Below are 55,595 nucleotides of genomic sequence, written 5' to 3' on the forward strand. Positions count from 1 at the left end.
GAAGTGCACACGCAGGCGGGAGCGTCGTGAGCCGCGAACCGCTCTCGGGCGGTACGTACAACACGGTCACCCGGGTCACCCTGCGGGACGGCAGCGCATGGGTGGTGAAGGTGCCGCCGCCCGCCGGTACACCCCAAATGCGCTACGAACAGGGCCTGTTGCGCGGCGAGGCGGTCTATTTCACCGCGGCCGCCGAGGTGAAGGTGCCGGTCCCCGAGGTGGTCCAGGCGGAGTTCGCCGGCGCCGAGCCCTTCCTGGCGATGAGCGCCCTGCCCGGTGTCCCGTGGCACCAGGCAGGGCCCATCCTGGACGGCGAACGTGCGCCACTGCGAAGGGAGTTGGGCCGCATGGTGGGCCGGGCGCACACGGTCACCGGGCCCGCCTTCGGATATCCGGGCGAGCCCTGGGGTCCGCCGGCGCCCACCTGGCGGCAGGCCTTCACCGCGATGACGGACGCCGTGCTCGAAGACGCCGCGGACTACGGCTCCTGGCTCCCGCACCCCGCGGACCACATCAGGCAAACGCTCGCCGCGTCCGCGGACACGCTCGACGAGGTCGACCGCCCCGTCCTGGTGCACTTCGATCTCTGGGACGGAAACCTCCTGGTCGACGGCGCCCCGGGGGCGCGCAGGATCGGCGGCATCATCGACGGCGAGCGGATGTTCTGGGGGGACGCGGTCGCCGACTTCGTCTCGCTCGCCCTCCTCGGGGACATCGAGGACGACAAGGATTTCCTGGCGGGGTACGCGGAAACGGGCGGGCCCGTGGTGTTCGACGCCTCCGTGCGCCGCAGACTGGCGCTCTACCGCAGCTACCTCTACCTGATCATGCTGGTGGAGGTCGTCCCGCGCGGATATCCGGCCACCCATGTGGAGTGGGTGAAGCGCGAGGTCGCCCCGCGCCTCACCGAGGCCCTCGCCGCGCTCAGCGGCTGAGTCCCAGGAGCCGTTCCGCCTCGGCGGCCATCACGGGCAGTGCTCTCGCGGGGTCCTCGGATCTCGCGAGCAGCATGCCCGCCTCGCAGAGCGCCCCGAAGATCAGCTGACATCGGGCGGCCACGTCGCCCTCGCCCCCCGCCTGGTGAAGAACCGCCATCCCGGCCTGCAGCACACGCAGCGTATGCGCGTACTCGATCTCGCGGACGGTCTCCCAGCCCAGCACGGAAGGCCCGTCGAGCAGCACGATCCGCCGGAAGTCGGGGTCCAGGCAGCGTTCCAGGAAGGTCAGGCAGCCGGCCCGCAGCGCCGCCCCGGGGTCCGGTGCCTGCGCGGCGGCCTCTTCGAGAGCCGCGGCCATCCGCTCCTGCTGAAGGACGAAGACGGCGCGGAAGAGTCCTGCCTTCCCGGGGAAGTGGTGATAGGCCGCCCCTTTGGTCATGCCCGCCGCCGCGGCGACGGCATCGATGGACGTGGCGGCGTATCCGTCCCGGCCGAACAACTCCCGTGCCGCATCGAGCAGTTGGGCGGTGGTGGCGCCCGAGCGCTCCGCCTGGGTCCTGCGCATCACGCCACCGCACCTTCCCTTGACACTCATACCGGGGGTACGTAACTTACCCATCCAGGTTACATACCTTCGGTATGGAAGTGAGCGGACATGAGCAGCACCGCACCTCTCTTCGCCGTCTACGGAGCCACCGGGCACACCGGACGCCTGGTCGCCGCCGAACTCCTCTCCCGGGGCCAGGCCGTCCTCCTGGCCGGGCGCAACGCCGACGCCCTGCGCGCACTCGCCGCGGAACTCGGCTCGCCCGATCTCGTACGCACACAGACCGCACCCCTCGACGACCCGGCGGCTCTGCGCCGCCTCGCCGAGGCCGCCGACGTCGTGATCCACTGCGCCGGACCCTTCACCACCACCGGCGAGCCGGTCGCCACCGCGGCGGCCGAGGCCGGCACGCACTACATCGACCACGCGATCGAGCCGCACCCCGTCAAGAACCTCTTCGACACCCTCCAGGCGACGGCCGGGCGCACCGGCGCCGTGATGATCCCGCAGATGAGCTTCTACGGCGGGCTCGGCGATCTGCTCGCCGCCGCGGTCGCCGAGGGGATGCCCGACGCCGACCGGGTGACCGTCGGCTATTCGGTGACCGGCTGGCGCATGACCAAGGGGGCACGCAATACCGCCGAGCTCCTGATCGGCGAGATCGACCGGCTCACCTTCACGGAGGGCGCCCACCACGTGGGCCCGGTGGAGATCCGCAACGCGGTGTTCCCCTTCCCGCCGCCGGTAGGACCACGGAGCGTCATCGCCCCCTTCCCCTCCGGTGAGATCGTGACGATCCCCCGCCACATCCCGGCCCGCACGGTTGAGGCGCAACTCACATCGAGCACTTTCGAGGAGGAGCAGATCTTCAGCAGCGAGGACGCCACCCCCGAGGAGCGGGCCAGGACCGACTTCATGGTGGCCGTACAGGTCGTCGGCGCCTCCGGCGGCGGCCGCAACGGCCACCTGCGCGGACATGACATCTGGTCGGTCGGCGCCCTGGCCTCCGTGGTCGCAGCGACCCTGCTGACCAGTGGAAACGGACCGTCGAAGACCGGCGTGATGAGCGCCGCGGAGGCGTTCCCCGCAGCGGACTTCCTGCGCCGACTGGAGTCGCTGGGCGCCTTCACCCTGCATCTGCCCGGCTGAGCGTCCCGGGCGGCGTCCGCGCCGCCCGGTCGCAGGAAATGCCTCGATCCGGGAAAGTTTGGATAACGCAGGCAACCCCAATCGCCTCACAACCATTCTTCATGTATGCGAGTCACACGTTTGTCATCGCTACTCGCATACAGACACGGAGTGAGAAGAGACATGGTCTACCTATCGGTCGTCGTACCGTGCTTCAACGAGGGGGAGGTCATAGACGCGTTCCATGCGGCCCTGATCTCGGCACTGGAACCGACCAGGGAGACCTTCGAGATCTGCTACGTCGACGACGGCAGCAGCGACAACACCCTCGATCTGCTGCGGGCACTCGCCGAGACGGACCCGCGGGTGCGTTACACCTCCTTCAGCCGCAATTTCGGCAAGGAGCCCGGCATGCTCGCGGGGCTGCGGATGTCCAAGGGCGATTCCGTAGTGATCATGGACGCCGACCTCCAGCACCCGCCGGAGCTCATCCCCCGCATGCTCGAACTGCACGGGCACGGGTACGACCAGGTCATCGCCCAGCGCGACCGGGCCGGCGAGGGCGCCGTGCGCTCCGCGTTCAGCAAGACGTACTACCGCCTGGTCCGCCGCGCCATGGAGGTCGAAGTCATCGACGGCGCGGGCGATTTCCGGCTGCTGTCGCGCCGCGCGGTGGACTCCGTCCTCTCGCTCCCGGAGTCCAACCGCTTCTCCAAGGGACTCTTCTCCTGGATCGGCTTCGACACCGTCAGCTTCACGTACCAGAACGTCGAGCGGGCCGCGGGCGAGTCGAAGTGGGGCGGCAAGCGCCTGCTGAATTACGGCATCGACGGGCTGATCTCCTTCAACAGCCGCCCGCTGCGCCTGGCGATCCACACGGGACTCTGGCTCTTCGTCTCCGCCCTGGTCTACGCCCTGTGGATCGTCGTCAGCAGTGTGATGGACGGCGTCGACACCCCGGGTTACGCGACCCTGCTGTGCGCCATCGTGGCCCTCGCAGGTGTCCAGCTCGCGACGCTCGGCGTCGTCGGCGAGTACGTCGGCCGGATCTACCACGAGGCGAAGCGCCGCCCGCACTACGTGGTCCGCGAGACGGACGAGACCGCCGAAAGCTTCACATCGGCCCCCCGGCTCGCCTCCGCCGCAGTCCAGGGACGGCCGCAGTCTTGACGGCACGCACCCGCACGCTCGGCCAGTTCGTCACCTTCGCCGCGATCGGACTGGCCAACACCGCTGTCTACTACGCGGTCTACGCCCCGCTGAACCGCTGGATCCCGTATCTCGCCGCCCATGTGATCGGCTGGATCGTCAGCATCATCGGCTCGTTCCTGCTCAACTCGTACATCACCATCCGCACCAGGCCGACGTGGCGGGGCTTTCTCCGCTATCCCCTCTCGGGGATCGTCAATGTCGTCGGCAGTGGCATCCTGCTCTATCTCGCTGTGAGTCAGCTGGGTATGAACAAGGACATCGCCGCGCTCCTCGCCGGTGTTCTCATCACGCCCGCCTCGTTCCTGTTGGCCCGCTGGGCCATCACCTCAGGGGTGACGGCCCAGCCGCAGACTGCGAGCGAGGGTCTCGAAGACCCCGAGGTCAGGGAATCCGCTTCCCGTGTGTGAGCGTGTCCAGGTGGTACCACTGGGCGGCGCACTGCGCCGGCCAGCCGCTCTTCATCCCGAACGGCTCCAGCATGTGGGCGATGTGGGTCGGGGTGTATGAGGCGGTCTTCTTGCCCTCGGCCGCCTGCTCCTTGAGATACGCGTCCTGGCGGTCGTAGTTCTTCGCCCGTACGTGCATCTGGTGGCCGAGGTCGGTCATCGGCGCCACCAGCGAGAGACAGACCCCCGCGTACACCGCCGCGGCGGCCAGCATGGCCACCCGGGTCGCGCCCTTGCCCTGCGTACGCAGCCGCAGCGCGCGGCCCAGCATGACGCCGACGCCGGTGAACAGCAGGATGTAGAGCAGCAGCCAGTCGTTCCAGCTGCGGTCGGTGACGGTGACGCGTGTCCCGAACACGGGAAGCGTGATCACCGTGCAGAGGTAGCCCGAGACCACGCAGACCAGCGCGCCGAGACCGGCGACGACAACGGGCCGCACCGGCTTGAGGGCGTCGCTCCTGGTGCCCGTGGCGCGTACCAGCAGCCCCAGCAGCACGCCCACCGCGACCGCTCCCAGGTACTGCCAGGTGGGCAGCGTCTTCTCCAGGATGTGGACGTAGCTCTTGAGCGCGGTCACGAGGTTGTGCGGGGAGAGCATCTCGGTGGTGGACTGGGCGCCGTAGCGCTCACGGCGGTTCACCGAGCCCGGCGAGGTCATCAGGATGACCATGCCGATGGCGATGCCGACCATGTAGCAGCCGGCCCAGGTGCGGATGTAGCCCCGGACCCGTGCCGAGAAGAACAGGTGGGCGAAGAGGAGGATCGTCCCGCCGATCACCAGGACGATCATCGAGGTCTCCTCGGAGAGCGTCCCGATGAACACCCCGCCGACCACCGTGAGCACCAGGGCCGCGATCCGGCCGGCCCGGCCGTGGGCCACCAGGAGCGGGATCGCCACCGCGGCGGCCAGGATCGGCGCCATCGTGTGCGAGACCGAGGACGCGGGCCAGTAGAAGGTCTTGTAGACGTTCACCCCGGCGAAGAAGAAGACGGTCGTGACCATCAGGGCCGTCAGCAGCGGGATGCCGAGCGGCACCCGCTGCCCGAGCCTGCGCAGCAGGAGCACCGTCAGGATCCATACGGCGGCGAGCATGATCACGGCGCTGACCGGGCCGAACCACTGGTGGCCCGCGACACCGAACTTCGCGTACGCCCCGACCATCAGGGCGTTCGCGAGCCGGCCGTTGTCGACGTTGTAGAAGCGGTCGACGAGCCCGGACACACCGTGGTCGCGCACGCGCGGCACGAAGCACCACTCGTCGGCGCCGATGCGGACGTACTGGCCGTACCAGAAGGCGACAGCGAGGAGCCCGAGGGGCAGCAGGGACAGCAGGGCCGTCCAGGACGTCGTACGACGCCGGAGGTCGCCTCCGCGGTCACGCCACCCACGCTTTCCGGGCTCCTCGCCCGGATCTCGCGGGGTGGTGACGCTTGATGCGTCGACGGCCATTTTCACCACTGCCTCTCGGGATTAACCTCTGGTCCACCGGGGTAGACGCTAATCTCCTCAAGGTCGTTCCACGTGCCGTTAGGGGAGAACGGGCGGGTTGGCCTCCCGTATCAACTCCAGCGCCTGTGCCGGGAACCAGTCCCCCGCCGCCGGATCGACCGTTCCGCGCTCCGGATCCTCGGGCCCCTGCGTGCCGCGCAGGCACAGTCCGTCCGATTCACCGGGGGTCTTGATCCACAGCTTGGCGTCCTGGAGCGGGTCGCCGGTCTTCAGCGTGGGCCGTGCGCCGAGGCCGCGGCCGGGCGGGTTGCACCAGTCCTGGGCGTCCGTGTACTTGCCGGGCGGCGGTGTCCACGGGCCCTGGCCGTTGCGGCTGGTGTCGGTGACGAAGTGCTTCATCCGGGCCGGATCGGCGTGCACGTGGGCATCCAGCCAGGTCTGGGCGTCGGCGCGCGGCCAGTACTGGTTGGGGCAGTCGGCGCTGCTGCCGCCGGTGTCGACGTAGGCGAGGCAGGAGGAGATCAGCTTGCCGTACCAGGCGTTGGCGTCGTCGGTGTTGTAGTTGGAGGCGTTGGTGTAGAAGCCGGCGGCGCGGGCGGCGCCTCCTGTGACGAGGCGCGGGACGATCTCGTTGACCGAGTGCCAGCCCGGGTGGCCGGTGTCGAGATAGACCTTGGTGGCGGCCGAAGCGCCGAGCCGGTCGACGGCGTAGTTCACCTCGGTGTAGCGGGCCGCGGTCTTCGTGCCCTGGGCGTCGTCCTGGCCGCAGTCGGCGGGCAGCAGGGCGAGCGCGTCGGGTTCGAGGACGACCATCGCGTCGTGGCGGCCGATGCCGCGGGCGACCGCGTCGATCCAGGCCTTGTACGCGGGGGTGTCCGCGGCGCCGCCCGCCGAGTAGTTGGAGCAGTCGCGGCCGGGGATGTTGTAGAGGGCGAAGACGGGGACCTCGCGGCCCGCGTCCCGTACGACGGCGCGGGCCTGCCGCTCGACCTCGGCCGGGGTCTGGTCGCCGTACCAGACGGCCTGCGGGGTGCTGACCATGGCGACGAGCCCGGCGGCGTCCCGGTACTGACCGGCACGGAGCAGGCCGATGGCCTGGCGGTACGCGGCCGGATTGGCTTCCGGGGTGTAGAGGCGGGGGCCGGGGGTTCCGGTGGCTGCCGCGGGGTGCGCGGGCACCAGCACGGCGGCCAGTGCGGCGCAGGCGAGCAGGGCAGGTCTCAGGCGCGTCATGGGTTCACTCCAGGGGTCACAGGGATGTGCGGGAGCGCTCCCACAGAGACTCGATCAGCGCCATGCGCGCGTCAAGAGTCCGGACCCCGCGGAGTGTCAGGCAACGGAACCTATCCGGCCGGCCACCGTGCCCGAGCCGTCGTGGTGGATGGGGGTGTGGGCCCCGGTCAGGGAGATCCCGGTGCCGCCCCGACGGTTGGCGACGATCTCGGCGCCGATGGACAGGGCGGTCTCCTCGGGCGTACGCGCTCCGAGGTCGAGGCCGATCGGGGAGCGCAGCCGCGCCAGTTCCATCTCGGTGACGCCGACCTCGCGCAGCCGCGCGTTGCGGTCGAGGTGGGTGCGGCGCGAGCCCATCGCGCCGACGTAGGCGACGGGAAGTTTCAGGGCGAGTTCGAGGAGCGGCACGTCGAACTTCGCGTCGTGGGTGAGGACGGCGAGGACGGTGCGGCTGTCGACCTCGGTGGATGCCAGGTAGCGGTGCGGCCAGTCGACGACGATCTCGTCGGCATCCGGGAAGCGTGCGGCGGTGGCGAAGACCGGGCGGGCGTCGCAGACCGTGACGCGGTAGCCGAGGAACTTTCCTACGCGGACCAGGGCCGAGGCGAAGTCGATGGCGCCGAAGACGATCATGCGGGGCGGCGGCACGCTCGACTCGACGAGGAGCGTGAGCGGCTGTCCGCAGCGCGAGCCGCTCCGCTGCGCTCCGCCTTCGCTGCCATTTTCGTCCTCCGAGGCGAAGCCCTCGCCGATGGTGACGGTGCCGGTGCGTCCGGCGTCCAGCAGGGCGCGGGCCTCGGCCGCCGCCGTGCGGTCGAGTTCGGGGTGGCCGCCGAGGGTGCCGGTGGGGGGCCCGTCGTCGTCCCGTACGAGAAGAGCGCGGCCCATGAGCTCGGCAGGACCGTCCGTGACGCGGGCGACGGCCGCCGCCGACCCCCGTGCGGCGGCGGCCAGCGCGCTCACGTACACCGGACGCGCGGGAGAGTCCGCGCGGACCGGCGTGACCAGGATGTCGATGATCCCCCCGCAGGTCAGGCCCACGGCGAAGGCGTCGTCGTCGGAGTAGCCGAAGCGCTCCGTCACGGTTTCGCCGTCTTCGAGGGCCTGCTTGCAGAGTTCGTACACCGCCCCCTCCACGCATCCTCCGGAGACCGAGCCGATCGCCGTGCCGTCGGAGTCGACGGCGAGCGCGGCACCGGGCTGGCGGGGCGCGCTGCCGCCGACGGCCACCACGGTGGCCACGGCGAAGGTGCGTCCCTGCTCGACCCACCGGTTGAGCTCTTCGGCGATGTCCAGCATGCGAGTCTCCTTCAGGGATACGGGGAGGGGGGCGGGCCTGCTAGACGCCCAGCCAGCTCTCGATGGGGTGGAGGCAGAAGTAGGCCAGGAACACTGCGGCGAGCACCCACATCAGCCAGCCGATCTCACGGACCTTGCCCTGAGCGGCCTTGATGAGGACGTGGGAGATGACGCCGGCCGCGATGCCCACGGTGATGGAGTAGGCGAACGGCATCAGAACGGTGGTCAGGAACACCGGGATGGAGGTGGCCTGGTCGTTCCAGTCGATGTGCTTGGCGTTCGTCAGCATCATCGAGCCGATGACGACGAGCGCGGCAGCGGCGACCTGGGTCGGGATGAGCTGGGCGAGCGGGGTGAAGACCAGGCAGAGGGCGAAGCCGAGGCCGGTGACGACACTGGCGAGGCCGGTACGGGCACCGTCGCCGACACCCGCGGTGGACTCGACGAAGACCGTCTGGCCCGAGGCGCCCGCGAGGCCGCCCATGATGCCGCCGGCACCGTCGATGGTCAGGGCCTTGTTGAGGCCCGGCATCTTGCCGTCCTGGTCGACGAGGTTGGCCTGCTGGCCGACGCCGATGATCGTGCCGATCGCGTCGAAGAAGCCGGCGAGGACCAGGGTGAAGACGATCACTCCGACGGTCAGACCGCCGACGTCGCCGATGCCGCTGAAGGAGACCTTGCCGAAGAGACCGAAGTCCGGGGCGCTGACGATGGAGCCCTTGAGCGCCGGGGCGTTGAGACCCCAGTCCTTCTGGGAGAGACCGGCCGCCTGGTGGACGATGGCCGCGACGATCGTGCCGCCGACGATGCCGATGAGGATCGCGCCGGGGACCTTGCGGACCTGGAGCACGAAGATCAGCAGCACGGTGACGCCGAAGCAGAGCACCGGCCAGCCGGTGAGCATGTCGCTCGTGCCGAGCTGGAGCGGCTTGGCGCCGGAGAGACCGCCGGGGCCCTTCATGCCGGTGACGAAACCGGCCTGGACCAGGCCGATGAGGCAGACGAAGAGGCCGATTCCCATGGTGATGGCGTGCTTCAGAGCCAGCGGGATGGCGTTCATGATGAGTTCGCGCAGGCCGGTGACGACCAGCAGACAGATGATGGCGCCGTAGATGATGCACATGGCCATCGCGTTGCCCCAGGTCATCTCCGGGGCGACCTGGTAGGCCATGACGGCGGAGACGCCGAGGCCCGCCGCGAGGGCGAGCGGCACATTGCCGACGAAGCCCATCACGAGGGTGGTGACTGCCGCGGCGAGGGCGGTGGCCGTGGTGATCTGGCCGCCGTCGAGGTGGTGTCCTGTCGCGTCGGCGCCGGAGAGGATCACCGGGTTCAGCAGGACGATGTACGCCATCGCCATGAAGGTGGTGACACCGCCGCGCACCTCCTGACCGACGGTGGACCCTCTTTTGGTTATGTGGAAGTACCGGTCGAGCCAGGACCTGCCGGCGGGCTGGCGCGTTCCCGCGCCGGCGTCGTCCGCCGTGGTCTTCGGCTCAGTGGACTGCTGGGTCATGATGCCTAACTCCCAAGGTTCACAGGGGCATCCGCATGCGTTCTACGGAATTTGGGATGTGCTCTGTTGGCTGCACGACCCGGGGGACGGCCCGAGACGAACGGGGTGGGGCGGTGGTGCTGCGGTGGTGCTGTGGTGCAAGAACCGCGAGCGGTGCGGTACTTGGGGCTCCGGGCGGCGCGAGGGGTGAAGTGTGACGTTCCCGCCCCGCGCCGCCCGGAGAGCTTGATGAGACTCAGGTGCCGGTGAGGTGCTCCGGGCGTACCGGGGTCTTGTTGAGCTCCAGACCCGTCGCGTTCCGGATCGCCGCGAGGACGGCCGGGGTGGACGAGAGGGTCGGGGCCTCGCCGATGCCGCGTACGCCGTACGGCGCGTTCGGGTCGGCCAGTTCGAGGTAGTCGACCGGGATGGTCGGCGTGTCGAGGATCGTGGGGAGCAGGTAGTCCGTGAAGGAGGGGTTGCGCACCTTCGCGGTCTTCGGGTCGACGATGATCTCCTCCATCACCGCGACGCCCAGGCCCTGGACGGTTCCGCCCTGGATCTGGCCGATGACGGAGAGCGGGTTGACCGCCTTGCCGACGTCCTGCGCGACCGCGAGCTCGACGACCTTGACGAGGCCGAGCTCGGTGTCCACCTCGACGACCGCGCGGTGCGCCGCGAAGGCGTACTGCACATGGCCGTTGCCCTGACCGGTGACGAGGTCGAAGGCCTGGGTGGGGCGGTGGCGCCACTCCTCCTCGATCTCCACGGCCTGGTCCTCCAGGACGTCGACGAGGGTCGCGAGGACCTCGCCGCCGTCGGTGACGACCTTGCCGCCCTCCAGGAGGAGTTCGGCGTTCGCCCACGCGGGGTGGTACGAGCCGAACTTGCGGCGGCCGATCTCCAGGACCTTCTCGCGGACGAGTTCGCAGGAGTTCTTGATGGCACCGCCGGTCATGTACGTCTGACGGCCCGCGGAGGTCGAACCTGCCGAGCCCACCTGGGTGTCGGCGGGGTGAATGGTGACCTGCTGGACGCCGAGCTCCGTACGGGCGATCTGGGCGTGGATGGTGACACCGCCCTGGCCGACCTCGGCCATGGCCGTGTGGACCAGCGCGACGGCCTCGCCGTTGATGACCTCAAGACGGATCTTGGCGGTCGAGTAGTCGTCGAAGCCCTCGGAGAAGCCGACGTTCTTGATGCCGACCGCGTAGCCGACACCGCGTACGACACCTTCGCCGTGCGTGGTGTTCGAGAGACCGCCGGGCAGCGCACGGACGTCGGAGCCCTCGGTGGTGGTCCACTGCTGCTCGGGCGGCAGCGGGCGGGCCTTGACGCGGCGCAGCAGTTCGGCGACGGGCGCGGGCGAGTCGACCGGCTGACCGGTCGGCATGATGGTGCCCTGCTCCATCGCGTTCAGCTGGCGGAACTCGACGGGGTCCATGTCGAGCTTGGCGGCGACCTTGTCCATCTGGGCCTCGTACGCGAAGCACGCCTGGACGGCGCCGAATCCGCGCATGGCGCCGCACGGCGGGTTGTTGCTGTAGAGGCCGATGGCCTCGATCTCGACGTCGTCGATGACGTACGGACCGACCGAGAGGGATGCGGCGTTGCCGACGACCGAAGCCGTGGACGACGCGTACGCACCGCCGTCGAGCACGATCTTGCACTTCATGTGCGTGATCTTGCCGTCCTTGGTGGCGCCGTGCTCGTAGTAGAGCTTCGCCGGGTGCCGGTGGACGTGTCCGAAGAAGGACTCGAAGCGGTTGTAGACCATCTTGACCGGCTTGTCCGTACGGAGCGCGAGTACGGAGGCGAGGATCTGCATCGAGATGTCCTCGCGGCCGCCGAACGCGCCGCCGACGCCGGACATCGTCATGCGGATCTTGTCCTCGGGCAGGCCGAGGCAGGGGGCGATCTGCTTGAGGTCCGAGTGCAGCCACTGGGTGGCCACGTACAGGTCGACGCCGCCGTCCTCGGACGGCACGGCGAGACCGGACTCGGGGCCGAGGAAGGCCTGGTCCTGCATGCCGAAGGTGTACTCGCCCTTGACGATGACGTCGGCCCGCTTGGCTGCCTCGGCCGCGTTGCCGCGGAAGATCGGCTGGCGGTGCACGATGTTGGGGTGCGGGACGTGACCCGAGTGGTGGTCGTCGCGGTTCTCGTGGACGAGGATCGCGTCGGGGGCGGTCGCCGAGGCCTCATCGGTGATGAGGGGCAGCTCGCGGTACTCGACGACGATCTTCGCGGCGGCGCGGCGAGCGGTCTCCGGGTGGTCGGCGCCCACGAGGGCGACCGGCTCACCGTGGTGACGGACCTTGCCGTAGGCGAGGACCGGGGTGTCCTGGAACTCCATGCCGTAGTTCTTCGCGGCGGGCAGATCGTCGCTGGTCAGCACGGCGTAGACGCCGTCCATCGCGAGGGCCTCGGAGGTGTCGATCGACACGATCTCGGCGTGCGCGACGGTGGAGCGCAGGATCTGACCCCAGATCATGTCCTCGTGCCACATGTCCGAGGAGTACGCGAACTCGCCGGTGACTTTGAGGGTGCCGTCGGGGCGGAGCGTGGACTCGCCGATGCCGCCCTTGTTGTGCGTCTGGGTGACGTTGGTGGGTGACCCCGTAGGGAGGGGTGCGGTGTTGCCAGCCATGATCAGACCGTCTCTTCCTGACGGGCGGCCGCCAGGCGGACCGCGTCCAGGATCTTCTCGTAACCGGTGCAGCGGCAGAGGTTGCCGGAAAGTGCCTCACGGATGTCGGCGTCCGACGGCGAGGCGTTGCGCTCCAGCAGGTCGTCGGCCGCGACGAGGAGACCGGGGGTGCAGAAGCCGCACTGCACGGCGCCGGCGTCGATGAACGCCTGCTGGATCGGCGAGAGTTCGCCGCCCTCACCGGTCTGGCCGTCCGTGCCCTTGGCCTGCCACTGGCGGGCCTCCTGCAGGCTGGTGCCGCCGCAGACGGAGCCGCAGGCGCCACCCGGGTGGGACTCGTCGCGGTGCTTGGCGTAGTCCGCCAGGCCCTCGACGGTGACGATCTCGCTGCCTTCGGCCTGACCGGCCGCGACCAGGCACGCGCAGACCGGGGTCCCGTTGAGCCGGACCGTACAAGAACCGCATTCGCCCTGCTCGCAGGCGTTCTTGGAACCGGGGAGGCCCATGCGCTCACGCAGGACGTAGAGGAGGGACTCGCCCTCCCAGACGTCGTCGGCTTCCTGCTGACGGCCGTTGACCGTGAAGTTCACACGCATTACGCCACTCCCTCAATGCTGCGGCCCTCGCCGCGGTACGACTCCCAGGTCCAGCCGAGCGTGCGGCGGGCCATGATGCCGACGGCGTGGCGGCGGTAGTTCGCCGTGCCGCGTACGTCGTCGATCGGGTTGGCAGCGCCGGTGGCGAGCACCGCGAACTGCTTGGCGATGGACGGGGTGATGATCTTCCGGCTCTCCCAGAAACCGCCCTCTTCGAGCGCGGCGTTCAGGAACTCCTCGGCGGCCTTCGCCCGGACCGGGGTCGGCGCGGCCGAGCCGATGCCGGTGCGGACCGTGCGGGTCTCGGGGTGCAGCGCGATACCGAAGGCGCAGACCGCGATGACCATGGCGTTGCGGGTGCCGACCTTGGAGTACTGCTGCGGCCCGTCCGCCTTCTTGATGTGGACGCGCTTGATCAGCTCGTCGGCGGCGAGCGCGTTGCGCTTCACGCCGGTGTAGAAGTCGTCGATGGGGATGAGGCGGCTTCCGCGTACGGACTCGACCTCGACCTCGCAGTCGGCGGAGAGCAGCGCGGGGTGGGCGTCGCCTGCGGGCGACGCGGTCCCGAGGTTGCCGCCGACGCCGCCGCGGTTGCGGATCTGCGGGGAGGCCACCGTGTGCGAGGCGAGCGCGAGGCCCGGCAGCTCGGTGCGGAGGTTCTCCATGATCGCCGTGTACGGGACGGAGGCGCCGAGCAGGACCTTCTCCTCGCCGACCTCCCATTCGCTGAGCTCGCCGATGCGGTTCAGGTCGAGGAGGTACTCCGGCCGACGGTGGTCGAAGTTGATCTCGACCATCACATCGGTGCCACCCGCAATGGGTACAGCCGTGGGGTGCTCGGCCTTGGCGGCGAGCGCCTCCTCCCAGCTGGCGGGGCGAAGGAAGTCCATGAGTGGCTCTCTTCTTCTCAATCGGGGTTGTTCGCTGGGGCCCGGGACGGCCGGCCCTCGACTGGACGTTCATGTGCTGTTCACGCTTGGTGGCCCTAGTACACAAGCCGTGCCCCGTCCGGTGCAGTCACCGAAACCATGAAGGAGTTGGCTGGTGACCATGCTCGTCTTGTATGTTCGAACGAAAGGCGAGGTTCAGAAACCTCTCTGATTTCCACGGGCAACATCCGGACACGGACGAGCCGACACGAGACGGAACGGCGGCGACGACGAGATGCGGCTGCGCGCACTGCTGGACACCGAGGTGCTGGGCCTGCGGCTGCTCGGCGGCGAGGACGAGCTCGACCGCACCGTCCGCGGGGTGATGACCACCGACCTCCGCGATCCGAGCCGTTATCTGGCCGGCGGCGAGCTGGTCCTGACCGGGCTCGCCTGGCGGCACACCGCCGAGGACTCGGAGCCGTTCGTACGCATCCTGGCCTCGGCCGGGGTCGCCGGTCTCGCGGCCGGTGAGGCCGAGCAGGGCGACATCCCCGACGACCTGGTCGAGGCGTGCGTACGCAACCGGCTGCCGCTCTTCGCGGTCAGCGAGGACGTCGCCTTCGCCAGCATCACCGAGTACGTGGTCCGCCAGGTCTCCGGCGAGCGCGCAGGGGACCTGGCGGCGGTCGTCGACCGGCACCGCAGGCTCATGACGTCGGGCCCGGCGGGCGGTGGCCCCGATGTGGTCCTGGACCTGCTGACGACCGACCTCGACCTGCACGCCTGGGTGCTCTCCCCCACCGGCCGCCAGATCGCGGGGGCGGGCGCCGATCTGGACGCGGAGACATCGGCACTGCTCGCGGGCGAACACCTGGCCGCGACCCGTACCGGGCGCCGGGGACCGCACCGGGTGACGCTCAAGGGCACCACGTACTCGCTCTTCCCGATCCGCAACAACGGGCGCGGCACGGCGGTGACCGCGGCGCGCGACGTCCGCGAGACCGTGCTCTCCGACTGGCTGCTCGCCGTCGAGGCTGACGCGAGCGACTGGCCTGCGGCGCGGCTGGATCTGCTGCAGGGCGTGACACAGCTGATCGCCGTCGAGCGCGACCGCCGCGATGCGGCGCGCACCGTACGGCGCAGGCTCGCCCAGGAGGTCCTGGAGCTGGTCCAGACGGGCGCGGCGCCCGCCGAGATCGCCGCCAGGCTGCGGGTGGCGGCCCCGGTGCTGCTGCCGGGGCTCGGTTCCGCCCCGCACTGGCAGGTCGTGGTCGCGAAGGTGGAGTGGTCGCAGGACGGCCAGGCCGGCGGCGCCGACCTCGACTCGGGGCCGGTCGCGCAGTCGCTGCTGGAGGAGATCCTGGTCGAGTCGGACCGGATCGCCGTGGCGCACGCCGGGGACGAGGCGATCGCCCTCGTACCGCTGCCTTCGGTGGCTTCCGGTGCCGAGGGCGAGGACGACTCCGCTCCGGGGCTGCACGCGGATGCGCTGCTGGCAGCCGTACGGGAGCCGCTCTCGGCCGGTCTGGCCGACGACGGGCGCCTGACCCTGGGCGTGTCCGCCTCGGTGCACTCGGCCGAGGGGCTGCGCGGTGCGCTGGAGGAGGCCAGGCATGCGCGGCGTGTCGCGGCGGCCAGGCCCGGGCGGGTCTGCGCGGCGGGCCACCACGAGCTGGCGTCCCATGTCCTGCTGCTGCCCTTCGTGCCCGACGACGTACGCCGTGCCTTCACGGCCCGTCTCCTGGACCCGCTGCGGGACTACGACCGGCGCCACCGCGCCGAGCTGATTCCGACCCTCGAGGCCTTCCTGGACTGCGACGGTTCGTGGACGCGGTGTGCCACCCGGTTGCATCTGCACGTCAACACCCTGCGCTACCGGGTGGGCAGGATCGAGCAATTGACGGGCCGTGACTTGTCGCGCCTCGAGGACAAGCTGGACTTCTTTCTGGCGCTCAGGATGAGCTGACGTTTGTGAATTGATTCACCCAACCCCTTGGCCGGGCACGCCAATCCGTGTTGAGATGCGCGCATACTCAACAGCTCAATGGCGTGCTCGGGGAGGGCAATGTGGCGTTTACCGCCATGTCTGGTCACGGAACGACACCTGGTGATGCGCCTCCGCTCCAGACCGCGGTATGGCGGCTGCGCTCGCGCGGCTGCTGGGCGGACGCGGCCGCCCTGCTGGAGCCGCACGCGAAAGCCGACGCCGAGGCCGCGCTGCACCGGGCCGCGCTGCTGAGCGAACGGTGTCTGTACACCGAGCAGGGCTGGACGGACGCGGAGGACGCGCTCCGGACGGCCGAAGCCCTCGCCAGGGACGACGACTCGCGCGGCGCCGCGGCCAGCGAGCGGGGCCAACTCGCTTACGCCTCCACCCTGTTGGGCGTACGGGACCGGGCCGACGAGGCCCGCGCCGCCCTGGGCAGGGCCGCAGCGCTCATCGCGCCGGGCGCCCCCGGCCGCCCCCTTCTGGACTTCCGCCGGGGCCTGATCTCGCAGAACCTGGCCGACTCCCCGCAGTCCGCCAGGGCCGCCTACCGCCGCGCCCACGCGGGCGCCACTGCCCACGACCAGCCCCTGCTGCTCTCCTTCACCTGGCTCCACCTCGCCTCGCTCGCGCTGGCCGAGGGCGAGCTGGCCGAGGCGCGGCACGGCTTCTCGGAGTCCCTGCGGATACAGGAGGAGCTGGGTTATCTGGTGGGCACCGCCCCCGTGCTCGTCTCGCTCGCGGAGACCGAGACGGAGCCGGAGGCGACGCGGCTGCGCACCGAGGCGAAGCGGCTCTTCCGTCTCCTGGACGGTGTGCCCACCTGGCTGGCGGCGCGGCTCGGCGGGTCAGCTCACTGAGCCCGTGAAGTGTTCCCGTACGAGTGACTGGACGACGGTGAGGTCCTGAGCCATCAGGGCCTCCAGGAGCGCGGTGTGCTCGGCCGCGTCGGCGAGGAGGTCGGCGCGGCGCGGTGCGGGGGCGCTGACCAGCGGCCACTGGGAGCGGCGGTGGAGGTCGTCGGCGACGGAGACCAGCTGCTGGTTCCCGGAGAGGGCGAGGACCGCGCGGTGGAAGGCGCGGTCGCACTCGGCGTACGCGGCCCGGTCGCCCACCGCCGCGGCGGCCACGGTCGCCTCGGCGAGCGGCCACAGCTCGGACCAGCGGGCCACGGGGACGGTGCGGGCGAGGCGGAGCATCACGGGGACCTCGATCAGTGCCCGCACCTCAGCCAGCTCGGCCAGCTCGCGCGCACTGCGCTCGGCGACGCGGAAGCCGCGGTTGGGCACCACCTCCACGGCGCCCTCCACCGCGAGCTGCTGCATCGCTTCGCGTACGGGCGTGGCCGAGACCCCGAAGCGCTCGCCGAGCACCGGCGCCGAGTACACCTCGCCGGGTACGAGCTCGCCGTCGACGAGGGCCGAGCGCAGAGCGTCGAGGATCTGCCCGCGCACGGAGTGGCGCTGGACGAGCCGCGGGGCGGGCGGTTCGCTGTGCGTGTGCTCGCCGCGGGCCTGCGCGTGCGCCTGTCCGCCCTGCTGCGGCACCCGGACGGACGCATACGGCTGCGCGGATGCGGCCTCGCGCGCTCTGCCTTGCTCCACCGGGATTCTCCTGTCTGACATTCCGCCCCCAGAGCACGATAGGCGGACACGGCCCGAGTTGAAACATCGAATTCCTTGGGTAAGGTAAGGCTTACCTGCAAAACGATCCCGATTCGGTGGTCCCCTGCATGACCGTCCCCACGCTTGTCGAAGGACCCACGACGGCCGCTTACGCGCGCCTGACCGAGGTCTTCCCCGGGCTTTCCATCAGGGAGCTGACGGGCCAGGAGCAGCCCCCGAGCGGCGCCGACTGGGTGACCGCGAGCGATCTCGCCACCGGAGGCCCGGCCCTCGACGCCTTCCTGGCCTGGGACAACGCGCAGGTGCTGCGGGACTACGGACAGCAGGCGCGACCCGACGTCATCGCCTCCTTCGGCTTCCACCGCTACGCCTGGCCCGCCTGCCTGCTGATCACCGTCCCCTGGTTCCTGCACCGCCGGGTGCCCCGCGTTCCCGTGGAGTCCCTGGCCTTCCACCGGACGCTGGGACGGATGACCGTACGGACCGAGGAATTCGCCTGCCTGCCCGGCGATCCGGCCGCCTCGCTGCCCGGCGCCCACGTCGTACGGGACGAGGACGCCCTGCGGGCAGAGGTCAGGGCGGCCGTCGCCGAGCACCTGGGCGCCGTCCTGGAGGGCTTCGGGCCCCGGATGCGGCGCGGCAAGCGCGCCCTGTGGGGCATGGCGACCGACGAGATCGTCGAGGGCCTCTGGTACATCGCGCATCTGCTCGGCGAGGAGGGGCGCGGCATGGCGGAGCTTGAACGCCTGCTGCCGGGCACGACGGCCCCGTATGTCGGCACCGCGGGCTTCCGTGAGCTGACCGGACCGCGCGGCGAGCCGCTGCCCACCCGGGACCGGGCGAGCTGCTGCCTCTTCTACACGCTGCGGCCCGAGGACACGTGCGTCACCTGTCCGCGCACCTGTGACGCCGACCGAGTGGCACGGCTCGCTGCCGACGCCCCTCTTTCGGCTGACTGAATTCGAACCCAACCCGAGTCGCGCGTACGGCAGTTCGACCCAATCGCACCTATCAGGGCCCCTTGGCGTCCTGTTGTCCCGAAACTCTTCGACGGCTGTCGGAACTGGGCCAACATGGCGGCGCAAAGGCACTGACGCGATGCAAGGGACACCGCATGCGACTGACCGACATATCTCTGGACTGGCTGCTTCCGGGCGGCGTGATGCTCGTGGGGGTCCTGGTGGCGGTGGCGGTGCTCGCTCGCGGCAAGCGCACCGCGACCAAGTCCGAGTCCTCCGACGACACTTGGGAACGCACCGAGGAGCGCCGCCGCCAGAAGGAGGCGGTCTACGGCACCGCCTCCTATCTCCTTCTCTTCTGCTGTGCGGCGGTCGCCGCCGCACTCTCCTTCCACGGCCTGGTCGGCTTCGGCCGGCAGAACCTGGATCTCACCGGAGGCTGGGAGTACCTGGTCCCCTTCGGCCTCGACGGCGCCGCGATGTTCTGCTCGGTGCTCGCCGTGCGCGAGGCCAGCCACGGCGACGCGGCCCTCGGCTCGCGGCTGCTGGTGTGGACGTTCGCCGGTGCGGCCGCCTGGTTCAACTGGGTGCACGCGCCGCGCGGGATGGACCACGCGGGCGCCCCGCAGTTCTTCGCGGGGATGTCGCTCTCGGCGGCGGTGCTCTTCGACCGCGCCCTGAAGCAGACCCGCAGGGCGGCGCTGCGCGAGCAGGGTCTCGTACCGCGCCCGCTGCCGCAGATCCGGATCGTACGGTGGCTGCGCGCCCCCAGGGAGACCTTCGGCGCCTGGTCGCTGATGCTCCTGGAGGGTGTACGGACGCTGGACGAGGCGGTCGACGAGGTGCGCGAGGACCGCAGGCAGGACGAGCAGAACCGTCTCCGCAGGCGGGAGCACGAGAAGCTGGAGCGGGCCCATCTCAAGGCCATCAGCCGGCAGCACAGGTCCTTCGGGCGCGGCCGCGGCGGCCGCCAGGTGGAGGTCACGGCGGGCACCGCGCCCGGCGTGAACTCCGCACAGGCCGTCGCGGAGCCTGCCATACCCGAGAACGGACAACTGCCCCTTCGCGCCAGGCCCTCCCTCCAGGCCGTCACGAGCAGTGAGCCCGTCACTGTCGACCTCACCGCCGAGGACGACACCCAGACGCTGCCCCGGCTCGACTCCCTGGAGCAGAAACTGAAGGATCTCGAGCAGCAATTCGGCTGATCTCGAACCGAGTCGGGACGGTGTGCCGGATCTTCACACCCGGCCGCCGTCCAGCTCGAACCACACCACCTTGCCCATCCCGTGCGCATGCACGCCCCAGGCGTCGGACAGCGCCTGGACGAGGACCAGGCCCCGGCCGTGCGTCCCTTCGTCGCTGCCCGGCGCGTGCATCCTCGGCAGCGTCGACATGAAGTCCCGTACCTCGACGCGGAGTTTGTTCGTACCCACGGTGGCCGTGAGCACCGCCCCGTCCGGCGTATGGACCAGTGCATTGGTCACCAGTTCGCTGGTGAGCAGTTCGGCGACCTCCGCGACAGCGGGGCTTCCCCAGTGCCGCAGCAGCTCCCGAAGGGCACGTCTCACCTCTGTGATCGCCGGCAGATCCGATGAGCCGAGTCTGCGGCGCAGCTGTACCCGACGGCCGTCGCCGTCCGCACCAGGATCCCGGCGACGTCCGTCGGTCACGGACCCAGCCCCTCCCTGACGCCCAGTCATAACCCCCACCCCTACGTGAACTTGCCCTCTTCCACTCGAACACCTTCACGAGATGCATGCCCCGCAGCCGTGCGCTCACGCTTGTCGATTCATCAACAACCCCTGCGGGATGCACGGCACTTCACACGGGAAGTGAAGCAGTACACCCCTGTGCACGAGCCGATTCATGACCCGTAGGAGCCGTGATGCATGACGACCGACAGCTGGTGGAAGGACGTCTGGAGCGGGCGCTTCAGCAGTTCATCCGCCCCGCGCAGTACGCCGCGAGAGTGCCGCTGGCCCTCTCCGTCTGGCATGCGCCCGGCGAGCCCGTGCCCGTGGCCGAGGCGCTGAGGGGCGAGTTCGCGCCCTTCGCCGCCGGAACCGAGTGGGGAAGCCCCTGGTCCACCAGCTGGTTCAGGCTGGAGGGCAGCGTTCCGCAGGAGTGGGCGGGCCGCCGGGTCGAGGCGGTCGTCGATCCCGGCTTCACCGGCGAGGGTCCCGGTTTCCAGGCCGAGGGGCTGATGTACGACGCGTCCGGTGTCCCGCTCAAGGGCATCCACCCGCGCAATCGGCACATCCCCGTGGGCGCCCCCGCCGAGGGCGGTGAAGAGGTACGTCTGCTCCTGGAGGCGGCCTCGAATCCGGCCGTGCTCCACGGCTTCGGGCCCACCCTGCTGGGAGACATCACGACCGCAGGGGATCGGCCGATCTACCGATTCGCGTCTGCGGATCTGGCCGTACTCGACGAGGACGTCTGGCATCTGATCCTTGACATCGAGGTGCTCTCGGAGCTGATGGCCGAGCTGCCCGGGGACCGGGGACGCCGCCACGAGATCCTGCGCGCGCTGGAGGACATGCTCGACGCGCTGGATCTGCATGATGTGGCGGGCACGGCACCGGCCGCCAGGGCGGCCCTGGCCGAGACACTGGCCCGCCCCGCGGAGGCGAGCGCGCACCGGATCTCGGCGGCCGGGCACGCGCACATCGACTCGGCGTGGCTGTGGCCGCTGCGCGAGACGGTGCGCAAGGCCTCGCGCACCTTCGCCAATGTGACGGCGCTGGCCGCCGACTACCCGGAGTTGGTCTTCGCCTGTTCGCAGGCGCAGCAGTACGCCTGGGTGAAGGAGCACCAGCCGCACATCTGGGAGCGCATCAAGAAGGCGGTGACGGACGGCAATTGGGCTCCGGTGGGCTCCATGTGGGTGGAGTCGGACGCGAACATGCCGGGCGGCGAGGCGCTCGCCCGTCAGATCGTGCACGGCAAGCGCTTCTTCACCGAGGAGCTGGGGGTCGAGACGGAGGAGATCTGGTTGCCCGACTCCTTCGGCTACACGGCCGCCTTCCCCCAGCTGGCGAAGCTGGCGGGGATCCGGTGGTTCCTCACCCAGAAACTGTCGTGGAACCAGTCCAACAAGATGCCGCACCACACCTTCTGGTGGGAGGGCATCGACGGGACGCGCGTCTTCACCCACTTCCCGCCGGTGGACACCTACAACTCACAGATCCATGGAGCCGAACTGGCCCATGCGGAGCGGAACTTCGCCGACAAGGGCAGGGCCTCGCGCTCGCTGGTGCCGTTCGGCTGGGGCGACGGCGGGGGCGGCCCGACCCGCGAGATGCTGGAGAAGGCGCGCAGGGTACGGGACCTGGAGGGCTCCCCCCGGGTGACGGTGGAGCGCCCTTCGGCGTTCTTCACGGCCGCCGAGGAGGAGTACGGCGGGCAGGCGCCGGTCTGGTCCGGCGAGCTCTATCTGGAGCTGCACCGGGCGACGTACACCACACAGGCCAAGACCAAGCAGGGCAACCGGCGGAGCGAACACCTGCTCAGGGAGGCCGAGTTGTGGGCGACGGCGGCCGCGCTGCGGACGGGCGCGCCGTATCCGTACGAGGATCTGGACCGGATCTGGAAGACGGTCCTCCTCCACCAGTTCCACGACATCCTGCCCGGGTCGTCGATCGCCTGGGTGCACCGCGAGGCGCGGGAGACCTACGAGCGGGTACGGGAGGAGCTGGAGGGGATCATCGCGGTGTCGGTGGCGGCGCTGGGCGCGGCGGCGGGCCCCGCGGTCCTCAACTCCTCGCCGTACGGGCGCCTGTCGGTGGTCGAGCTCGACCCTTCCACCGACGCCCCCGCCGCCCTGCCCGTGCAGCGGCTGTCGGACGGCTCCACGGCGGCGGCCCTGCGCGTGCCGCCGCTGGCGTCCGCGCCACTGGCCGCGGCGGGCGGCCTCCCCCACGGCGTACGGACGGTCACCGCGAGCCGCGCGGACGGAGTATTCGTCCTGGACAACGGGGTGTTGAGGGTCACCGTGGACGCGGACGGCCTGCTCTCCTCCGTACGGGACCTGACCGCCGGCCGCGAGGTCCTCGCCCCCGGCACCCGCGGCAACCTCCTCCAGCTCCACCCCGACCACCCCAACCAGTGGGACGCCTGGGACATCGACCGTCACTACCGGCGCTCGCACACCGACCTCACCGGGGCCGAGTCCGTCGAGCTGGTCGAGGAGGGCCCGCTGCGGGCGGCGGTGCGCGTGGTACGGGTCTTCGGCTCGTCCCGGATCATCCAGGAGCTGCGCCTGGACGTCGCGAGTCCTCGCATCGACGTTCTCACCGAGGTGGACTGGCAGGAATCGGAGAAGGTGCTCAAGGCCGCCTTCCCCCTCGATGTCCACGCCGAACGGTCCACCGCCGAGATCCAGTTCGGGCATGTCCACCGGCCCACCCACGCCAACACCAGCTGGGACGCGGCCCGCTTCGAGATCTGCGCGCACCGCTGGCTGCGGGTCGCCGAGCCCGGGTACGGAGTCGCGGTCCTCAATGACTCGACGTACGGCCACGATGTGACCCGCACCCCGCACGAGGGCGGCCTCGGCACGACCGTGCGCCTGACCCTGCTGCGCGCCCCGCACAGCCCCGACCCGCAGACCGACCTCGGCGTCCACCGGTTCCGCTATGCGCTGCTGCCGGGCGCGGACGCCACCCGGGCCGTACAGGAGGGCCTCGCGCTCAATCTGCCGCTGCGGGTGGCGGACGCACCTGAGCAGCTGCCACTGGTGCGGGTGGAGCACGACGCGATCACGGTCGAGGCGGTGAAGCTGGCGGAGGACCGCAGCGGGGATGTGGTCGTACGGCTCTACGAGTCGGCCGGCGACCGGGCCACGGCCAGGATCCAGGTCGGCTTCCCCGTCGTATCGGCGCAGGTGACGGACCTCCTGGAGCGGCCTCTGCGCGATGCCGACACCGATGAGGCGGGACTGGAGGTGAGCCTGCGGCCCTTCCAGATCCTGACCCTGCGACTGCGGCCCGCCCGGGGCTGAGCGCACACCGGCGCCCCCCGTCCTGCCAGCAAGCCAGGGCGGGGGGCGCCGGTGAAGGGGAACGTGCGGCCGTACTAGAGGATGCTGATGCTCGCGTCCACGTCCGCGTCGAGCAGGGCACCCAGGCCCAGGCTCAGGTCGATGTCGGCGTCGAGGCCGAGCGCGATCGCCAGGTCGACGTCCAGGTCGACATTGGCGTCGACGTTGGCACCGATGACGATGCCGGCGTCCGCGAAGACGCAGGAGCCGAGACCGGCGTCGATCAGGACGGCCGCGCCCGCGTCCAGCACGATGCCGCCGTTGATCACGATGTCGGCGTTGACCGAGCCGCTGTTCGAGACCAGCTGGGCACCGTCGCCGGTCAGGACACCGAGCTTGACCCGCGCCTTGGCACCGACCGTCGCCGTCAGGACGTTGGTCCGGACGTCGAGGACGATGTTCGAGACGAGGACCTTCTTGCGGCCCTTGGACAGCTGGACGCCGCCCTTGAACTTCACGGTGCCGCCGACGAGCTTGTGGTGCTTGTGGATCAGGTTGCTGCCCACGCCGACCTTGAGGTTGATACCGGCGTCGGCCTGGACCGCACCGCTGACCGCGGCGGCGACGATGCCGTGCGCCTCGAGGTCGACGGCGGCGGAGAGGTCGAGGTTGAGGAGACCGCCCTTGATCGGGGTGTCGCCCGGCATCGGGGCGACGGAGGCGGCGGCCGGAGCCGGGGCCGGAGCGGCGAGGGCGGCCGGGGCTGCCATGCCCGTGATGACGACAGCGGCGACGGCAGTGGCGGCAATACGGCCGAGGCGACGGCTGGAAGACATGTGCGTCACAGACCTTTCCTGTGACTGGTGTGGCGTGATGGTCACGTGATGTGACAATTCCGCGACTCAGCGCATACTGCGCCACCCGGCTCCCTCTTCCACCCGCATGGCCCTAGGACCCGTCCGCCGGATCGAGCCCGATCTCGCCCCGCTTCCGGCACATCGATGCAGGTGAGCGGGGGTGCGACGTACTCCACTTCAGGGGCGGGGGACGTTGCGCAGATTGGAGCGGGCCATCTGGACCATCCGCCCCACCCCGCCGTCCAGGACGATCTTGCTGGCCGAGAGCGCGAAGCCGGTCACCATCTCGGCGCTGATCTTCGGCGGGATCGACAGTGCGTTCGGGTCGGTGACGACGTCGATCAGCGCGGGGCCCTTGTGCTTGAAGGCGTCCTTCAGCGCGCCGGCGAGCTGCTTGGGCTTCTCCACGCGCACTCCGTACGCACCGGCCGCCTTCGCGATGGCCGCGAAGTCCGGGTTGTGGTTGTGGGTGCCGAAGGAAGGGAGCCCCGCGACCAGCATCTCCAGTTCGACCATGCCGAGCGAGGAGTTGTTGAAGAGGACGACCTTCACCGGGAGGTCGTACTGGACCAGGGTGAGGAAGTCGCCCATCAGCATCGAGAAGCCGCCGTCGCCGGACATCGAGACGACCTGGCGGTTGCGGTCGGTGAACTGTGCGCCGATCGCCTGCGGCAGCGCGTTGGCCATCGAGCCGTGGCTGAACGAGCCGATGATGCGGCGCTTGCCGTTGGGCGAGAGATAGCGCGCCGCCCAGACATTGCACATGCCCGTGTCGACGGTGAACACCGCGTCCTCGTCGGCCAGTTCGTCGAGGACCGAGGCGACGTACTCGGGGTGGATCGGGATGTGCTTCTCGACCTTGCGGGTGTACGCCTTGATGACGCCTTCGAGGGCGTCCGCGTGCTTCTTCAGCATCTTGTCGAGGAACTTGCGGTCGGTCTTCGCCTTCACCCGGGGGGTCAGACAGCGCAGCGTCTCGCGCACGTCGCCCCAGACGGCCAGGTCCAACTTCGAGCGGCGGCCGAGGTGTTCGGGGCGTACGTCGACCTGGGCGATCTTCACGTCGTCGGGGAGGAAGGCGTTGTACGGGAAGTCCGTGCCGAGCAGGATCAGCAGATCGCACTCGTGGGTGGCCTCGTAGGCGGCGCCGTAACCGAGCAGCCCGCTCATGCCGACGTCGTACGGGTTGTCGTACTGGATCCACTCCTTGCCGCGCAGCGCGTGCCCCACCGGGGACTTGACGCGCTCGGCGAACTCCATCACCTCGGCGTGCGCTCCGGCCGTGCCGCTGCCGCAGAACAGCGTGACCCGCTTCGCCTCGTCGATCATGCGGGCCAGCTTCTCGATCTCGGCGTCCCCGGGGCGTACGGAGGGACGCGCGGTCACCAGGGCATGGTCGATCGCCTTGTCGGGGGCGGGGGCCGCAGCGATGTCGCCGGGGAGCGAGACGACGCTCACCCCGCTGCGGCCGATCGCGTGCTGGATCGCCGTCTGGAGGAGGCGGGGCATCTGCTTCGGGCTGGAGATCAGCTCGCTGTAGTGGCTGCACTCCAGGAAGAGGCGGTCGGGGTGCGTCTCCTGGAAGTAGCCGAGGCCGATCTCGCTGGTGGGGATGTGCGAGGCGAGGGCGAGGACGGGGGCCATGGAGCGGTGGGCGTCGTAGAGGCCGTTGATCAGGTGGAGGTTGCCGGGACCGCAGGAGCCCGCGCAGGCGGCGAGGGAGCCGGTGATCTGGGCTTCCGCGCCGGCCGCGAAGGCGGCGGTCTCCTCGTGTCTGACCTGGATCCACTCGATCTCGGGGGTGCGGCGGATCGCGTCGACGACGGGGTTGAGACTGTCGCCGACGACTCCGTAGAGACGCTGGACTCCGGCGCGGACGAGGATGTCCACGAACTGCTCTGCGACATTCTGCTTGGCCATGGATCCATCAACCCATGGGCCGCTGCGTTACGCCTCCCAGACTGCTGCAGCCGTACGGTCGTCCGCGTACCCCTTGACCCGGAGCTGGGTGTCGGCCAGGAAGGCCGCGAGCCCGGGCGGATCGCCTGGCCCCCAGCGCTCCGCGAGTTCCTCGGCGAGGGCGGGCTCCCCGCGCAGCGGCTCGGCCAGTCCGCCGCTGCAGAGCAGCAGGGTGTCGCCGGGGCGGGCCACCGAGGCGCGGAAACGGAAGGGGTCGGAGGGCGGTGGCAGCGGGCCCTGGACGTACGGGGAGGGGGGTGTGGTGATGCCGAGGTCCATGGTGAGGCGGTCGCCCTCGGGGGTCTCTGAGGGGGCGGAGCCGAAGCCGACGACGGGGGCTCCGGTGACGGCGGACGGCTCGGGGATCAGCGGCTCTATGTCCTGCCACGCGCCGTCGCGCAGGCGGAAGAGGCCGCCGCCTCCGACGCCGAAGAAGATGCGGTTGCGGCAGTCGGGGTCCCCGGAGAGCAGGAGGCAGCGCAGGCTCGCGGTGTACTCGTCGGGTTCCAGGCCGAGTTCGCCGGCGCGGGCGCGGAGCTTTCCGTAACCGCGGTCGGTGAGGCGGTGCAGTCCGGACTTCAGGTCGCCCCTGCGGCCCGCGCGGATGTCCTCGGCGAGCCGTACGTGGCTGCGGCCCACCGCCCCGCCGATCCAGCGGCAGGCGTCGGCCGCGGCGAGGTGCGCGCCTTCGGCGGCGCGGGCGCCGCTGGCGACCGCGACCAGGACGAGGCTGCTCTCGCCGCTGCCGAAACGGGCGGTGAGCAGGGCGTCGCGGCGGGGTTCGCCGCGGAAGCGGGCGGAGTCGCCGCGGGTGGAGGCGGCGCGCAGGGTGTACGTGCCGTAGCGGGCGCCGTCCAGGACGGTGTCGGCCATCAGCTCGTCGAGCCCGTCGGGGTGCGCGGCGGGCAGCGCGGTGGGCTCGGCGTCGTAGGTGGGAGGCCCGTCGCCGATGTGGGCGGCGCGGGGGCGCGGCGACGGCTCGGAGAGCACGGGGCCGGGGGCGGCATGGCGCGGGTGGGCCTGCAGGTCGGGGACGGTCGGCTTGTGGGCGGGGGGTGCGGGCGGTTCGGGTGCGGGCGGTTCGGGTGCGGGCGGTTCGGGTGCGGGCGGGGCGTCGGACGTCCGCGGCTCCTGCGCGTCGGGAGCTTCCGCCTCCGCCGCCTGCGGCACGTGCGCTGCGGGGCTCGGAGGTGCCTGCGGCTGCGGCGGCGCCGGTGGTGCCGGTGGTGCGCCGAAGCGCTGGGTGAAGCCCCAGCCGTCCTCGGCGGGGGTGGCGTCCTCCAGGGGCGGTTCCCAGGGGGCGCGGGTGCGTTGAGGGGGGATCTCGTCGTGCGCGGGCGAGGCGCTCACCGTGTCCGCGGCCGAGTCGAAGCGGTCGTCCAGGGTGTCACCGCCGGAGGCGGCGGTGGTGTCGGTGTCGGTGGGTGCGCCGGTGGCGGGTTCGTCCTCGTACAGCTTGCCCCACCAGTCGTCCTCGGCGGCGGCGTGCCTGTCCCCCTGCTGACTCATGCCCCTATTGTCCATCGATGGGCGGGGGTTGGTACAGGGTGCGCGGAATTGCCCGCCCGGCTGCACTCCCCCCACAGAAGAGCAGCCGGGCGGAGTCGGGTTCCCCACGGATCCGTTTCAACGGCTGGATCACTCTGGCAGAAACCTGCCCCGAGCAGCGATGATGTGCCGCGGCGGGAATCCGCCGTGGCACAGAACCGCCACCCACGACGTGGAACGGAACGAGGTGCACCTTGCTCGGCGCCATAGGACTCGACGACCTCCAGGAGACGGCCTACCGCGCGCTCGTGAATCTGGGCGCGGCCGAGGTCCCCGACCTCGCACGCCGCCTCTCGCTCCCCGAGTCCGACACGGAGCGCGCCCTGCGGCGCCTGGAGCAGCACGGGCTCGCCGCCCAGTCCTCAGGGCGTACGGGCCGCTGGGTCGCCGCGCCGCCCGGTGTGGGGCTCGGTGCGCTGCTCACCCAGCAGCGGCACGAGCTGGACCAGGCGGAGCTGGCGGCTGCGCTGCTGGCCCAGGAGTACCGGTCGGAGGCGACTTCGCCTGCCGCCCTCGACCTGGTGGAAGTGGTCACAGGTGCCAGCGCGATCGCCCAGCGCTTCCTGCAGATGCAGCTGGGTGCGACCGAGGAGATCTGCGGGCTGGTGACGGGTCCGCCGATCGCGGTCGCACCCGAGGAGAACAACGAGGCCGAGGAGCTGGCGACCACGCGCGGGGTCGGCTACCGGCTCGTACTCGAACGCGATGTGCTCGAACTGCCCAATTCCATCAGCGAGTTGGCGGCAGGCCTGGAGCGGGGTGAGCAGCTCAGGGTGGCCGACCGGGTGCCGACCAAGCTGATCGTGGCGGACCGCAATCTGGCGATGGTCCCGATGACGGTGAGCTCGGGCACGGAGCCGACGGCGATCGTCGTCCATGCGAGCGGGCTGCTCGACTCGCTGATCGGGCTCTTCGACTCGGTGTGGCGCGACGCGCTGCCGCTGCGGCTCGGCGAGGGCGGGACGGTCACGGGCGAGGAGGCGGGCGGACCCGATGCGACCGATCTGGAGATCCTGTCGCTGCTCCTCGCCGGCATGACCGATGCGAGCGTCGCCAAGCAACTGGACCTGGGGCTGCGGACCGTGCAGCGCAGGGTCAAGGGGCTGATGGAGCTGACCGAGGTCACCACCCGGCTCCAGCTGGGCTGGCACGCGTACGAAAAGGGCTGGGTGGCCCGTACCTGAACGCACGAAAAGGTCCGCCGGGCAGCCCCACCCCCCACGGGAGAGACGCCCGGCGGACCGGTCTTTCTAGCGCAGTCCGTACGCGTCGGTCACGGTCTGGGAGACCGCGTTGCCTGCCGCGTCGGTCAGTTCGGTCTTCAGCGTGACGGTCTTCGCGGTGTCGGCGCCCGCGTGGTCCACGGTCGCCACCCACTTTCCGCCCTGCTGTGCGACCTTGGCCTCGGTCCAGGTCTCGCCCTCGTCGTACGAGTACGAGAGTGCCGCCTTGACCAGCGCACCCGGGGTGTAGCCCGCGTGGCCCGTGGCGCTCAGGGTGATCTTCTGACCGTCCTTCGCGGGGAGGGTCTTCAGGCCGTCCTCGGGCAGCTGGTAGACCGGGAAGAGGAGCGGGATGCCCTGCGAGTAGACCTTCTCGTCACGGTGTGAGCGGAACGACCAGGTGGTGAGGGTTCCGGTGGAGCGCTTCCAGACCTTGGACGGGATCCCGAACCTCTGGGTGAAGAGGGTCAGTTCGTACGCGCTGTCCTCGGCGGGAACCGTGAACACCCCGAACGGGTAGCCGCTGTCACCGATCTGCTCGCCGTCGCGCTTCAGCGTCATGCCGCCGATGTCACCGAACCCGCCGGCGATCCCGTCGTGCTCGCTGTCGCGCCAGAAGCCCGGAGCGACACCGATCAGATTGTCCTGGCGCTCCGCGGCCAGCGCCTCCTTGCCCGCGCTGTCGTGCGGGGTGCCGGGGGCGACGACGCCTGCGTACCAGCTCTCGCTGATCTTCTGGCCGGCCTTGTACGTGCGGTCCGGCGACACCATGGTCTCGCCGAAGGGCAGGCTGGAGGAGACCATGCGGGACCAGGCGGTCGAGGCCGGGGTGTAGTACTCGGTGCGGGTGCCCGGTGCGGGGACCCAGGCGAAGCCGGAGACGCCCACGGGCTGCCCGTAGGAGGGGGTGGCCGTGACGTAGTCGGAGTAGTCGGCCACCACACCCATGGCGCGGTAGTCGGCCTCGTTCCTGCCGAGCTTCCTGTCCTCGACCCGGTAGGTGCGGTCGGAGGTGATCCGGCCGGTCTCGGGGAAGGCCAGGTCGTAGACGTACGGGCTCTTGGCGGTCGCCTTCCAGCGCAGCGTCACCGGACCGCCGGCGAGCTTGGCGAGGAGCGCCTTGGCCTCCGCGGCCTCGACGGCCAGGCCGGGCAGCGGCGGAGCACCGAAGAAGCTGGTGGTGGGCTGCCAGGTGCCTGCGGCCGCGCGGTGGGCGATGACGGCCTTGGCGCCCGCGTCCTTGGCGAGCTGTGCGACGGTCTGGAGGCTGGTTTCGCCGTCCGGGACCTCGACCAGCGCGATCTTCCCCTGCACACCGGCGGCGGCGAGCTCGGCGGCCGTGCCCTTGCCCGCGTTCACCAGGGCTGCGGAGCCCGTGCCGTCCAGGTTGACCGATCCGGTGCTCGCGGTGACCGGGTGGAGTTCGGGGCCGCCGACCGCGGAGAGGGACGCGATCTGCGGGGCGTACAGGCTCCAGTAGCTGCCGAACTCGAACGCGCCGTTGCGGGCGTCGCCCTGGACGTCCGCGTAGTAGTCATCGACGATCCCGCCGCCGCTGATCGAGCCGGCGTGCAGCCAGGTCGGTGCCCAGGTGCGGCCGAAGGCGAGCGTGGTGTTCTGCGCCTCGGAGGGGCGGTCCGTCTTCACCGAGAGGCGGTGCGCCTTGCGGGCGTCGAGGACGACGGTGGTGTCCTTCGTCAGGTTCAGCTGCGGACGGCCCAGGTAGGAGACCGACTTGGGCAGGGTGCCCGTGGCGTCCGCGGTGTCGGGAGAGACGACGAAGGAGGAGAGGAAGTAGGCGCCGGGGCGCAGCCGGTAGACCTGGTCGGCCGAGCCCTCGTTGTAGCGGCGCTCGCCGGTGGCGGTGTCGGTGCCGATCACGTCGAGCGAGGAGACGCCGTTCGCCGGCTTGCCCGTACGGTCGACGACCTTGACCCGCAGGGTGACGGTGGCGGGCTCCACGTAGAGGGCGAACGGCGTCGAGACGCTGATGCCCTTGGCGGTGGCCACGAGGCGGCCGGTGACATCGCCGTACTGGCCGCTCGCCAGGTGCGCGGTCGGGTCGATGCGCAGCGGGACCTTGACGGTCGCGCCCGCAGGGACGGTGACGGTGCTCTTGGCCGGCGAGGCGACGGACGAACGCACGGTGGTGCCGTCGTTGCCGGTCACCCGCCGCACGGCGAGGTTCAGCTTCACCGGCGTGGAGCCGGTGTTGGTGTACGGGACCTCGACGGTGGTCCTGTCGCTCTTGTCCTGGGGCCAGTTGAAGGTGCCGCCCTGGACGGCGGGGGCGCCGAGGATCTGCTCGTCGATGGCGGCCTTCACATCGAGGCGGCCACCGCCGGTCTCGCGTACGTCGCCGGGGATGTCGGTCTGCGCGGAGGAGACCAGGGCCGCCTTGATCTGCTGGGCGGTCCAGGCGGGGTGGCGCTGCTTGAGGATGGCGGCCGCACCCGCGACATGCGGGGTGGCCATCGACGTACCGGACATGGACTGGTACGCGTACACGCCTCGGCCGCCCATGCTGGCCGCGGAGATACTGACGCCGGGGGCGGTGATCTCGGGCTTGAGGGTGTGGGCGGTGAGGACCGGGCCGCGGCTGGAGAAGGACGCGGTGGCGTCCTCGCTGTCGACGGCGCCGACGGTCAGCACGCTCGGGGCGCAGCCGGGCGAGGAGACGGTGTTGTTAGCGGGTCCGGAGTTGCCGGCCGCGATGACGAACAACGTCTGCGTGCTCTGGGCGAGTTGCTCGGTGGCGGCGCTCATCGGGTCGGTGCAGTCGAGTTCGCTCGGGTTGCCGAGGCTCATCGAGACGACGTCGGCCTTCTGGTCGACCGCCCACTGCATTCCGGCGATGATCCAGGAGTCCATGCCCGAGCCGCTGTCGTTGAGGACCTTGCCGATGAGCAGGTCGGTGCCGGGGGCGACACCCTTCTGCAGGCCGTCGCTCGCCGCGCCGGAGCCGCCCACGGTGGAGGCGGTGTGGGTGCCGTGGCCCTGGCGGTCCTCGGCGGTGTCGGAGTCGGTGAAGTTCTTGGAGCCGGTGACCCGGCCCTTGAGGTCGGGGTGCTCGAAGTCCGCGCCGGTGTCCAGGACGGCGACCTTGGTGCCCTTGCCGGTGAATCCGGCGGCCCAGGCCTGCGGGGCGTTGACCTGCTTCGTCGACGCGTCGAGGAGCGACTTCACCTTGCCGTCGAGCCACAGCTTCTTGAGCGTGGAGACGGAGCGGGTACGGGACGTGGTGACGTCCGCCCAGAAGTCCGCCGCCCTGGTCTTGTCGGCCTTGAGCGCGACGCCGCCGATGGAGTCGAGGACGAGTCCGCGCTGTGCGCCGCGCGGGGCGACGGGGGCGCTGCGGGCGACGTCGACGGAGCTGTCGTACGTGGCGATCAGCGGGATCGACTTGGCGTGCGCGTCGTCATACCCCTGGGCTATCAGCCCGGTGACGTTGAAGAGCTGCTCGTCGACCTTGCCCGCGGCGATCGCCGCGGCCGCACCCTCGGGGTAGACGTACAGGTCCTTGCCGCTCTGCCGGGTCTCGACCAGCGGCTGCGTGCCGTCCTCGCGCGGCAGGGCGACGGCGCTGCTGCGGCCCGAACCGCCCTTGGTCACCCGCACCTTGTCGCCGGTGACCAGCGTGACGGTGACGGGCCTGCCCTGCTTCTCCGCTCCGGCATCGCTGCCGACCAGCGGTCTCTTCCCGGTCGTGCCGTCCTGCGGCGTGGCCGCCGACGGCGCGACCGCGGTGGCAGCCAGGACAGCGGCGATGGCCGCTCCCAGGGCTGTACGCGGTATCCGGCGCATGCTTCTCCCCAAGTCATTGCGGAAATATGGACACAAAGGTCCCTGTTCCAGGTGCTGTTGGTGCTGCGGTGGCGCCACAGTGGCAGAGGTACGGGCGGTAAAGAGAAGATGCTGCTGGCGGTTATGCGCCGTGTCTGTTTCCCGCCTCGGCGTACGGCGGAGCAGCGGAACGAAGAAGGGCTGTCGCAGTGCTGGGAGTGGTGGGGCTCGATGAGCGGCGCGAGTCGGCGTACCGCGCGCTGGTGGTGCTCGGCTCCGCCGAGGTGTCCGCTCTGGCGCGGCGCCTGGCGCTCTCCGAGGCCGATACGGAGGACGCGCTGCGGGGCCTGGAGCGGCGGCGGCTCGCCGCCAGGACGCCGGGCCGTTCGCAGCGGTGGGTGGCCGCCCCGCCCGGGGCCGCGCTGGGTGCGCTGCTGGCCCAGCAGCGGCGCGAGCTGCGGCAGGCGGAACGGACGGCCGCCCGGCTCGCGGAGGAGTACCGGGGCGATCCGGCGGCGCCCGGCGTGCACGACCTGGTCGAGGTGGTCACCGGCGCGAGCGCCGTCGCGCACCGCTTCCACCAGCTCCAGCAGGGGGCGGCACGGGAGGTGTGCGCTCTGGTCACGGCCAACCCGGACGTGGTGACGGGGACGCAGAACGACGCGGAGGAGCCGGCCACCGTGCGCGGCGTCTCCTACCGGGTGGTCGTCGAGCGTGCGCTGCTGGACTCACCGACCGGACGGGTGGAGCTCCTGACGGCACTGGGGCGCGAGGAGCAGGTCCGCGTCGTCGACCGCGTACCGACAAAGCTGGTGATCGCGGACGGCAGCCGGGCGCTGATGCCGCTGCTGGGGCGCGGCGCGGACCCCGCGGTCCTGGTGAGCCGGGCGAGCGGGCTGCTGGAGGCACTCATGGGGCTCTTCGAGTCGGTGTGGCGCGAGGCGGTGCCGCTGCGGATCGGCCCCGACGGGATCACGGCCAGGGAGGGGGCGGCACGCCCCGACGCCACCGATCTGGAGATCCTCTCGCTGCTCCTCGCCGGGATGACCGATGTCAGCGTCGCCAAGCAGCTGGGCCTGGTGGAGCGGACCGTACAGCGCAGGGTGAAGGGCCTGATGGCGCTGATCGGTGTCGGCACCCGCCTCCAGCTGGGCTGGCACGCGCGCGCCGCGGGCTGGGTGCGGGATCACCCCTGAAACAGGCTGGACCTGCGGTGACGCCCGGCATCCTGCACCCTTGGCAGATGAGTGTGTGGCAGCTCCTCGCGGTCGGCCTGGTGATGCTGCTCGGCCTGCTGGGCGTACTGGTGCCCGGTGTTCCGGGGCAGGCGATCGTCTGGGCCGCCGTCGCCTGGTGGGCGCTGACCGACACCACCCCGCTCGCCTGGGGCGTGCTGGCCGGGGCGACCGCCGTACTGCTGCTGAATCTGGCCCTGCGACCACTGCTGCCTGCCCGGCGCCCCGCCGAGTCCGGGGCACCGCGGCGGACCCTGTACACCGGAGGGGCGGCCGGGATCGCCGGGTTCTTCCTGGTGCCCGTGGTCGGCGGTCCGGCCGGCTTCCTCGGCGGGATCTACGGAGCCGAGCGGGCGCGCCTGGGCAGCCACCGGGACGGCTGGGCCTCCACGCGCAGGGTCATGCGGGCCGTCGGGACACCGGTGCTGGTGGAGCTCTTCGCCTGCCTGCTGGTCGTGGGGGCGTGGGTGGGCGCGCTCCTCTGGGGCTGAGGGTCAGGGATCGGAAGACCTTACACATCGGATCTATCCATAAGTATTGACGCTCTCCGGCACCATGCCTACCTTCCATCCTGGGATTGCTCGGATGAATGCATGGGTATGAGTCGCCAGGAGGCGCCGTGGGAAACGCATCAGTACCGTCCCGACGAACCGTTCTCGCCACCAGTACGGCGATCGGCGGGGCCCTCCTGGCGGGAGGCGCGTCCACCGTCCCCGCCCAGGCCTCCGCACCGGCGGCCGCATCGACAGCCCCGCCGCCCAGCGGCATCGGCATCCGGTCCTCGGACGACAGCTGGCGCACGGTGCTCGACGACGCCGATCTGCGCTGGCAGAAGATGCCGAAGACCTGGTACGAGGGCCCGTACCTCGGCAACGGCTACCTCGGTTCCGGTATCTACGCCGAGCCGGGCAAGAACGCGATCCGCTTCAACGTCCAGCACTCCGAGGTCCAGGACCACCGCCCCGAGTTCGGCTCGCTCTTCGGCCTGGCTCGGCTGCCCATCGGTTACTTCACCCTGGAGCCCGTCGGCACCATCACCGCGCTCGACTGGCGCCTGGGCCTGCGCGACGCCGAGCTCACGGGCACCCTCACCACCGACCGGGGCACCCTCACCCTGCGGGCCCTGGTCCACAACTCGCTCTCCGTACTGGCCGTCGAGATCACCCCGAGCGAGGGCGAGAAGGACTTCCGCTGGGTCTTCCACCCGGCCGACGCGATCAGCCCGCGCGCCGCCTCGAAGCCGCTCCCGGCCGGTTACACGGGCAATCCCCCGGCCGTGACCGAGGAGACGGACGACGGGGTGAGCGCGGCGGTCCAGCCGCTGCTCTCCGGCGGCCAGCACGTCACCGCCTGGCGGGAGCGCACCAGGGGGACGGCTCGCACGCTGTACGTCACCGTCGCCCACTCCTTCCCCAGGTCCACCGCCCGCGACCGCGCCGTGAAGCTGGTGCGGGGCGCGTCCTCGGTCTCGTACGACCTGCATGCCATGTCCCACCGCGCCTGGTGGCACCGCTACTACAGGAAGAGCTTCCTGTCGGTGCCCGACGCACGGCTCCAGCGCTTCTACTGGATCCAGCTCTACAAGATCGCCTCGGCCGCCCGCGCGGACGCCCCCGTGATGGCCACCTCGGGTCCCTGGCTGGAGCCGACGCCCTGGCCCGGCACCTGGTGGAACCTCAACGCGCAGCTCGAGTACTGGATGATCCACGGCTCCAACCACCTCGAACTCGACGCGCTGACGCGGTCCATCAGCGAGTACCGCCAGACCCTCGTCGAGACCACCGACCCGCGCTACCGCGCCGACTCGGCGGGCATCACCCGCACCACCGACATGACGCTCAGCGCCGGCGGCGCACTCGACGGCTCGACCTTCCCGCTGGGCATCCCGGGCCAGGCCACCCCGGTCCCCGAAGTCGGCTGCCTCACCTGGGCGTTGCACAACGTCTGGCTCAGCTACCGCCACACCATGGACGAGTCGATCCTGCGCGACACCGTCTTCCCGCTGCTGCGCAGGACCGTCAACTACTACCTGCACTTCCTGCAGCCGGGCACGGACGGCAAGCTCCACCTGCCCCTCACCTACTCCCCCGAGTACGGCACCAGCCCCGACTGCAACTTCGACCTGATGCTGCTCACCTGGGGCTGCGGAACCCTGCTGGAATCGGCCGAACTCCTGGGCATCGACGACCCGTTGAAGGCGCGCTGGCAGGAGGTGCTGGCCAAGCTCACCCCGTATCCGACCGGACCCGACGGCCTGATGATCGGCGCGGGCACTCCGCTCGCCGTCTCGCACCGGCACTTCTCGCATCTGCTCGCGGTCTATCCGCTGTACGAGATGACGGGCCGCAACCCGGACGAAGTCGCCCTGATCGAGAGGTCGTTGAGCCACTGGGTCGGCTTCACCGGAGCCCTCCAGGGCTATACGTACACCGGCGCCTCGTCGATCTCGTCGCTGCTCGGCAAGGGCGAGGACGCGCTGAAGTACCTGGGCGAGCTGATGACCAAGTACATCCAGCCCAACACCATGTACAAGGAGTCGGGCCCGGTCATCGAGACCCCGCTCGCCGCCGCCCAGTCGCTGCACGACATGCTCTGCCAGTCCTGGGGCGGCACGGTCAGGGTCTTCCCCGCCGTCCCGGCCGCCTGGGCGGATCTGACGCTGCACGACTTCCGTACGCAAGGGGCCTTCCTGCTCAGTGCCGTACGGGAGAAGGGCGCCACCCGCTGGGTCGGGCTGACCAGCGAGGCGGGTGCGCCCTGTGTCGTACGCCATGGCATCGCGGGGGCCGTGGAGGTGACCGGCCGGCACGGGAAGCCGCTCCGTTACGAGGACTTGGGCGATGCCACCGTGCGCATCGAGCTCCGCAGGGGCGAGTCCGCACTGATCACCGCGGCGGGCGACAGCCCCGACCTGACGATCAGGCCCGTGACGCCGAACGCGCCCGCGGCCGCCTGGGGGCTGCCCGCCTGATTCCTTGGTCCTAGGACCGATCTCCGATGTGCGGGGAGGGGTACGCGCGCGATGCTGGGCACATGAGCGAATTCAGCGAGGCGGAACGCGCGTACCTCAAGTCCCAGCGGCTCGGCCGGCTGGCGACCGTGGACCCCAAGGGCCAGCCGCAGGCCAATCCGGTCGGATTCTTCCCGCAGGAGGACGGCACGGTCCTGATCGGGGGATTTGCACTTGGAACCACAAAAAAATGGCGCAACCTCCAGTCCAACCCGAAGACCTCACTGGTCGTCGACGACGTGGTGAGCCTCAAGCCGTGGACGGTGCGCGGGGTGGAGATCCGCGGGGAGGCGGAGCTGCTGACCGGTCCGCACGACCTGGGCCCGCACTTCAGCGAGGAGCTCATCCGGATCCACCCGGTCAAGATCCACAGCTGGGGTCTGAACTGACCGCCCCGAGCGCCAAGTGCCGTACGGCGTACGACCGCCAAGGCCGCCACGCCTCGTCGTCGCCCTCGCCCCCGAGGGCGACATCCGGGTCGCCGAGGGCGCGCATCCGGATCAGCGCGGCGGTCTCGGGGCTCACCCCGTCGAGGGCGAGCAGCGCCTGTTCGGCCTCGTCGCGGTCGGCGCCGGGGTCGAGTCGTACGCCGTCGAGAAGGCCCAACTCCCGTACATCAGGGAAGAGACGGGTGAGTCCGCCGCATGGCCGGTCGAGGAATTCCCCACGGGTCTCCACGAGTTCCCCGGCGGCCTCTCGGCCCACGATCGCCCGGACGGCGAACTCCTCAGGGTCGGCCGTACCGGGCGAGCGGAGCCCGGGCCTGGCCGCGACCAGCGGGGCGAGCCGGGGGTCGGCGCCCAGGCGCTCGTCGATGGCGTACGGATCGGCGTCGAGGTCGAAGAGACGGCGCAGCCGCTGTACGGCGGTGGTGAGGTCGCGCAGATCGGTGAGATGGATCCGCGCGTCCAGCCAGCGGCCGCCCGATTTCTCGTCGACGGCAGCGATCCCGGAGCCGTACGGCAGCCGAAGCGAGCGCCGGAAGGTGCGGGCGCCGGGGGCGCCGACGATCTCCTCGATGCCTCCGATCGCCTCCGAGGCCAGCAGATCGAAGGCCTCCCGGCGGGCGTAGGCACCTCGGTAGGCGAGCCGGAGCGGGATGCCGGCGGCCGTCAGGACCGCCGGTCCTGCGGACTCGGCGCGCAGTTCGGTGGGGGTGCGGGCGTAGATCTGGCGAATCGTGTCGTTGAACTGACGGACGCTGGCGAACCCGGCCGCGAAGGCGATCTCGGTGACCGGGAGGGCCGTGGTCTGCAGCAACAGCCGTGCGGTGTGGGCGCGTTGGGCCCGGGCCAGGGCGACGGGGCCCGCGCCGACCTCGGCGGTCAGCTGGCGCTGCACCTGGCGGGCGCTGTAGCCGAGCCGCCCCGCGAGACCGGGGACGCCCTCGCGGTCGACGACCCCGTCGCCGATCATGCGCATGGCCCGGCCGACGGTGTCGGCCCGTACGTTCCAGGCGGCCGACCCCGGCACCGCGTCGGGGCGACAGCGGCGGCAGGCCCGGAAGCCGGAGCCCTGGGCCGCCGCCGCGGTCGGGTAGAAGCAGACGTTCTTGCGCTTGGGGGTCACGGCCGGACAGCTCGGCCGGCAGTAGATCCCCGTGGTCTTCACCGCGAAGAAGAACTCCCCGTCGAAGCGCGCGTCACGGCTGCTCACCGCCTCGTAACTGGTCTCGTCGTCCATCATCACGAGTCCAGTGTGCAGCGGCACGCGCGCTCCGGCTGGCGGAATTCGGACACGGCGCTCACCGTGTCACGGCTTGCGGACCTTGCCGCGCTTGGCCTCCATGTTGACCCGGCCCTCCGCTCCCTTCGCCTTCCAGTCCTTACGGATCTCGGCGCGCAGCCGGGCGTCGGTCTTCGCGACGATGCGCTGGTTCTCGCGCAGCAGCTTGCGGTAGCTCTCCAGCCGGCGCACGGGCAGCGACCCGTCCTCCAGCGCGGCGAGCACAGCACAGCCCGGCTCCGCCTCATGGGCGCAGTCGTGGAACCGGCACTCGGCGGCGAACTCCGCGATCTCGGAGAACACCTGCCCGACCCCGGCCTCGGCATCCCAGAGCCCGACGCCGCGCAGCCCCGGTGTGTCGATGAGGACTCCCCCGCCGGGCAGCGCGAGGAGGTTGCGGGTGGTGGTGGTGTGCCGGCCCTTGCCGTCGATGTCGCGGGTGGCCTGCACCTCCATGATCTCCTCGCCGAGCAGGGCGTTGGCGAGGGTGGACTTTCCGGCGCCGGAGACGCCGAGCAGCACGCTCGTACCGCCCGAGACGATCGCGGAGAGCACGTCGACACCGTCGCCGGTGGCCGAACTGACGGGCAGCACCTGCACGCCAGGCGCCGTGGTCTCGACGTCCTCGACGAGGTACGAGAGCCCGGTGGCGTCCGGCACGAGGTCCGCCTTGGTGAGCACGACCAGCGGTTGCGCGCCGGACTCCCAGGCCAGGGCGAGGAAGCGTTCGATACGGCCGAGGTCGAGCTCGACGGCGAGCGAGACCGCGATGATCGCGTGGTCGACGTTGGCCGCGAGGATCTGGCCCTCGGAACGCTTGGAGGACGTCGAGCGCACGAATGCGGTGCGGCGCGGCAGCAGCGTCCGTACGTACCGGGGATCCCCGCCGGGATCGACGGCGCACCAGTCGCCGGTGCACACGACCTTCATCGGGTCGCGCGGCACCACGAACTCGGTGTCGGCCCGCACGAGACCGTCGGCGGTGACGACGTCGCACTGACCGCGGTCGACGCGTACGACACGGCCGGGCACCAGGCCCTGCTCGGCGTACGGGGAGAACTCGGCAGCCCAGCCCTCGTCCCAGCCGTGAGCGGCGAGAGGGTGCTGAGCAGTGGAAAGAGAAGACGAGTTGAGCGAAGCGTTGAACAACGCGGGAAACCCTTCAAAGGGTGGTCCCGGCGAAGAAGAGGTGTCAGCCGGAGACCACAGGGGTGGAAACGATGATGAACTCCTGAATGCGGGCAGTGCCCACCGCAGCGACAGTCATCAATGTCCTCACCTCCTGCTTCTTCTCAACGAACCAACACCACGTCCCTCGGCAGCGACAGACAGCCGCGCCTTGGAACGAACAGAACCATAGCCCCACCCCGGGGCGCGGCACCACCGATTAAATCCGAGACCCTCCCCCATCCCGGAAGCGACGGTTCCGCGGCGCGCGGCGCCCCGGGTGGCTCAGCCCTGCTTCTCCAGCGCGTCGGCGAAGGCGCGGAGGGCATCGGCCAGTTCCTTCTTGGTGGGCAGTTCATCCACCTTCTTCTCCAGACTGTCGATGCGCTTCGTCAGTTCGTCGAGGTCTGCGGGGGCCGTGGGATGCGCGGTGGGCTCGCCCGTGGGGGCCGAGGACCCGGACGGCTCCGAGGTCGGGTCGGTACCGGCCGAGCCTCCCGCATCGGTACCGCCCGACCCTCCCGCATCCGTACCGCTCGAGACGCCACTGTTGCCGCCGGAGTCACCTCCGACGGTTCCACCCGACACACCAGCGGAGCCGCCGTCACCGCCGCCGGCGTCGGCGCCGGAGGTGCCTCCTCCGTCGGACGGATCCACGGACACAGCGGTACGGCCGGAGGCCCCTCCGCCTTGGTCCGCCACGGCGATCGCCCCGCCCACACCCAGCACCATCGCGGCCGCCGCGCCGACCAGGGCCACTGTCATCCGGCGCGCCTGTAACTTCCTCAGGATTGTCATGCGACGGACACTAACTACCGATCTGCGCGGACGGATCCCTTCCGAAGATTCAGCACCTGGTCATGCGAGATCCGTGACGCTGGGCGCGGTGGGACGCGGGATGGTGAGGCTGGGCGCGTACTGGGCGGCCTGCGCCGTGAACATCGCCGCGTAGCGGCCTTTGGCCGCCATGAGTTCGTCGTGGCCGCCCTGTTCGACCAGGTGTCCGCGGTGCAGGAGGTAGATGCGATCCGCGTGGCGGACACCGGACATGCGATGGGTCACCAGCACGACGGCCCGGTGCGGGGAGGCGAGTTGACGGATGCGGTCGAATGCCTCGATCTCGGCCTCGGGGTCGAGGGCCGATGTCGGCTCGTCGACGATCAGTACGCTGTCGGCCGTGCTGGTGGAGCTGCGCCAGTGGGTGCGTGCCAGTCCGACTTTCTGCCACTCGCCGCCGGAGATCTCCGAGGCACCGCGGAACATCCGGGCCAGCAGGCTCCGCAGTCCGTGGGGCAGTTTCGCGATGACGGGCCGGGCCCCTGCGTAGTCGACCGAGGGCTCCAGGTCCTTGTGCTCCGCGTCCAGGCCGGGACGCCCGATGCGGATGTTCAGGGCCGCGGTCACCGGCCAGCGCTGAAAGTCCTGGGTCAGCAGGGAGACGCGGGCGAACACCTGGGAGCGGTCCAGGTCGGCCAGGATGCCGGTACCCCAGCGCACGGTGCCGGCCTGGGGGATCAGCAGCCCCGCCAGCACCTTCATCAGGGTGCTCTTTCCGGAGCCGTTTTCGCCCACTACCGCGGTCACCGACCCCATGGGCAGGGTCATCGACACCGAGTCGAGGGCGGGGGTATCGCGGTCGGGGTAGCTGTAGGTGACCTTGTCCAGGTCGACGTGGCCGACGTGCGGCGGCACATCGTCTCCGCCTGCGGGGATGGCGCGCATCGCGGCGTCGGTGAGGAACCAGTCGTGGTCCTGGACGTACAGGGACTCCTCGTGGAGCTGGTTGATGTTCATCACCAGCGCGCCCAGGCTCGCCGAGCCGGATCGCACCGCGATCACCGCCGTGCCCGCCACGGCCAGGCTCATATGGCCGGACACGATCAGCCAGACCATCACTCCGTACGTGAAGGCCATCGCCAGCCCCGACAGCGCCGCGGCGACCAGTTCGGTGAGCGCCTTGCCGTTCGCGAGGCGCTTCTGCTCCTCCTCGGCGCTCTCCGCCATGGCCTTGTACTTCTCCAGCAGGAACGAGCCGACCGCGTGGATCCGCACCTCCTGGGCCGCGGACCTCTCGGTGAGGAGATTGCCAATCAGGCGGCTGGCGCGCATGTGCTCGACCCAGTTCATCATCGACACATAGCGCTCCTGCGCCACCCGCATCGCACCCCAGCCTCGCGGCGCGGCGATCAGGAGAAGCATGGGCAGTAATACGGGGTGGAGGATGGTGAGGATGCTCGCTGTGGCGATCAGGGAGATGGAGCCGTTGAGCGCGGCGACACAGGCGCTGATCATGCGGCGTGCGGCGGCGGCCCCGTACTGGGCCACGTCGATCAGCCGCCGGAACTCCGGGTCCTCGATCGCCTCCAGTTCCACGGCCGTTGCGGCTGCCAGATACTCCGTGGTGGCGATCCGCTCCACCAGCGGTTCGAGGCGTCCGGCACGCGATGTGGACCAGCCGGCCAGCCCGGCATTGACCACGGCGATGACCGCGGCGGCGATCAACGCGGGCACCGCTTCGCGCATCCGCGCGGCCGGGGCTCCGCCACCGAGCAGCGCGTGCATCACGGCGTTGACCGCGAGGAGACCGACGGCGGCGGCGATGCCCTGCCCGATCTCGCTCACCCACACCGCCGTCAGTGCCGGCCGGTCCGCCCGCCAGGCCCTGCGCAGCGTGCCGGCGACCAGCCGGGGCAGCGCGCGCATGGCCGTGAGCATCGTCAAGTCGAGCCCGGCTCCTTCGTGTTTGGACCAGCCCATGTCATAGCGCAGCGGGCCACCGAACAGTTCCTGCTCGGCCGCCGAAACCGTCGCCTCCGCCATCCGGACCCGCCTGAAGAACTTCTTCACGCGACCTCACCTCCCTTGATGCCCGGGGCGGTGATCTCCACGTACAGGTTTCCGGCGACGAAGTTGTCCAGTACTGCTCGGGTATAGGGGTGGCAGTCGGCGGGTGGATGGCCGGGGTCGACCCACACCAGGCCCCGGTGCGTGCCCGGTGCGGCGGTGACGCCGGTCTCCTCCAGAAGTTCACGCCGGGCCGCCTCCTGTGCGAACTCGCCCGCCTCCAGGTGCCCGCCGACAACGGTGATCAGGTTCGGCGCGTGAGAGGAGGACGGCTGGTGCCGCACGGTCAAGATGCGGCCATCGCTGGGCCGTTGAAGAAGAAGCATGACGTGCGCGATGCTCGTGTGTCGTCGGCTCACTGCTTGTCCCCCCGCATCAGGCGGTCCGAAGTCGCTCGCCCTCGGGCGGTGACCTCAGCGTCCGCGTTGTCCGGCCCCCACGCCAGACAGCCCACTGCGTCCCGGGCGAAATCCTGTCGGTGGAGGTCGTTCATGCCCACCACCGCGGTGACGGTCGAGAGCCGCTGAAAGGCAAGAGGGCGGCGTCAACCTGGGTCACGAGCAGCTGAGCTCGGGGCTGGGGGTTGTCGAACACGCAAGGGCAGGTGACAGGGACGGGGTACGGCTTCATGACATCTCCTCTGGGAGCGGCGGCGATGGATGTGACCGGACAACGTTGCTGATCAGCAGCCCGTAACGGCGACAGGCGAACGATGCGTCGAACGAAAGTTCGCCGAGAGGGCTGCGGGTAAGCGGCGTCTCGGCGCGCGGTGTTGGGCAGGGATTCGAATCACTCGTGCGGGGCCGTTCACCCTTGAGGGGTCTTGCTCAGCGTGCTAGTTGCCGCCGCTGCTCGTCGGGTACGGGCTGACCATGGTGTCGAAGTAGCCGTCAGGGGCTTCTTCGAGGAAATCCAGCAAGTTGTCCAGGAAGGCGCGCAGCGGCTGGGTCGCGTTGTGCCGGTCCAGATCCTCCTGGGAGCGCCAGACCTCGTACAGGAAGAGCCGGCCGTCGTCCTGGGCGTGCAGGTGGTACTCCAGATTGCCCTCCTCCTGCCTGGTCGGCTCCACGAGAGAGGCGAGGAGTCGGCGCACGTCATCGGCGCGCTCCGGCCTGGGGCGCAGGAAACCGTAGAGGGAGATGGGTGCTTGTGTTGTCGTCATGCCGCCAACGCTAGGATCTGACACCAATGTGAGGTTCAAGGTCATCGCGCGTGAGGTGGGTCACATGAAGATCGGCGATCTGGCCCGGGAGACGGGTGTGAGCGTGCGCCTGCTGCGCTACTACGAAGACCAGGGCCTGCTCACCTCGGACAGAACGGACGGCGGTCACCGCCACTACACCGCCGCCGCCCCGACCACCGTCACGCAGATCCGCACCCTGCTGGCCGCCGGCCTTCCCACGAAGACCATCCGGGATCTGATGCCCTGCTTCCTCGGCGACGGTCCCGAACTCGACGCCTGTGTCCAGGAACACCTGCAGACGCAACTACAGAAGCTGGACAGCCGCATGACCGACCTGCAGCACGCCCGCACCTCGCTCAGCGCCCTCCTCGACGCCTCGACGCGAGCGTCCCAGCTCGCATCATCGCGCGCCTGAACCAACCCCAGGGCAGCCCAGGTCACCCCCATTTGTTCGCGCCACCTGTTCTCCGGACGTGCAGTCCAGGTTCCGCCATGGCATCAACCCGCCACCGCCCTTTGATGCGTGCGGTGGGACGGACGGACTAAACCCTTCCCTATGAGATCCATATCCAGACGACGGTCCATCCCGGCCGCCGCCGCACTGACGCTGGCGCTCGCGGGAGGTTCCGCGGTTCCGGCCAATTCGGCCGAGGACCCGGCCGGCGATGCGGCGCAATCCGCCGCCCCGGCCACAACGAAGTCGTACGACATCACCCTGGTGACCGGCGACCTCGTCCACTTCACCGACGGGCCCGGCACGCAGGACGTCGTCACCGTCGACCCGGCGGACGGCTCGACCGGTGGCGTCCAGGTGCTGACGCAGGGCAGCGACACCTATGTGCTGCCCGCCGAGGCGATGGGCCTGCTGGCGGCCGGGAAGCTCGACCAGCGGCTGTTCGACGTCACGCGCCTGGTGGCGATGGGGTACGACGACGCTCACGCCGACGCCGTCCCCGTCATCGCGACGGGGACCTCGTCCAGGAGCCGCTCGGCCACGCCCCCGGCGGCGCCGGCAGGCGCGAAGACGGTCCGTACGCTGCCGTCGATCCATGCGACCGCGCTGCACACGGACAAGAGCCGGGCCCGCGCGTTCTGGAAGGACATCGCCCCGGGCGACGCCCCACGCGCGCTGTCCGCAGGCGTGGACAAGCTGTGGCTCGACGGGAAGGTCGAGGCCTCGCTCGCCGGATCCACCGCGCAGATCAACGCCCCCGCCGCCTGGTCGAAGGGCCTCGACGGCAGCGGTGTGAAGGTGGCGGTGCTCGACTCGGGCGCCGACGTCGACCACCCGGATCTCAAGGACCAGATCGTCGGGTCGAAGAGCTTCGTACCGGGCGAGACCGTCGACGACGGCCACGGCCACGGCACCCACACCGCCTCCACCATCGCTGGTACGGGCGCGGCCTCCAACGGTGTCGAGAAGGGCACCGCCCCCGGCGCCCGGCTGCTGGTCGGCAAGGTGCTCGCGAACTCCGGGTCGGGCGCCGACTCCGGAGTCATCGCCGGCATGGAGTGGGCGAAGGAGCAGGGCGCGGCCGTCGTGTCGATGAGCCTCGGCAACGGCGAGGACTCCGACGGGTCCGACCCGATGTCCCAGGCGCTCGACGCCCTGTCGGCGAACGGCGGTCCGCTGTACGTCGTCGCGGCGGGCAACGCCTACGACCCCGGCACCATCGGCGCGCCCGGCGCGGCAGCCTCCGCGCTGACCGTCGCGGCCGTCGACAAGAACGACGAGCGCGCCGACTTCTCCAGCCAGGGCCCGCTGATCGACTCGTACGCCCTGAAGCCGGACGTCTCCGCACCCGGCGTGGACATCAGCGCCGCCGCCTCGCAGTCCGTCCCGGGCTGGACGGGTGGCTGGTACAAGACGATGAGCGGCACCTCGATGGCCACCCCGCATGTCGCGGGCGCGGCCGCGATCCTCAAGCAGCGCCACCCCGACTGGAGCGGCCAGCGCATCAAGGACACCTTGATGAGCAGCTCCGCACGGATCTCGGCCACACCGTACGAGGCCGGGACCGGCCGGATCGACGTGGCAGCCGCCGTGGACTCGACGGTCGAAGCCAACGGGTCGGTGGCCGCGGCCTCGTACAAGTGGCCCAACTCCGGTGCCCAGCCCGCCACGCGCACGATCACCTACCGCAACAGCGGCACCTCGGACGTCACGCTCGCACTGTCGCTCGGCACCGCCGGCAGCGCCTACAGCCTCTCGGCGTCCTCGGTCTCCGTCCCGGCCGGCGACACGACGGACGTCACGCTGACCCTCGACCCGTCCAAGGTGCCCGCGGGCACCTCTTTCTCGGGCCAGGTCGTCGCCACCGACAGCACCACGGGCACGGTGGCCGCACACACCGGCTTCGCCATGTACAAGGAGCAGGAGCTGTACGACTACACCGTCAAGGTCCTGGGCCGCGACGGGAAGCCGACGGCGGGCACGGTCGTCCTCCACGAGGACGGCTCCGACACCCCGCTGTACCTGGGCGTCAACGGTGAGGACACCCTGCGCCTGCCGCCCGGCACCTACACCGCCACGACGTACATGGACATCCCCGGTGACTCCCCCGACTCGCTCGGCAAGGCCCTGCTGATCTCGCCGGACACCGCCCTCGACGCCACGCACACCTCCGGCACGGTCACCCTGGACGCGAGCAAGGCGCGCAAGGCGTACGCGGTGACGGACCGCGAAAGCGCGGTCACCCAGGCGTCGTTGGACGTGTCCCGCGTGTACGACACCGGCTCGACCGCCCTGGGCTCGCACTGGAACACCACCATGATGCTGCCGATCGCCTTCGACTCGATCTACCTGAGCCCGACCCCCAAGGTCGACAAGGGCACCCTGAAAGCCTTCGTCCACTGGCGGACGCGGGAGAATGCCTTGAAGGCCGAGACCGGCAGCGGCCACGCGATCACGCTCACCGCTCAGGGCTCCACGGTCTTCCACGACGGGACCGCCACGCTGAAGACCGTGTACGCGGGCAAGGGCGCGGCCGCCGATTACACAGGCCTCGACGTCAAGGGCAAGGCGGTCGTCATCGACCGCAGCGGCGCGGTCACCGCGTCCCAGCGCGCGCAGGCGGCAGCCGACGCGGGCGCCGCCCTGCTCGTCATCGTCAACGACAAGGCGGGCCGCCTGTACGCGAGTTACACTGGTGGCGGCGACACGACCGTCACCTCCGTCTCACGGACCGACGGCGCGCGGCTCGTCTCCGAGGCGACGTCGGGGTACGGCAGGATCACGGTCCGCCAGAAGCAGTTCCCCGGCTACACCTACGACCTGCTCCAGAGCTACCAGGGGAGCATCCCCGATGCTCCGCTGGCCTATCGCCCCAGGGACGGCGAACTCGCCCGCGTGGACGCCGCATACGCCGGCGCACCCGGCACGCTCGGGCAGGGAGCGCGCTACTTCGCTCCCTCCTGGGGCCCGGCCCTGGGTGGCGACGAGTACGAGCTCTACGGCCGCACCGTGACGGAGTACGTCACCGCGGAGCCGGACGGCATGGGCTCCTGGTACGAGCAGCACTCCACTACGGGAGGCGGGCCGAGCCTCGCCGAAATGAACCTGGCTGCCCACTACACCGCGGGCCGCCACAGCGACGAGGAGTGGTTCAAGCCCGTCCAGGCACCTCGCCTGGGCACCGGGTACACGGCGAACTACAGCCGCACCGGCACGTTCCAGTGGAACATCGCCATGTGGTCGGACGGCGACGACGGTCACCTCGGCATCGGAGGCGCCGGCACGCAGACAGCGCTCTACCAGGGCGACACTCTGGTCGCCAAGGCGAACGCCCAGTCGGGACACGTCTTCCACGCCCCTGCGGGCGCTTACCGGCTGACGGCGACCGGACAACGCAACGGCCAGGCCTGGCCGACCTCCACGAGCACCACCTGGGGCTTCGAGGCCAAGGCGATTCCCGCCGACGGCCCGGTCAGGGCCGATCTGCCCCTGCTGAATCTCTCTTACGACGTCGACACCGACCTGCAGGGGCTTGCGCGGGCGGGCAAGAAGCTCGAACTGGGCCTGCGCTCGGCCACGTACCCCGGTGATGTGAAGGCGACCGCCGCCACGCTCCAGGTGTCGTACGACGACGGCGTCACCTGGCAGCAGGCGGAGCTGAGGAAGACGGCGGACGGCCGCTGGACGACCGTGCTGAGGACTCCGTCCGACGGACACTTCGTGTCGCTGAAGACCTCGGCCCAGGCGCCGGGCGGACTCACCGTCGACCAGGAGATCATCCGGGCCGTCGGGCTCCGGTGATCTGACAAGCGTGTGGCGGGCCGACGGTCGGCGATCGGCCCGCCACACTTCTTCCGCCGGCCGTCACACCCACCCGCGGTCGCGGGCGTACCAGCCCAGTTGAAGACGGGTCGTCGCGTCGGCCTTGGCCATCAGCATCTGGATCCGCCGCTGCAGTGTGCGGACCGACATCTCCAGCAGCCCGGCCACGGCGGTGTCGGTGAAACCCGCGAGCAGCAGCCGCAGAACGTCCGTGTCGAGCGCGTCGAGCTCCGCCGCCGGTTCCTGGTAGGGCCTGCCGCGCTCCCACACCTGCTCGAACAGCTCACGCGCGAGGTGAGCCGCGCCGCCGCGCAGGACGACCGCCGGGTCGACGTCACCGCTGTCCCCGTGCAGGGGCAGCATCGCCGTGTCGCCGTCCGCGAGGATGAGCTTGCACGGGACGCGTACGACGGTACGGACCTGAACGCCGTCCGCGAGGGACTGCCCCACATGCTCCGCGGCCCCCGGCTCCTTGAGGAAGCCCTGGTCGACGACCGCCCGCACCCGCACGTCGCGGGCCAGCGAGGTGACTTCCTCGCTGTCCGTCGGGGTGACCGCTCGCGGTTCGCCGGCGGAGAAGATGTCGACGGTGTGACGTGCGGAGAGCTGGATCTGGAGATAGCGCGTGCGGATCGCCTCGGTTCCCTCGACGATCTCCACCAGTTCGCGCTGGGACCGGTCCACGCTGGCCGTACGGTACGTCTCCACGAGCCGTGCCACCGTGAGCTCGGCCCGCTGCAACCGTTCGCGGTGCGCGGCGAGTTCGACGCCGAGCGCCACGGCCGGGGGCGCGGCGACATACCGGCGGCCGCCGTCCTGCCCCCTGGCCGTCACCAGTCCGCGGTCCACCAGCGACCCCAGGGCCAGTTGGGCGCGCACAGCCGACAGGGTCGCCGCTTCGGCGACTTCGGCGCCGTCCGCCGCGGGCACCTGGATCAGCGTCCGGTAGACGGCGTCCTCGTCCGCCGAGAGTCCGAGATCCTCGAGGCCCACCGCTGCCCACTCCTGTCGTCGACAACACCGTTGCACGCAGTGTCGCAGGTCGGGGCCGCAGGCCGGGCGACGCGGCCGCTCCCGGGCCCATCCAGGTACATCTCAGCCGAGAATCACCTTGAGTGAATAAAAGTGACTGTGTGTCATGTGATTCTGGGGCCGCCCACTCCCCATCGCGGCTGAAAGCGGTACACATGACAGACGAAGCACGCCGGAGAGCCCGCTCCAGGCGCACATCGGCCCTTGCCATGGTGGTCAGCACCGCCCTCGGCACGATGGGTGCGGCACCCGCAGCCGCCGCGCAAGCGCTCCTGCGCCACGACCACGCCTCTGCCTCCGAGAGGCTTCCCGCCACGTTCAGGGCGGCGGCGCCCGGCGTGCCCAAGGATCCGACGGTGGTGTACGAGGAGAACTTCGAGAACACCGGCTCCACGCCCGCACTCCTCAACAAGTACGCGGGTGCGGCTCCTCAGAACGAGAGCTACACCGCCGATCCGTCCTGGCTCACCGGCTGCAACGGCTGGGTTCTCAAGTACGGCGGTTCCGAGAATTACGCCCCCGGCATCACGTCCTGCGCCAACGAGACGTTCTGGGACGGTTCCCGCAGCATTGCCCGGGCCATCGGGGCGTACATCAACCCGGCCGACCCGGACCAGAACCACGCTGTCACCGCGTTCACCTATCGCGATCCGGGCGTGAACAAGATCCAGTTCGACACCGTCCAGCCGATCCCGCTGCACGCCTCGAACCGGTTCCTCACCTTCGCGGTCACCACCGCGGCAAAGAACTGCCAGGCTGCGCACCCGCTCATGAAGTTCTATTTGAAGAAGGGCACGGAGGAGATTCCCACCTTCACCAAGCCCCTCGACCCCTGCACGGACCCCAGGTCCGTGACCCCGCTGAACGACGGCGTCATGGTTCTCGACGCCCCGGCCGACACTCCGTATCTGTTCTCCGGCGACGAGATCGGGATCCGGATGCGCAACGGGCAGGGCAGCGGCACCGGCAACGACCACGCCTTCGACGACATCCGGATCCTCGATGTCACACCCAGCATCGACAAGTCGTTCAGTACCGCCGCCGCGCCCTCGAACGGCACGGCGCAGCTGACCTTCACCGTCACGAACACCTCGGACCTGCTGACGAAGAAGGGCTGGTCGTTCGCGGACAACCTGCCGAGCGGGATGAAGATCGCGGACTCCCCCGGCGCCTCGACGACCTGCACCAACGGCGCGGTGACAGCAGCGGCCGGCAGTACGAACGTGAAGCTGAAGGGCGACCTCAACTCCGGCCAGACATCCTGCACGCTCACCGTGAGCGTCACCGCGCCCAAGGGCGAGTACGAGAACTGCGCGGCGAACGTCACCGACCTGGTCGGCGTCAACGCCCCCGGCTGCGCCACGATCAAGTTCGTCGACCCGCGCTACACGATCAGCAAGACCTCCTCCCCCGCGAGCGGTGAGCCGGTCGTCCCGGGCGAGAAGGTGACGTACACGCTGACGGTGGCGAATCCCGGCGAGGTGCCGGTCGACGCGACCCTCACCGACGACCTCACCAAGGTCCTCGACGACGCCACGTACAACCAGGACATGAAGGCCGACGCGGGCACCGTCCGGTACGGGCCGCCCAAGCTCAGCTGGGCGGGCACCCTGGCCCCGGGCGAGCAGGCGAAGATCACGTACTCGGTGACCGCGAACGACCCGGGCACCGGGGACGGCCTGCTCACCAACACCGTGGTCGGGGACACGAACTCGAACTGCTTCGCGGGTACGGAGGCGGGGTGCACCACCACGGTCGGCACCCCCACCCTGGAGATCCAGAAGACACCCGACCGGCAGAACGCGAAGCCCGGCGAGAAGGTCACCTACACCGTGGTGGCCACCAACACCGGCAAGGCCGAGTACAAGAACGCCCGGATCACCGACGACCTGACCGGTGTCCTGGACGACGCCGTGTACAACAAGGACGCCCAGGCGAGCAGCGGCAACGTCACCCTCGACAACGCCAAGCTCTACTGGTCCGGCGACATCGCCGCAGGCGCCAGGGTGACGATCGTCTACACGGTCACCGTCAACGCCCCGGCGACCGGCGACAACGTACTGAAGAACACCGTCACCGGGCCGCCCGGGTCCAACTGCCCTGCGGACAGCACCGACCCGAAGTGCTCGGCCACGGTCGACGTCCCGGAGCTGGAGATCGCCAAGACGGTCGACCAGAAGTCGGCGAAGCCCGGCGAGAAGGTCGCCTACACGCTCACCGTCACCAACACCGGCAAGGGCACCTACACGGGCGCGACCGTCACGGACGACCTCACCAAGGTCATCGACGACGCGTCGTACAACAAGGACGCGAGGGCGAGCACCGGTTCGGTCGCGTACGACCAGCCCAAGCTCACCTGGACCAGCGACCTCGCGGCCGGTGAGACCGCCACCGTCACCTACACGGTCACCGTGAAGAACCCCATCAGCGGCGACAAGGCCCTGCAGAACGGTGTGTCCGGCCCGCCCGGGTCGAACTGCGAGCCCGGTTCCACGGACCCCAAGTGCGGCTCCCTCACGGATGTGCCGGAACTGACGATCGCCAAGACCGCCGACAAGAAGTCCGCCAAGCCCGGCGAGACGGTCGCCTACACCGTGACCATCACGAACACCGGCAAGGTCGCCTACACCGGCGCGAAGGTCGCCGACAATCTCTCCAAGGTCATCGACGACGCCACGTACAACACCGACGTCAAGGCGAGCAGCGGCTCGGCCTCCCTGGACAACACCACGCTCTACTGGACCGGCGACCTCGACCCGGGCGAGAAGGCCACCGTCACCTACACGGTGACCGTGAACACCCCGGACAAGGGGGACTACTCGCTGGAGAACACCGTCACAGGACCGCCCGGATCGGACTGCGTGGACTGCAGTACGACGACGCCGGTCTCGGACCTGCTGGTCGCCAAGTCCTCGGACGCGGGCGCCGTGGTCAAGCCCGGCGACAAGGTGACGTACACGGTGGCGGTGACCAACCCGGGCAAGAGCACGTACACGGGCGCCACCTTCTCCGACGACCTGGCGAAGGTCCTGGACGACGCCGCGTACAACAAGGACGTCAAGGCGAGCGGCGGCACGACCTCGTACGACGAGCCGAAGCTGACCTGGACCGGCGACGTGCCGGCCGGGAAAACGGTGACCGTCACCTACTCGGTGACCGTGGCCGCCGATCCGGCCAAGCTCGGCGACGGCAAGCTCGACAACGCGGTGACCGGGGGCTCCAACTGCCCCGAGGGATCCACCGATCCCACGTGCTCCACGCACACCGGTGACATCCCGACCCTCGCGCTGAGCAAGTCGCTGGACACGGCGGCGCCGCTGCCCGGGGACACGGTGACGTACACGGTGACCGTCACCAACAAGAGCGCCACGTCTCCGTACCCCGGCGCCTCGTTCACGGACGACCTCAGCAAGGTGCTCGACGACGCCGCGTACGGCAAGGACGGGAAGGCCGACAGCGGCGAAGTCAGCTATGACGAGCCGAAGTTGACCTGGAAGGGCGACGTCCCGGCCGGTGGCACGGTGACCGTCACCTACTCCGTCAAGGTCAACGACCCGCTGACCGGCGACCAGACGATGACCAATGCCGTCACGTCGAACACCCCGGGCACCAACTGCCCCGAAGGCTCCACGGATCCGAAGTGCGGGACCACGGCGGAGCTCCCGTCCCTCAAGATCAAGAAGACGGCCGGTCCCTTGCGCCCCGAACCGGGCGACAAGATCACCTACACCGTCACCGTCCTCAACGACGGCAAGGCCGACTACCCGGGCGCCACGTTCACCGACGACCTGACGCAGGTCCTGGACGACGCGTCGTACAACGACGACGCCAAGACGGACATCGGCGAAGTCACGCACGACGACCCGAAGTTGACCTGGACCGGCGACCTGGCGAAGGGCGCCACGGCGACCATCACCTACTCGGTGACCGCGGACCAGCTCGCGGTGCGCCAGGACGAGGGCGACGGTGTGTACGTCAACAAGGTGGTCGGCGGCCCGGGCTCCAACTGCGGTCCCGACTCCACCGACCCCGACTGCCGTACGATCCTGCCCCCGCGTGAATACGACTTCGGGGACGCCCCCGACAGCTACGGAACCACCCTGCGCAAGGACGGCGCGTACGCCGAGATCGTGAGCGGTCTGCGCATCGGCGCGGCCATCGAGCCGGACACCGACGGCCAGCCGAGCACGCGCACCGACGGGGACGCGGCCGAGGACGCCATGACGGACCCGGTGACGATCAACCAGCACGATCCGGACGTCTCCCTGACGATCCCGGTGACCGACACGACGGATGCCGACGCGGTCCTCGCCGGGTGGATCGACATCGACCACGACGGAACCTTCGGGGCGGACGAGCTGGCCACCGCCACCGTCACTCCCGGTGCGACACAGGCCCGGCTCACCTGGCACGGGACCGACGCGATGCCGGCGGGCACGTCGTACCTGCGGCTGCGGCTCTTCGGCGACAAGGCGTCCGCGGACCGCGCCGCGGTCCGCCGCGACACCGCTCCCGTGCGGCCCACCGGCTTCGGCGGGCCCGGCGAGGTCGAGGACCACCGGATCGAGGTCGCACCGGCCCATCTGGAGTTCACCAAGTCGGCGTCGCCGGCCACGGCGAAGCCGGGCGACAAGGTGACGTACACGGTCACCGTCACCAGCGACAGCCCCGCGGACTACGCGGGCGCCACCTTCACCGACGATCTGACCGAGGTGCTCGACGACGCCGCGTACAACAAGGACGTGGCGGCGACGGCCGGCTCCGTGGAGTACACGAAGCCGAAGCTGGTGTGGAAGGGGACGGTCCCGGCCGGGAAGCCCGCGGTGGTGACGTACTCCGTCACCGTCGGCGATCCGGTACGAGGGGACGGCGCCCTGGTGAACGCCGTCACAGGCCCGAAGGACTCCACCTGCGAGCCCGGCTCCACCGACCCGAAGTGCACCACGACGGTCGAGGTCCCGCCGGGCACCCCGATCCCGCCGCCGGCCACGCCCGACGAGGGGACGACGCCTCCTCCCGGACAGCCCGGTACGCACCCCGGCGGCCCGAACGCACTGCCCGACACCGGCGCCTCGTCCGACACCCTGTGGGCGGCGATCGGCGCGGCCCTGACCCTGGGGGCCGGCACCCTGCTGACCGTCGCGACCCGCCGCGGTCGGCGCACGGACGGCTGATCGCACCCGCACCACCCCGCCGTGGGGCCGGTTCCCTGATCCAGGGGCCCGGCCCCACGGCCTTTCCCGTACGCCCCTTCGCCCGCGGCCGGGCACCCGAGTCGCCGCGGCCTCCGCCCCGCCCTATCATCCGTTTTGTTCTGTATAGGTACTTTGCGAAGGGGGCTCAACCATGGCCAGTGGCCTCAACCCCGACACCGTCGGCCCGGTGGACGTCGCCGTGGTGGCCTTCGAGGGCAACCGGTTCAACGGCGAGATCGTGCCCGCGCTGCGGGAACTGCAGGAGAACGGGACCGTCCGCATCCTCGACCTGACCTTCGTGAGGAAGGCGGAGGACGGCTCCGTCGCCGTCGTCGAGCTCGCGGATCCCGACGTCGCGGAAGCGTTCGAGAAGCTCGCCGACGACCAGTTCGACCTGCTCAGCGACGAGGACCTGATGTCGGTCGCCGACGGCATCGCAACCGGCTCGTCGGCGGCCGTCATCGTCTGGGAGAACACCTGGGCCGCAGGCCTTGCCGCCGCCATGAGGGGCTCGCGCGGGGAGCTGCAGTTCCTGGAACGCATCCCGAGGGACATCGTCGTCGAGGCCGTCGCGGCGCTCGACGCTCAGTAGACGCGACGAAAAGGAGAGCCCGTCATGCCTCGACGTATGGGAAGGCCCGGACTGCTCGGCACCATGGCCCGCACCGCGGTGATCACAGGTACCGCCAGCGCGGTCTCGGGCCGGATGAACCGGCGCATGAGCAATCAGGAGATGCAGCAGCAGGCGTACGCCCAGTCGCAGCAGCAGGCGATGGTCGACCAGACCGCAGCCCAGGTCGCGGCCCAGGCCCCGCCGCCTGCCGCCGCGCAGCCCCCGGCCACGGACCGTGTCTCCCAGCTCACGGCGCTGGCCGACCTGAAGGCCCAAGGGCTGCTCACGGAAGCGGAGTTCACCGCCGAAAAGGCGCGGATCCTCAACTCCTGACCCGGCTCCTGGCTCAGCCGCGCAGGGCGGACAGGAAGATCCCCGGCAGCCTGCTCGCCCTCGGGTCGGCGGTGTAGGCCGTCAGGCGTTCCATCGTCGTACTGCCGGTGCGGTTGGTGACGTAGTACGGCGGACGGGGCGACAGCGAGGGTGATCCGGTGAACAGGCCACGTGGTGCGGGCGCGAACGGCGCCCGC

At 70.4% G+C, this 55,595-nt stretch carries 40 protein-coding genes; 19 read left to right on the forward strand and 21 right to left on the reverse strand.

The window, feature by feature from the left end:
- The first annotated feature begins 26 nt into the window (after positions 1-26).
- Positions 27-935, forward strand: a complete 909-nt coding sequence (locus AB0H78_RS07320; RefSeq protein WP_363233280.1) for an aminoglycoside phosphotransferase family protein — start codon at positions 27-29, stop codon at positions 933-935.
- Here the strand turns inward: AB0H78_RS07320 and AB0H78_RS07325 are convergent.
- Complete coding sequence (locus AB0H78_RS07325; protein ID WP_363233281.1) at positions 925-1,503, reverse strand: helix-turn-helix domain-containing protein; 579 nt, start codon at positions 1,501-1,503, stop codon at positions 925-927. The two genes, AB0H78_RS07320 and AB0H78_RS07325, sit on opposite strands and share 11 nt — an antisense overlap.
- A 90-nt stretch (positions 1,504-1,593) precedes the next feature.
- On the opposite strand from AB0H78_RS07325, the gene AB0H78_RS07330 reads away from it, so the two are divergent.
- From AB0H78_RS07330 to AB0H78_RS07340, 3 genes are all read left to right on the forward strand, one after another.
- On the forward strand, positions 1,594-2,634 hold the full coding sequence (locus AB0H78_RS07330) for a saccharopine dehydrogenase NADP-binding domain-containing protein (RefSeq protein ID WP_363233282.1): 1,041 nt from the start codon (positions 1,594-1,596) through the stop codon (positions 2,632-2,634).
- A 162-nt stretch (positions 2,635-2,796) separates the two neighbouring features.
- Positions 2,797-3,783, forward strand: a complete 987-nt coding sequence (locus AB0H78_RS07335) for a glycosyltransferase family 2 protein (RefSeq protein WP_363233283.1) — start codon at positions 2,797-2,799, stop codon at positions 3,781-3,783.
- Positions 3,780-4,232 (forward strand): GtrA family protein, encoded by a 453-nt coding sequence (locus tag AB0H78_RS07340; protein ID WP_363233284.1) that lies wholly within the window; start codon positions 3,780-3,782, stop codon positions 4,230-4,232. Before AB0H78_RS07335 ends, AB0H78_RS07340 begins: the two co-directional genes overlap by 4 nt.
- On the opposite strand, the gene AB0H78_RS07345 is transcribed toward AB0H78_RS07340, so the two are convergent.
- The 7 genes from AB0H78_RS07345 to AB0H78_RS07375 form a co-directional block, all read right to left on the reverse strand.
- On the reverse strand, positions 4,207-5,721 hold the full coding sequence (locus AB0H78_RS07345) for a DUF6056 family protein (RefSeq protein WP_363233285.1): 1,515 nt from the start codon (positions 5,719-5,721) through the stop codon (positions 4,207-4,209). The genes AB0H78_RS07340 and AB0H78_RS07345 overlap by 26 nt on opposite strands.
- Before the next feature lie 78 nt (positions 5,722-5,799).
- Positions 5,800-6,954 carry a glycoside hydrolase family 6 protein gene (locus tag AB0H78_RS07350; RefSeq protein WP_363233286.1) on the reverse strand — a complete coding sequence of 385 codons (1,155 nt, stop codon included), beginning with the start codon at positions 6,952-6,954 and terminating at the stop codon, positions 5,800-5,802.
- Between the two features lie 96 nt (positions 6,955-7,050).
- Positions 7,051-8,253 (reverse strand): XdhC/CoxI family protein, encoded by a 1,203-nt coding sequence (locus AB0H78_RS07355; protein ID WP_363233287.1) that lies wholly within the window; start codon positions 8,251-8,253, stop codon positions 7,051-7,053.
- A gap of 40 nt (positions 8,254-8,293) precedes the next feature.
- Entirely contained in the window at positions 8,294-9,769 is a 1,476-nt protein-coding gene (locus tag AB0H78_RS07360) for an NCS2 family permease (RefSeq protein ID WP_363233288.1), read from the reverse strand.
- A 235-nt stretch (positions 9,770-10,004) separates the two neighbouring features.
- Entirely contained in the window at positions 10,005-12,398 is a 2,394-nt protein-coding gene (locus AB0H78_RS07365; protein WP_363233289.1) for a molybdopterin cofactor-binding domain-containing protein, read from the reverse strand.
- 2 nt (positions 12,399-12,400) lie between these two features.
- On the reverse strand, positions 12,401-12,994 hold the full coding sequence (locus tag AB0H78_RS07370) for a (2Fe-2S)-binding protein (RefSeq protein ID WP_363233290.1): 594 nt from the start codon (positions 12,992-12,994) through the stop codon (positions 12,401-12,403).
- Positions 12,994-13,884, reverse strand: a complete 891-nt coding sequence (locus tag AB0H78_RS07375; RefSeq protein WP_363233291.1) for an FAD binding domain-containing protein — start codon at positions 13,882-13,884, stop codon at positions 12,994-12,996. Before AB0H78_RS07375 ends, AB0H78_RS07370 begins: the two co-directional genes overlap by 1 nt.
- A 274-nt stretch (positions 13,885-14,158) precedes the next feature.
- Here AB0H78_RS07375 and AB0H78_RS07380 point away from each other — a divergent pair, with 274 nt between their 5' ends.
- Positions 14,159-15,832, forward strand: a complete 1,674-nt coding sequence (locus tag AB0H78_RS07380; RefSeq protein ID WP_363233292.1) for a PucR family transcriptional regulator ligand-binding domain-containing protein — start codon at positions 14,159-14,161, stop codon at positions 15,830-15,832.
- Between the two features lie 116 nt (positions 15,833-15,948).
- A complete protein-coding gene (locus tag AB0H78_RS07385; protein WP_363233293.1) occupies positions 15,949-16,713 on the forward strand; it encodes a hypothetical protein in 765 nt (254 codons plus the stop codon).
- Here AB0H78_RS07385 and AB0H78_RS07390 read toward each other — a convergent pair.
- On the reverse strand, positions 16,702-17,457 hold the full coding sequence (locus AB0H78_RS07390) for a GntR family transcriptional regulator (protein ID WP_363233294.1): 756 nt from the start codon (positions 17,455-17,457) through the stop codon (positions 16,702-16,704). The two genes, AB0H78_RS07385 and AB0H78_RS07390, sit on opposite strands and share 12 nt — an antisense overlap.
- A 128-nt stretch (positions 17,458-17,585) precedes the next feature.
- Between AB0H78_RS07390 and AB0H78_RS07395 the strand changes: the two genes are divergently transcribed.
- Entirely contained in the window at positions 17,586-18,437 is an 852-nt protein-coding gene (locus tag AB0H78_RS07395) for a (2Fe-2S)-binding protein (RefSeq protein WP_363233295.1), read from the forward strand.
- 155 nt (positions 18,438-18,592) lie between these two features.
- Entirely contained in the window at positions 18,593-19,642 is a 1,050-nt protein-coding gene (locus AB0H78_RS07400) for a DUF2637 domain-containing protein (protein WP_363233296.1), read from the forward strand.
- Positions 19,643-19,675: 33 nt separating this feature from the next.
- On the opposite strand, the gene AB0H78_RS07405 is transcribed toward AB0H78_RS07400, so the two are convergent.
- A complete protein-coding gene (locus AB0H78_RS07405) occupies positions 19,676-20,107 on the reverse strand; it encodes an ATP-binding protein (RefSeq protein ID WP_363233297.1) in 432 nt (143 codons plus the stop codon).
- Positions 20,108-20,322: 215 nt separating this feature from the next.
- Here AB0H78_RS07405 and AB0H78_RS07410 point away from each other — a divergent pair, with 215 nt between their 5' ends.
- On the forward strand, positions 20,323-23,436 hold the full coding sequence (locus AB0H78_RS07410; RefSeq protein ID WP_363233298.1) for a glycoside hydrolase family 38 C-terminal domain-containing protein: 3,114 nt from the start codon (positions 20,323-20,325) through the stop codon (positions 23,434-23,436).
- A 74-nt stretch (positions 23,437-23,510) separates the two neighbouring features.
- On the opposite strand, the gene AB0H78_RS07415 is transcribed toward AB0H78_RS07410, so the two are convergent.
- From AB0H78_RS07415 to AB0H78_RS07425, 3 genes are all read right to left on the reverse strand, one after another.
- Positions 23,511-24,251 (reverse strand): hypothetical protein, encoded by a 741-nt coding sequence (locus AB0H78_RS07415; protein WP_363233299.1) that lies wholly within the window; start codon positions 24,249-24,251, stop codon positions 23,511-23,513.
- A 198-nt stretch (positions 24,252-24,449) separates the two neighbouring features.
- Positions 24,450-26,192, reverse strand: coding sequence for a pyruvate dehydrogenase (locus AB0H78_RS07420; protein WP_363233300.1), 1,743 nt, complete (start codon positions 26,190-26,192; stop codon positions 24,450-24,452).
- A gap of 27 nt (positions 26,193-26,219) precedes the next feature.
- Entirely contained in the window at positions 26,220-27,740 is a 1,521-nt protein-coding gene (locus AB0H78_RS07425) for a protein phosphatase 2C domain-containing protein (protein ID WP_363233301.1), read from the reverse strand.
- Between the two features lie 233 nt (positions 27,741-27,973).
- On the opposite strand from AB0H78_RS07425, the gene AB0H78_RS07430 reads away from it, so the two are divergent.
- Positions 27,974-28,963, forward strand: a complete 990-nt coding sequence (locus tag AB0H78_RS07430) for a helix-turn-helix domain-containing protein (RefSeq protein ID WP_363233302.1) — start codon at positions 27,974-27,976, stop codon at positions 28,961-28,963.
- 66 nt (positions 28,964-29,029) lie between these two features.
- On the opposite strand, the gene AB0H78_RS07435 is transcribed toward AB0H78_RS07430, so the two are convergent.
- Entirely contained in the window at positions 29,030-32,806 is a 3,777-nt protein-coding gene (locus tag AB0H78_RS07435; RefSeq protein WP_363233303.1) for a S8 family serine peptidase, read from the reverse strand.
- Positions 32,807-32,994: 188 nt separating this feature from the next.
- On the opposite strand from AB0H78_RS07435, the gene AB0H78_RS07440 reads away from it, so the two are divergent.
- The 4 genes from AB0H78_RS07440 to AB0H78_RS07455 all read left to right on the forward strand — a co-directional run bounded on the left by AB0H78_RS07440 (position 32,995) and on the right by AB0H78_RS07455 (position 37,419).
- Entirely contained in the window at positions 32,995-33,981 is a 987-nt protein-coding gene (locus AB0H78_RS07440; protein ID WP_363233304.1) for a helix-turn-helix domain-containing protein, read from the forward strand.
- A gap of 47 nt (positions 33,982-34,028) precedes the next feature.
- The gene (locus AB0H78_RS07445) at positions 34,029-34,511 is read left to right on the forward strand and encodes a DUF456 domain-containing protein (protein WP_363233305.1); all 483 of its coding nucleotides are present in this window, start codon (positions 34,029-34,031) and stop codon (positions 34,509-34,511) included.
- Between the two features lie 128 nt (positions 34,512-34,639).
- Complete coding sequence (locus tag AB0H78_RS07450; protein WP_363233306.1) at positions 34,640-36,991, forward strand: Tat pathway signal sequence domain protein; 2,352 nt, start codon at positions 34,640-34,642, stop codon at positions 36,989-36,991.
- 62 nt (positions 36,992-37,053) lie between these two features.
- Entirely contained in the window at positions 37,054-37,419 is a 366-nt protein-coding gene (locus AB0H78_RS07455) for a PPOX class F420-dependent oxidoreductase (RefSeq protein WP_363233307.1), read from the forward strand.
- Here the strand turns inward: AB0H78_RS07455 and AB0H78_RS07460 are convergent.
- The 6 genes from AB0H78_RS07460 to AB0H78_RS07485 all read right to left on the reverse strand — a co-directional run bounded on the left by AB0H78_RS07460 (position 37,391) and on the right by AB0H78_RS07485 (position 43,928).
- The gene (locus AB0H78_RS07460; protein WP_363233440.1) at positions 37,391-38,713 is read right to left on the reverse strand and encodes an AlkA N-terminal domain-containing protein; all 1,323 of its coding nucleotides are present in this window, start codon (positions 38,711-38,713) and stop codon (positions 37,391-37,393) included. The genes AB0H78_RS07455 and AB0H78_RS07460 overlap by 29 nt on opposite strands.
- 69 nt (positions 38,714-38,782) lie before the next feature.
- Positions 38,783-39,904 (reverse strand): ribosome small subunit-dependent GTPase A, encoded by a 1,122-nt coding sequence (gene rsgA, locus AB0H78_RS07465; protein WP_363233308.1) that lies wholly within the window; start codon positions 39,902-39,904, stop codon positions 38,783-38,785.
- Positions 39,905-40,207: 303 nt separating this feature from the next.
- On the reverse strand, positions 40,208-40,687 hold the full coding sequence (locus AB0H78_RS07470; RefSeq protein WP_363233309.1) for a hypothetical protein: 480 nt from the start codon (positions 40,685-40,687) through the stop codon (positions 40,208-40,210).
- A 93-nt stretch (positions 40,688-40,780) separates the two neighbouring features.
- Complete coding sequence (locus AB0H78_RS07475; protein ID WP_363233310.1) at positions 40,781-42,769, reverse strand: ABC transporter ATP-binding protein; 1,989 nt, start codon at positions 42,767-42,769, stop codon at positions 40,781-40,783.
- Complete coding sequence (locus tag AB0H78_RS07480) at positions 42,766-43,092, reverse strand: NUDIX domain-containing protein (RefSeq protein ID WP_363233311.1); 327 nt, start codon at positions 43,090-43,092, stop codon at positions 42,766-42,768. The genes AB0H78_RS07475 and AB0H78_RS07480 overlap by 4 nt, the downstream gene beginning before the upstream one ends.
- 509 nt (positions 43,093-43,601) lie before the next feature.
- A complete protein-coding gene (locus tag AB0H78_RS07485) occupies positions 43,602-43,928 on the reverse strand; it encodes a putative quinol monooxygenase (RefSeq protein WP_363233312.1) in 327 nt (108 codons plus the stop codon).
- 64 nt (positions 43,929-43,992) lie between these two features.
- Between AB0H78_RS07485 and AB0H78_RS07490 the strand changes: the two genes are divergently transcribed.
- A complete protein-coding gene (locus AB0H78_RS07490) occupies positions 43,993-44,364 on the forward strand; it encodes a MerR family transcriptional regulator (RefSeq protein WP_363233313.1) in 372 nt (123 codons plus the stop codon).
- Between the two features lie 141 nt (positions 44,365-44,505).
- The gene (locus AB0H78_RS07495; RefSeq protein WP_363233314.1) at positions 44,506-48,204 is read left to right on the forward strand and encodes a S8 family serine peptidase; all 3,699 of its coding nucleotides are present in this window, start codon (positions 44,506-44,508) and stop codon (positions 48,202-48,204) included.
- A 63-nt stretch (positions 48,205-48,267) separates the two neighbouring features.
- Here AB0H78_RS07495 and AB0H78_RS07500 read toward each other — a convergent pair whose 3' ends face one another.
- The gene (locus AB0H78_RS07500) at positions 48,268-49,218 is read right to left on the reverse strand and encodes a helix-turn-helix domain-containing protein (RefSeq protein ID WP_363233315.1); all 951 of its coding nucleotides are present in this window, start codon (positions 49,216-49,218) and stop codon (positions 48,268-48,270) included.
- A 194-nt stretch (positions 49,219-49,412) separates the two neighbouring features.
- Between AB0H78_RS07500 and AB0H78_RS07505 the strand changes: the two genes are divergently transcribed.
- The 3 genes from AB0H78_RS07505 (at position 49,413) to AB0H78_RS07515 (ending at position 55,398) form a co-directional block, all read left to right on the forward strand.
- The gene (locus AB0H78_RS07505) at positions 49,413-54,431 is read left to right on the forward strand and encodes a GEVED domain-containing protein (RefSeq protein WP_363233316.1); all 5,019 of its coding nucleotides are present in this window, start codon (positions 49,413-49,415) and stop codon (positions 54,429-54,431) included.
- Positions 54,432-54,603: 172 nt separating this feature from the next.
- On the forward strand, positions 54,604-55,044 hold the full coding sequence (locus AB0H78_RS07510; protein ID WP_363233317.1) for a DUF6325 family protein: 441 nt from the start codon (positions 54,604-54,606) through the stop codon (positions 55,042-55,044).
- Between the two features lie 180 nt (positions 55,045-55,224).
- A complete protein-coding gene (locus tag AB0H78_RS07515; RefSeq protein WP_363233441.1) occupies positions 55,225-55,398 on the forward strand; it encodes an SHOCT domain-containing protein in 174 nt (57 codons plus the stop codon).
- Positions 55,399-55,595 lie beyond the last annotated feature (197 nt).

Origin of the sequence: Streptomyces sp. NPDC050738, assembly GCF_040654175.1 — a bacterium.
Taxonomy (GTDB): domain Bacteria; phylum Actinomycetota; class Actinomycetes; order Streptomycetales; family Streptomycetaceae; genus Streptomyces.

Bases quoted from the DNA above. Each gene is read 5' to 3' on its own strand.
- AB0H78_RS07400 (WP_363233296.1), top strand. From the start codon at position 18,593: ATGCGACTGACCGACATATCTCTGGACTGGCTGCTTCCGGGCGGCGTG.
- AB0H78_RS07345 (WP_363233285.1), bottom strand. From the start codon at position 5,721: ATGGCCGTCGACGCATCAAGCGTCACCACCCCGCGAGATCCGGGCGAG.
- AB0H78_RS07495 (WP_363233314.1), top strand. From the start codon at position 44,506: ATGAGATCCATATCCAGACGACGGTCCATCCCGGCCGCCGCCGCACTG.
- AB0H78_RS07505 (WP_363233316.1), top strand. From the start codon at position 49,413: ATGACAGACGAAGCACGCCGGAGAGCCCGCTCCAGGCGCACATCGGCC.
- AB0H78_RS07435 (WP_363233303.1), bottom strand. From the start codon at position 32,806: ATGCGCCGGATACCGCGTACAGCCCTGGGAGCGGCCATCGCCGCTGTC.
- AB0H78_RS07385 (WP_363233293.1), top strand. From the start codon at position 15,949: ATGTCTGGTCACGGAACGACACCTGGTGATGCGCCTCCGCTCCAGACC.
- AB0H78_RS07380 (WP_363233292.1), top strand. From the start codon at position 14,159: ATGCGGCTGCGCGCACTGCTGGACACCGAGGTGCTGGGCCTGCGGCTG.
- AB0H78_RS07460 (WP_363233440.1), bottom strand. From the start codon at position 38,713: ATGGACGACGAGACCAGTTACGAGGCGGTGAGCAGCCGTGACGCGCGC.
- AB0H78_RS07455 (WP_363233307.1), top strand. From the start codon at position 37,054: ATGAGCGAATTCAGCGAGGCGGAACGCGCGTACCTCAAGTCCCAGCGG.
- AB0H78_RS07485 (WP_363233312.1), bottom strand. From the start codon at position 43,928: ATGACGACAACACAAGCACCCATCTCCCTCTACGGTTTCCTGCGCCCC.
- AB0H78_RS07325 (WP_363233281.1), bottom strand. From the start codon at position 1,503: ATGCGCAGGACCCAGGCGGAGCGCTCGGGCGCCACCACCGCCCAACTG.
- AB0H78_RS07395 (WP_363233295.1), top strand. From the start codon at position 17,586: ATGACCGTCCCCACGCTTGTCGAAGGACCCACGACGGCCGCTTACGCG.
- AB0H78_RS07360 (WP_363233288.1), bottom strand. From the start codon at position 9,769: ATGACCCAGCAGTCCACTGAGCCGAAGACCACGGCGGACGACGCCGGC.
- AB0H78_RS07370 (WP_363233290.1), bottom strand. From the start codon at position 12,994: ATGCGTGTGAACTTCACGGTCAACGGCCGTCAGCAGGAAGCCGACGAC.
- AB0H78_RS07350 (WP_363233286.1), bottom strand. From the start codon at position 6,954: ATGACGCGCCTGAGACCTGCCCTGCTCGCCTGCGCCGCACTGGCCGCC.
- AB0H78_RS07445 (WP_363233305.1), top strand. From the start codon at position 34,029: ATGAGTGTGTGGCAGCTCCTCGCGGTCGGCCTGGTGATGCTGCTCGGC.
- AB0H78_RS07410 (WP_363233298.1), top strand. From the start codon at position 20,323: ATGCATGACGACCGACAGCTGGTGGAAGGACGTCTGGAGCGGGCGCTT.
- AB0H78_RS07330 (WP_363233282.1), top strand. From the start codon at position 1,594: ATGAGCAGCACCGCACCTCTCTTCGCCGTCTACGGAGCCACCGGGCAC.
- AB0H78_RS07415 (WP_363233299.1), bottom strand. From the start codon at position 24,251: ATGTCTTCCAGCCGTCGCCTCGGCCGTATTGCCGCCACTGCCGTCGCC.
- AB0H78_RS07375 (WP_363233291.1), bottom strand. From the start codon at position 13,884: ATGGACTTCCTTCGCCCCGCCAGCTGGGAGGAGGCGCTCGCCGCCAAG.
- AB0H78_RS07470 (WP_363233309.1), bottom strand. From the start codon at position 40,687: ATGACAGTGGCCCTGGTCGGCGCGGCGGCCGCGATGGTGCTGGGTGTG.
- AB0H78_RS07480 (WP_363233311.1), bottom strand. From the start codon at position 43,092: ATGCTTCTTCTTCAACGGCCCAGCGATGGCCGCATCTTGACCGTGCGG.
- AB0H78_RS07355 (WP_363233287.1), bottom strand. From the start codon at position 8,253: ATGCTGGACATCGCCGAAGAGCTCAACCGGTGGGTCGAGCAGGGACGC.
- AB0H78_RS07335 (WP_363233283.1), top strand. From the start codon at position 2,797: ATGGTCTACCTATCGGTCGTCGTACCGTGCTTCAACGAGGGGGAGGTC.
- AB0H78_RS07420 (WP_363233300.1), bottom strand. From the start codon at position 26,192: ATGGCCAAGCAGAATGTCGCAGAGCAGTTCGTGGACATCCTCGTCCGC.
- AB0H78_RS07425 (WP_363233301.1), bottom strand. From the start codon at position 27,740: ATGAGTCAGCAGGGGGACAGGCACGCCGCCGCCGAGGACGACTGGTGG.
- AB0H78_RS07490 (WP_363233313.1), top strand. From the start codon at position 43,993: ATGAAGATCGGCGATCTGGCCCGGGAGACGGGTGTGAGCGTGCGCCTG.
- AB0H78_RS07510 (WP_363233317.1), top strand. From the start codon at position 54,604: ATGGCCAGTGGCCTCAACCCCGACACCGTCGGCCCGGTGGACGTCGCC.
- AB0H78_RS07365 (WP_363233289.1), bottom strand. From the start codon at position 12,398: ATGGCTGGCAACACCGCACCCCTCCCTACGGGGTCACCCACCAACGTC.
- AB0H78_RS07515 (WP_363233441.1), top strand. From the start codon at position 55,225: ATGGTCGACCAGACCGCAGCCCAGGTCGCGGCCCAGGCCCCGCCGCCT.